The sequence below is a fragment of the Intestinibacillus sp. Marseille-P6563 genome (assembly GCF_900604335.1).
In the GTDB taxonomy this organism is placed as follows: Bacteria; Bacillota; Clostridia; order Oscillospirales; family Butyricicoccaceae; genus Butyricicoccus_B.
Genome location: NZ_UWOD01000003.1, coordinates 1 through 57,671, shown reverse-complemented (window position 1 = coordinate 57,671; position 57,671 = coordinate 1). Strand labels below are relative to the sequence as shown.

The window sequence follows — 57,671 nt, the reverse complement described above, 5'->3', positions numbered from 1 at the left end:
ATCAATTCTTGGTAGGTTTCCTGGTACTTTGTATACGCAACATTCTGTACCCATTCGGGCATCAGCGAAAATTCCAGACTCATAGTGGACATGGTACATACAAACTGCTCATACTCATTCATTGCGGAAAAAATCTGTCTAAAGTCTGACATATTGTTTCACCTCATCAAAAAATGGAGCCTTACTTTGAGTAAGGCTCCATCGAGCGTTATTGCTACCCAGCGGCAGCAACCGTTTTTTTCACTTTTCTGCTCACCTCATAGATGACGATATCATCTTTTCGCGGGCGAATTTCTATTGTATTCCTACGGCCAAGAATCGTATTGATGACCGGTAAATCTCTACTTGTTATTTCTATTCCGGCGGCAGCAACCATCTTCTTCTCGTTTCTGCTCACCTCATAGATAACGATATCATCTTTTCGCGGGCGAATTTCTGCTGTATTCCCTCGACCAAGAATCGTATTGATGACCGGTAAATCTTTACTTGCTATAACGATTGTATTGATGACAAGAACAAGTAAATCTTTACTTGTTCTTTCCGTTTTGTGGCCTTTTCCTTGTTTGCATTCCTTATCCCACGCTTCCCATGCGGCTCTCACCGTGGGCTGCCAACTTCCCCCTATAAAATGAGTACATTTTTCATTGGTGCAGCAAACGCGGTATTTGGGATGTGTGCCCTGTATCCGACCGTGATTTTCAACAATCTCCAACTCAGCGCCGCACGCATGGCAAACTTGGTTGTTCTTCATTCTTCTACCCTCCTTGATCCGGCTGTTGATCTTAGAGATCGAAATCAATGTTCCATCCCGCGTGTACGCTGGCGATGCAAATCTGGGCTTTTTTCAGAATTAGTGATTTGAATGATTCTGGCATGTGCAATTTGCTTATCCATTCTTGGTTTGGTGGAATCTAAAAAGTGTTCACATTCCTCCTTTGTCCCTCGATAAATCTCTCTATCCTTGTCGCTTATGATAACGCTATGACTATCGCCATTATCGCGTAAATGGATCTTCCCATCCTGAAATGCCTGATAAATTTTATCCTGCTCCTGCTCCATATCATCATTACTGATTTTCTGGATTTCGGCATCCAGGGCAGCGATTGCCTGTTCCAGCTTATCGACGGCCTGCTGGGTTTTCTGCGCCGCCTGCTGCATGATATCGGGTGTCAGCGTGTCAATCGGTTGATTGAGCATATCCACTACATCACTTAATGCCTTTTCGATGCCTTGTCCAATAGCGTGAGTAGAGGAATCATCCAATATCATAGAACGTTTCATGAACGATTGCAGCTTATCAAACGCCGAACGTAGGCTATTTTCTACCTCGACATAGGCTGCACTATTTGTTTTTTCCGATCTCTCAGGATTACTCATCAATAAATACAGCGGAGATTTGTATTGATCTTGTGTGCCTTGTAGTAAAACCGGACTATTCGGCTCAATCGCCGGATTACTTCTGTCTGCGGGAGCGTGATCCTGATCCTGACTCTCCTGTACTTGATATTTCTGGGCCTCCATTGCTGATTTGACTACCTGCTCCAACGCATAATTGATAAGCCGATGGTCTTTCGCCCTGAAAAAGAGCACAGCAGAACCTTCAGTCTGTTCGATGTGAAAGTCCACATGATAGCGCTTTAACGCAGCACGGATGGCCCAAACATCCTTATCGTTAATTTTGGCCCATTCATTTGACAAATGGCTCTCATTGAAGTGCTTCATAGTCTGTTCTCCAGTGTGAACCGCTTTGTAATGATGCTTTTGGTACGCAATCAATGCTCGTATGATTAGGTCCAGTGTCACTCTGGTCCCCCATGCACCTCGACCTAATACAACTTCTAAGGTGCTAGTAGATAAATCATTTTGGTACATGCGCTCTCCCCCTTTTCATTCATGGTTTAACAAAAAGCATACTATGCCTTTCATATTTTTGTAATATAATACAATTTTTTCAACACGAATATTTATCTTTTTGTTCATATCTGAAAAACGATGGGTTTTCGGACATGTACATTGAATTTTTTTCTTTTTTATTATATTATTAGAATATCATCTATTTTTCGACACTAGGAGTGGTTTTTTGGTTGTTGGATATGCACGTGTTAGTACCCGTGAACAAAGCCTGGATCTCCAAATTGAGGCGCTCAACTATCATGGAGTTGAACGTATTGTAACTGAAATTGGCTCGGGCATAAAGCCTCGAGCTAACTTAACATCTCTTTTAAGCGAGCTTCAGGCCGGAGATTCACTAGTCATATGGCGACTGGATCGCCTAGGCCGAACTGCGTCCGAGCTGTTGGAGCTCTCTCATGATCTCCTGGATCGAAGAATTGTGCTGATCTCATTGAAAGATGGTATCGATAGCAGCACAGCAACAGGGCGGTTTTTGCTTGGCGTATTAGCCCTAGTAGCTGAGATGGAACGCGATGTCCTTTTGGAACGTACCAAGGCTGGCATCCAAGCCGCACGCCATGCAGGACGATATGGTGGACGCCCGCCAATTAACATTTCACGCATACAAAATGCTACCGATCTCTATCTTCATTCAGATCTACCAGTCAGGGAAATTTGCAATCGTCTATGTATTTCACGATCCTCGTTTTATAAGTATTTGGCAATTTACGGTATACCTCCCAAACGACATTTAAACTGCTAAAAAAGACACCAACTCTAAAGTGGTGTCTTTTTTTTATCGTATTGTTTCCGATCGTTGATGTGGAGTTCGTAGAATATCTTTGATAAGGCTCTGTACTTTTTGCAACTGCTGTGCCTGCTGCTCGATGTTGCCAATGCCACTTTTTAAGCGTTCAATTTCCCGATCACGATTATGTATCAGCTCGATGACCTTATCCAAATCTATGCTACTATTCAATCCCATCTTATCGAGCTGCTGAACTGCAAAACTGTACGCTCGGAGTTCGGCATCATGTAATTCTTCGTACCGGCGTAGTTTTCGTCCGTGAAGCATTTCTCGCTCAAATTGTATCGGCTCATATTTTTTTATGGTCGCCAAGAAAGAGGCGACTTTTTTATATGCTACATTTTTGTCATCGATCTCTTTTATCTTTTCACGTTGTTGCACGATTTTCTCATTGATCCCATCCAAGCGATTTTGAATGTCATCTGTGGACGATAATTTTTCAGTATGGATTGTATCTAAGACCATCAGCAGCTCCGCTGTACGCTCCACATTTTGAGCCTTTGATTGACGCTCAACATAATAAGCAAATTGTTGTGATTCATCGAACCTATGGCTTCGTTCCCATATAGATCGTTCAATTCGCTGTATAATTCGTTCGCGTGTATAGTCAGCGCCTAATGTTTTTGTCCGGCCGCGACAAACTCTTTTCACCCCTTCGACATGAAAGCGAATATACTTTCCCTCATGCTCATCAACATTTGAAACCTGTATACCGTGTATCTTTAAAATGTCGCAAAAATCTTTTATTGAGTCGCTCTGTGTGATAGCCGCATCAATACTTTCTTTCAAGTGATCTTTCCAAGATTGTCCCGCTTTTTTCATGGTCCACTCATAATAAGAAGCCTTTCCGTTATCACGACTTTTAATAACGGAAAGATTATTTTCCATGCAGATTCTATCACTGATACTTCTCATTCGTTTTTGAGTCTTATAATTATCAAATTTTTTGAAATCATAAAATGATGTCGCATTAAATATTATATGGTTATGTATGATACCCGTATTGACATGAGTAGCAATTACATATTCATATTTTCCGCCCAAGAATTCATCTGCCCATCGTTGGCCAATCTCATGGGCTTGTGCAGGCGTTATATTATCATCTGGTGCAAATGATTGTATCATGTGATAAGCCAAGTTTGTTTTTCCTGTGCCGCATTTAGAGTAGTTTCCTTTTTCAAACTCAGCTAAAGCAGCGGTCATTCGAAATTCAATATCCGCAACATCTGGTTCGCAGTTATAGCCTGAAACATATCCTTCGCATTTATCAGGATTGATAATATAAGCAATCGCCTTTTCCACGGTTGATTTAATATTGTGAATACTTGTATATGCCATATCAGTCAACTTTGCTACTCAGATAATCTAAAAGTTTTCGTTTTACACTGGCATAGTCCCTTTGTAAATCCTCTATATCTGATTGATAGATATTGTGGGTTTGATTTACACGTAATGCAATTTGATTGATATTTCTCGATAAGTAACCCAGCACTTGAGTAAGCTTCTTGATTTCTGAAAAGTCTTGTCGTATTACATAGCCATCCAGTACCATCTTTCTAGCATACTGAGAGAAATTTCTCATTCCTATATTTTTCATCCTTTCTTTAATCATATTCTTCTCATCATCTGTGACATAAAAAATCATCAGATTTTTTCTTTTTCTCCGTACCTGTTTTTTCTCAAGATTCATTTTTTTCACCTCATCAAAAAATGGAGCCTTACTTTGAGTAAGGCTCCATCGAGCGTTATTATCACCCATCGGTAATAATCTTTATTTCGTTTTTTCGTTTGAGTCAAGTCAGGGGATTGGGGTTTTCCCCAAATTTTTTTGCAAAACCATTTTTTGCAAAATGGCGAAGTGTATATACACTTCCTATGCTTGCTATCCCAGACATCCCCCCTTTTTTTCCTCTACTGTTTTTCATGTTTTGTGCTTAGCAGCTCTGGCTGATTATCGAGGGAGTAAAAAATCAGAGGAAGCCAAAGGGGGTAGAATCTGAAAAAAATTATACTAGCTTTCACTCGCAAACACAAGTGTTATTAAACGAAAGAGTTATTATACAAATGTTATTGGAGAGAGTTTTATTATTATGCCCGGTTATCCAATAATCAGAGAATCCATAAATGCCAATTTGCATAATACGCATTAAAGGATACCCTGTGAAAATAGGGTTATGGTATAGTATAAAGAAGTCCCAGGCAGTTATCCTGGGACTTCTTTCGAATTACACAACGACTGGTAGCCGTACCGAAAAATAATTTCGGTACGGCTGTTTACAGCACATTAAATTTTTTGACTGGCTTTTCGCCTGGACTGCATGTCCTGCAACCAATCGATTTCCCAAGGCTCCAGCTCCGATGAAGGATCAGAAACAGATTCCGCTTTGGCCGAAGTAGCTTGCCGCTGAGAAAAATAGTGGTATACAATCGACCTGAGATACAGTACCCGATTCGTAGCATGTGTCAGATCGATCTTGGTGCTGGCGAAGAATGCAACAACATCATCATATCGGATATTGGATAGTAGGGACTGCCGCTCATCCAGAGAAATGCGTTGCTGCTGGATGAACAGTGTAGGAGTATGTAGCAGATCTGCCAACGCAGCTACGGTGACATCCACTAAATCATGATCGTATTTGGATTGTAATTTCTCGTAATCAATCGCTTGTTTAATCTGATTGAAAGTTTCCGTAGACGTCGTAGATGTAGAAGGCGTTGATTTATGCCGCAAAATCAGATTGTTCTTTTGACGATGTTTCTTTTTTTGATTTTTATGTGAGCGATTTTTTTTGGAAGGTACACTATTATCAATCGTTGTGACTGATGATACCGATCCATCCATATGATGATTAACGAGATAGGGCGTTTCGGTGTCCGGCTGATCGAGCAGATCATAGGAGTACGTAAATGTAGGCTCATCATTACCAGGATAACGATGCTGTTTGAGCAGTCCGGCGATTTTCAGACGCCGCCACAAGGTTGCAAATTTTTTGACCTTTTCTTTGCAGAAATATCTGATACCATTTGGCCTTAATGTAAAATCCGGAATTTGCATCAGATATGTGATTAACGAAAACAGACCTTTCAATGGCAGCGCAATATTTTTATTGCGGAGTAGCGCAGTTGAGATTCTCGTAAAATTTCCACGCTGCGGAGCTTCGATGAATTGACAATCTCCATTGGGGCGGTCCGACGAATCAATGTATTGATATGCAGCCGGTGCTGCTGGCATTTGGCAGAGATTGAATATATGGCAAAAGGTATTATCATCAGCATTATAAAAATAGTGCTGTAAATAGCCTGCCGCTTTCAGTTCCTTCCAGGCGTTGTTAATTGCATAGGTGCTGTCCGAGCAATGCAGAGCAATAAACTTTTTTGTTAGCGTAAAAGAGGGAAGGCCGATGAAGGATTTGATCATGCTGTACAAGCCTTTGGCAGTGAGGGACAAATGATTGTCGCACAGGACATTATTGTAAATCTGTGTATATCCAGTTGCAATCATTTGTGTCACCTCACAAAATAAAAATAAAAAATCGGCTGATGTATCTGAAAACACCAGCCGATAAAAATTTTATCGAAAACCTACGCATGAACTTGACATAACTCGGGGTTCTGTATATAATGAATACATAAATACGAGTTATGCGCCATTGGCGCTGTTTGGATCTGGGTGGAGTCAGATCTTAACCGCTCACCGGTGTTGGAGCACCTGTGGCGGATAATTTGTATTAAGAGAGTTGGCTTGGAGGCCAACTCTTTTTTTTCTCAAATCACTGAATTAACAATAGCATAAATCACCTGCGTTGTCAATAATCACTTATCCACAAGAGATTGCCATTATAAAGAAATTGATATTTTTTCTATTTTTGTCTTGAAACATTTGGCTAGTAATGGTATGATATAGAAAATTGAGCGAAAATGTACATGTCCGAAAACCCATCGTTTTTTAGACATGTATTTTTTTATATCAAATTGTGGTAAATCGTCAGAAAAGACTATCCATGAAAAATAACAAAATGACTATTCAAGCTAATTGGTAAAATTGACACTCCCCATGGATGAATCCGGGGGAAGTGTCAACACTCGTGACGTAAGATTTGATATAGGACAGTTTGGCTGTACATATTGACCATAAATGCGAAATGACTGCCCCCGACCAAGGTTAAGCAGTCATTTCATAAGCGTTAACTGAGGTCAGCCGCACGTCGCAGCGCCCCTTTGTATTGATATTATATCATGTCAAATTTTAAAATACAAGCTTAGTACAAGAAGTACAAAAGGTATAAGAGGTACAAGGTGCATCTCAAATTTGAGAAGTAGAAAAAGAAGGAAGAATAACATTGGGAAAAAGCTATCGTGAAACTTTAAATGCACAGATGAGTGATCCTGCATTCAAAGAAGCCTGGGATGCAATGGAACCGGAGTTTCAGTTAATTCGCTTGCTTTTGGATGCCAGGGAAAAGAAGCATCTAACGCAGAAGCAGTTATCGGAACTGACCGGCATTGCCCAAGCAGATATCAGTCGCATGGAGAATGGTACGGCCAATCCCTCGATCAAAACCTTGCAGCGCCTTGCAGTCGCTCTTGGCATGCAGCTAAAACTGGAATTTGTGCCAAACGCTTAAAACAAAAAGAGCCGACACAATTTCGTGTCGGCTCCTGCCTTTCTAATCGATATAAAAACGCCGACATGAAATTCATGTCGGCGTTTGCTTTTACTTGTGCTTACCAGTTGGTGGGGCTGCTCAATAGCCAAACCGAACTATTAATACCACCATCAACTTCAATACTAAAATCATCGAAAGTGCCTAATGAGCTATATTTCGCAGCATTTGCAACATTTGCATACTTATTTCCTTGGGCATCTACCCAATAAGCTTCCACCCAGATTTGACCTTTATATCTTCCGATATGAAACGGATCAAGCGTCATGTCTAATGGGAGCATCAGCTCATACTCCCCGTTCTCATCACTCGTAGTGGTGCCGATAAGCTGAGTAGCTTCCTTATCTGCGTAGAACTCTAACTGTGCACCTGCAATCAGAGTCATACCCTTATAGACTTCTCCATAAACCTTCACATCCTGCACATTCTCGCCCTCTGGCCGTACGATCGGCTGGTCAATGGCCGGGCTAAGAATGTGGCCACTGGCGGTCGGTTCCAAAACCGGGGGTTCCTCTGTCGGCTGCTCCTGCTCCCCTTCGTCCTCGGCTGCGCCGGTGGTTGTCAGGGTGATCGTCTGCGTTGCCGCATCCCAGCCGACCTCGATATCCAGGGCTGCACATACGTCACGCAGCTTGAAATAGTTATAGTCGTTGATCTCGTAGGCGTCGAAGCCCTGTGCCGTGCCATCCAGGGAAACCGCGCTGTTGGTTTCCTTGGCCGCTGCATTCTCCATGCTTGCCGGCGGTTCCAGTTCGCCGCCTGCGGGCGTATAAGCTGTGCTGCTGGTCAGGCTGATCGCATTCGCTGCTGCATCCCAGCCGACTGCAAACTGCTTGGCAGAGCCGTTTACTGCCGCTGCGATATCGCGCAGCTTGAAATAGTTGTAGTCATTGATCTCGTAGGCCGTGAAGGAAATCTCCTTGCCGTCCACCAACACTTTGCTGGTAGTCGCTTTCGCGGTCTGATCGACGGCTCCGGCCGTCATTCCGGCTGCCAGGGCAAATGCCAGCGCTGTGCTTACAATCAGTTTTCCCTTTTTCATCTGATGTCCCTCCCTGCTACATCTTGTGTCTGTTGTACCTGTTGTACATCATGTGTGTCCTGTACTTCGTGTTTCTGTTTCTCGGCCGCGCGGAGCTGCTCGCTCATCCGCGGTCGATTGAAATATTGATAAATCGCTGTAAAGGTATCCTGCGCGGATAAACAGGTATCCATGAGATAACCTTTTTCTCTGGGATACTCTTGTAATCCTCGATAGTAGAATGCTTTGTGCTGCTCGTCAATGATAAACGGCATGATGTCATATTTCAAACATTCCTTAAACATAATCAGGCGTCCTACACGCCCGTTTCCGTCTTGAAACGGATGAATGGATTCAAACTTCGCGTGAAAATCAATGATATCTTCAACCTTGACTGCCGAAAGCGCATGGTAGGATTCAAGCAGTTTCCGAAGTTCCTGCTCTACATTTTCCGGAGCAACCGTTTCCCGACCGCCGACCTCGTTTGGCAGCGCTTTGAAGTCACCCACTTTGAACCAGCTTTTTCGCTCATCGGAAGTCCCTCGTTTCAAAAGCTCATGGAATTGCTTGATGAGATCAATCGAAAGATCTTCTTCCGCGTGCTCCAGCATGAAGTCAAAGGCCCGGAAATGATTTTGAGTTTCGATAATATCGTCGGTATTCAAAACCATGTTGCCGGATAGGATCGTATGCGTTTCAAAAATGGAACGTGTCTGCTCTTCCGTCAGTTTACTGCCTTCAATACGGTTTGTATTATAGGCAAGCATTACCTGTGCTTTGTGGTACAAGCCACCGGGCAGATTCATTTCATGCTGCTCTCGCAGCATCTGCAAGATTTCCTGATTCATGAATTCTTCGTCTCCTGAATTTGCTGACGCAACGCCTTTTTCATTTTATGGCCTCCGCTATTCAGCCCAATTTTCAATTTTTAAGTCCGGCACACGTTCAAATTCTCTGACATTATTAGTCACCAAAATCATATTTTCAGCTCTTGCGTGTCCAGCAATCAGCATATCCATTGTTCCAATCGGTGTCCCTCGCTTTTGCAGATAGGCACAGATTTCTCCATACTCTGCAGCCGCCAAATCATCGAAAGGTAAAATATCCAGGATAGCGAGAAATTGAAACAACGCTGCCCTGTTCCGCTCTGGTTGTGTGCTTTTCTCTACACCATGTTCCAACTCCGCAAGGGTAATAGCCGAAATGCAGAGCCCCTGTTCTAATTTGCATTTTAGCATCTTTAAGACCTGTTCAGGCTTATTCTTAATCGCATAAATACAAATATTGGTGTCCAGCATATAGGTCATAGGGTTTCCCTCTCTGTTGGAACACTCTGTTCTCGTCCATTCTCAAAGAAATCATCCGTGAACCCATTCAGGCCGTTCAAAAATGTTTGCCACGCCGCTTCTTTCGGAAACAATACAATAGCCTTCCCTATCCGCTGAACAAAAACTTCCTCACCAGTAAAGCGAAACTTCTTCGGCAACCGAACTGCCTGGCTTCTCCCATTTTCAAAAATTTTAGCAGTATCCATGATCGCCACCTCCTAAATAATATATATCACAATATATATTATTTGTCAATAGATTATACCATTAAATTCCGGGCAACGGATACTATTATTTTGCCGACAAATATGACGGTAGGCCACCGTGTTTTTCAAGGTACAATATATCGCCAAGGACGATTATTCTGTGATCGTTTTGATGCAGCTCTTACAAATCAGCTTTTTTGTTCCGGGGATGCCCTGCAAATCATGGGTTGTCCCACAAATAATGCACCCTACATGTCGTTTGCATAAAACAACAGCTGCTTCGCCGTTATAAGTTCCGACCGCAACATCCAACCGATCATCAGTCTTCCATCCAAGACCTCTCCTTATTTCCATGGGGATGACAATCCGGCCCAGGTTGTCGATCGGTCGACTCATCCCTGTTTGCATTAGATTTGAATACATTGATCTGTCCCTGCTCTTTCTTCAGATTGATTTTGATGTTCCTGTTTTACCTGATTCGCCTTTTTAAGTTGATCTGCCATGCGTGGAGGCGCTTCTGGTGCCTGGGTCTTATGAATAAGCTCGTCGATAAATTGCGAACAGGCTTTTCGCGTCGAGAAATAAGGCATTTCAATGCCCTGCTGCTCACACAGCGCACGGGCCATGGTGAGTTGCTTTCCAGTGGGTTTTTGGCTCTCCTTCTCCCCTTGATCCTGCGGCTTCATCTGGCCGATCTGCTCATCAGGATGCTCAACGAGTTTTTCAATGAAATGTGAGCAAGCTTGTCTTGTTGGGAAATAAGGCATTTCAATGCCCTGCTGCTCACATAGCGCACGAGCCATGGTGAGCTGTTTTCCGGTGGGTTTTTGATAGCTCTTTCGTTCCTCTTTATCTTGCTGCGCCTGCATTTGACCAAGCTGCTCATAGGTATGGATGTCCCCGGTTTCGAGATCAATCGGATTCTGATACACATCCATATATGTGACGTGGTCATTGCCATCAAATTTCACGAATACTACGGGAATTTCTCCTGCAATATCTATGGACCAAAAGATTGCATGTTCATCGTCTAACTGATCATCTTCTAACTGATGCAGAAAAAACTTTTCTCCATTCTGGAAAAAGTCCACCACGGCATCATAATCTTTTAGATTCTCTAAATTCTCTTGGATGCTCTTTCCTAATTCATTGGCACGCATAGCGGTGTCGATATAACCGTTTTTAACGCTGTCCGTCCACATTGTCCGAACAATATCCTGCGGAGTTATTTTGGGATCTCTTTCCCTCATATCCATCAATTCTTGGTAGGTTTCCTGGTACTTTGTATACGCAACATTCTGTACCCATTCGGGCATCAGCGAAAATTCCAGACTCATAGTGGACATGGTACATACAAACTGCTCATACTCATTCATTGCGGAAAAAATCTGTCTAAAGTCTGACATATTGTTTCACCTCATCAAAAAATGGAGCCTTACTTTGAGTAAGGCTCCATCGAGCGTTATTGCTACCCAGCGGCAGCAACCGTTTTTTTCACTTTTCTGCTCACCTCATAGATGACGATATCATCTTTTCGCGGGCGAATTTCTATTGTATTCCTACGGCCAAGAATCGTATTGATGACCGGTAAATCTCTACTTGTTATTTCTATTCCGGCGGCAGCAACCATCTTCTTCTCGTTTCTGCTCACCTCATAGATAACGATATCATCTTTTCGCGGGCGAATTTCTGCTGTATTCCCTCGACCAAGAATCGTATTGATGACCGGTAAATCTTTACTTGCTATAACGATTGTATTGATGACAAGAACAAGTAAATCTTTACTTGTTCTTTCCGTTTTGTGGCCTTTTCCTTGTTTGCATTCCTTATCCCACGCTTCCCATGCGGCTCTCACCGTGGGCTGCCAACTTCCCCCTATAAAATGAGTACATTTTTCATTGGTGCAGCAAACGCGGTATTTGGGATGTGTGCCCTGTATCCGACCGTGATTTTCAACAATCTCCAACTCAGCGCCGCACGCATGGCAAACTTGGTTGTTCTTCATTCTTCTACCCTCCTTGATCCGGCTGTTGATCTTAGAGATCGAAATCAATGTTCCATCCCGCGTGTACTTGGCAATGTCATTGATCTGTGCCGTCCATACAACAGCATTCCCGTTGAGGTAGGTCGGGAGATCGTTGAACGTGTATTCCCACGCATTATCATTGCCGCTGGCCACAGCGGTCTGCGTTAAATGGATACTGTCGTATTCAGTGCCGTTGGCCAGCAATGTGATATCCACGCCGGTCGTATTCGGGCGGTAGTTCCAGGCATTGTTGTTATCCAACCAGCTCAGCGTAATGGAGAAATCCTGCATGCTGGAGCCCACATCGTCCAAATAGTTTTTATGAGTCAGCGCAATATCAAGGCTGATACCATCGGAAACCGTATACCACGACGTAACACCGGTAGTATTGGCCGTTGCGGTGTAGAAAATCTCACTCGATACGCCGTCATAAACAGCATTCTGCGTCAAACCATCAATGGTGTACGTCCAGCAGGATGAGCCGTCCGAACCCCATTCGGAAACTGTTACGCTGCCAACTTCATTACTCTTTGCATCCGTCACTTTGCCGGTCTTGCTATTGATCGTGTAGGTGCCGACAACCGCTGTGCTGGCATCGCTACGGACAACAACAGTCAGGCTGTCCGGGCGGTTGCCACGCTGATTGTTCGCGTCAAACCAATAGATATGGCCCGTTTCCGTGTCGGTATTGCTGCTACGGGAAAGGGTAATAATAATCTGGTTGTTATTGCTATTCGTTTCCGAAAGCTCAACATCCCGCGACGTTTTTACCGTGTAATCTGTCGCACCATAATCAGCAGACAGCTCAACCTCTGCGTTATAGGCAATCTTTGTGCCATTGGTCGAGTAGACCGGAAGGTCGCTAAACGTCCACGTCATGCCATCCGTATCAAAATTAACCGTGCGCTTGTAGTCTGCCTCATCGATTGGCATGCCATCTGCGGTAAGATTGAGATACAGAGCATCCGGCCGCACACCGTCCGCATTGTTGCGATCGTCAAAGCGGAAGGATACTTCAATGTCGGCAACGGCTGCGTTATACGACAAATACAAATTCATGCCCGCGGTCAACGCCTCATAGGTCCGACCGGTATCGTCGTTAAGCCGAATGGTATAGTCGATCAGCTCGCCATCCTGATACTTGTCAAGGCCGGAGAAATTGACTGTCCAGATATCTCCTTCGCCGGTGACATCAGCAGTCTTTCCTACAACCTTTTCGCCATTCGCATAAAGCTGAACATTTACGCTATCCGGTCGCTTGCCATCCTGATTGCCACTATCATTCCAGTAAATCGCGCCTTCCAGGGCCTGCTGATCTACTCCATGAGCAAGGTCAATGTTGATGGTCTGCGGATCGACCGTCGTGGTGCTCTCTGGCGTATAGCTGACCGTGTAGCCGTCCGGCACATCAACAACAATCGTGTAGACGACCGGTGTGCCGGTGGTACCGTTGTTGTTGTAGTAGCTATCAACGTCCTTCCAGGTCTGCGTCCAGTCATTATCTGCGTTCAGCTCAAGCGTCTGCCCGGTGGATTTGCCGTTCGCATACAGAGTAGCAGTTACGCTGTCCGGCCGCAGGTTGTCATTGTTGCCATTATCGTTCCAGTTGATATGACCAGTAACATAGCCCACAGACGGCGTATAGTACAGATGGACCGTGTTACCTTCCATCGAACAGGTATAGCCACTCTTTTCAAGCTGCTGACGGAAATCCTCGTTGACATCAACAAGATAGGTAATTTTCTGGCCATCTTCGTTCAGCGGCAAGCCCTTTACCGTGTATGTCCACGAATTATCCCGCCCAGCTGTTACCGTGTAGGTCTGGATAAATGTCTTTTCGCTGCCGACCTGCTTGTACAGATCCACTTGAATGCTGCTCGGTCGCTTACCGTCGCGGTTCTGGTCATCATGCCAGCTGGCATACAGATTGACCGTACCTTGATCCGTTCCATGGGTTAATTTCACATAGGGATACGCCGATTCGGTGAGATCATCCGTAGTTTCTCCGGCTGCGCTCATGTAGCTGGCCGTGTAACGGACAATTTCTTCTTCTTCGCCGTTTGCAGTGGAGATATATGTCCCGTACAGAGAATCCTCAACCGCTTCTTCAGCAGCAATGGTATACACGATTTCCTGCCCTTCTTCACCGGCACGGTTTACAGGCAAATTCTCAAACGTGTACTCCCATGTATCGGCTGTCAGATTGCCACTTAAAAGGTGAGCATATGCGGCACCCTCCAAAGGCACGCCATCAGCGTATAGCTGCACAATAATTGTGGACGGACGAATATTATCCGTGTTCTGCGCATCATCCCATTCAATGGTAACGGGCACATTTTTTACATTGCAATCATGGGAAACTACAATGTCCAGCTCATTTGCCACTGCCGTGTAGCGATTCGCACCAACCGGGATATGAGCATTGAGATCCGATGTAATAGCCGCTTTATAGATAATCTCCTGGCCACCATTGAATTTTTTTACATCTTCAAAGGTATAGCTCCAAGTGTCCTCATCATCGGCTCCCGTTACATCGGCGGTATCAACCATGATTTCTTCCCAGCGGTATGTTTTGTTATTCCACTGGTAGGCCGATAGGGTAACGACTACATTTTCCGGGCGGATGCCATCACGGTTCGATTCATCATCCCATGTAATCGTTACAGTCTTATCCGTTAACTCGATTGCACGGGAAATAATCGCGCCATTTGCATCGCCTACTGCATCGTTTTTGCTGTTCAGATACGTCGTAGAGTAATCGTTCAGGTCGAATTTCGTGGTTTCGTCCGGATTGGTAACTGCGACGGTATAGTTGATTGCCTGTCCAGCATTATATTTCTGGAAGTCCTCAAATGTATACGTCCACACATTGCCATCGTCAGAAACCTTGCAATTCGAGGTCGATGCACTAACAACACCTGTGTCCGAATTGTGCAGCGGATTATCCTTTACCTTGATTTCATCCGCGTACAAAACCAGCGTGACAGCTCCCGGACGCTTACCGTCGTTATCGCTTTCATCTTCCCACTGGATGCTGAACTGAATATCATCGCCGGTGGTGATGAGATCGTGATCCAGGAAGATGGAGCCGGAATACTCGGCTGCCGTCGCACCGGTGGTATAGTTATTGATGGCATAGCGATATGTCGTAAATACAGCATCATCATAATTCGATGAGGTCGAACCGATGATCTCACCGGAAGATGCTGCGGTATCCTTGATCTCACGGTATGTGCCATCTGCGTCCGTATATCCCAACAGGAATACGCTGTATGTGATCTTTTCAACAGACGTATCTGCGGTCGTGATAGGCAGATCAGTGAACGTATACGTCTGTACATCTGTGCCATCATCCGGGACCGTGGCTTCGCCCACCAAACGATTATTGACCGAACTAATCAGCCCCAGCTTGACCGACTGCGGGCGGCATCCATCGTTATTTTGGAGGTCATTCCACTTGATCGTTGCAATATAGTCGGTGGTTTCTTCGGCCCATACTGCATAGAGATCCAGCACCCAATATCCATCTGCCGACGATACATCATCACCATTATTGCCCTTGTGGTAGGTCAAAACTGCATTGTTCAGTTCTCCAATGCCGGTTGCCTCCTGGCCATCCTCTGTTTCCCACCGTACAAAGGTCTGTCCGGACGTATTGGTGATCGGTCCTAACGGATTCAGTACATCGCCATAGTTGTATTCCTGTGTACCGACAACGGAGGTCCCTTCCCGGCTGTCATAGTAAGTAACGATAACCTTTTCGGACAACCAGGACGCATAGAATGTCTGGTCGCCGGTTACAGTCATATCGCCGGACATCGGCACGGTACATTTCTGGTCAATATACCAGCCGCCAAAGGTGTAACCTTCGCGTGTCGGCTCCTGGGCAGGCGGTACGATCAATTCGTCGTACTTCTGCGTTGTTGTCGTTCCGCCCTGGCCGCCATTGGCGTCCCAGGTCAGCGTATGAGTATGCGCCTCCCAGATCGCAAACAGGGTTTCGCCATTATCCGGGATAACATTGGTGTTGACCGGTGTAGTCGCATCCGGCGTATCACCCCAGCCCTTGAAGTCATACCCCTTGCGCGCCGGGTCTTCCGGCCATGCAAACGGCAGTGTGACCGTCTTTTCTTCCGAATTACCTTCATCGTCATAGATGGTAATCGTAAAGTCACCGGCAAGGATATAAGCGGATGTCAAACCACCGCTGCCAGTATTCTGGTCGAAATACACGATACGCAGCGAGCCTGTACCAATGCTGCCACCGCCGCTGCCACCACCGGCGCTTTCTACCTTCCAGTGCGCATAGTACACGACAACTCCGGCCTCTTGGCCCGTTACCGTTGTAACCTTCTGGCCGCCTTCCGCTTCCGTATACCAGCCCAGGAAGGTGAATTTGGTATTTCCGACCGTCTGATCTTGTACATCCGGCACCTTAATTACCGATCCGGCTGCAACTTTTTCAACGACCTCAGCCGGTTGACCGGGCAGATTGAGATCGAAAACAATCGCTGCTTCGCCGTAGGTCAGCATGATTGCGTCGTTGCCGGTCGTGGATTTCACGAGCTGATACACTTCACTGTCATAAACGAACAGGGCATACTGATCTTCCGTGAAATTGGTCTGGATACTGTACGGCTGATAGGTAGCCACACCCATGCGCTGCAAACAGCCATTCAGACCCTTGGCAGAGCCGTTCGGAGTTGTGTTCAGTGCTTCTGTCGTGGTAGACCAGACAAGATCTTCGCTCTTATACGGGTTCTGCGTGGAAACGCCGATCTCGCCCTTTGTATGCGCCGACGCCACATACAGCTTTGCGCCAACTGCCGCAACAAAGATATTGTTCTTCTCATTGTCTGCCCCGCCTGCACTGGGCACACGGTTATTTGTGACAGAAATCGGCTGGCCGTTCGATGCTTCATCCAGATAAACCTCGGCTTCGTCCGAAATGTACATACCGCCGCCCGCGCTGTTCGCGGTATTGCCCGTGATCGACGCGCCGTTCTTCATGATCACCTGACCATGGTTGCCCGTATGCGCCGCAACAAAGATCGCGCCGCCGAACTGGTCGGATGTATTGCCAGAGATCTGCGTGCCGTCCATCAACAGAGGGCCATTACAGATGATCGCGCCGCCGCGCTGCCCGGCATGGTTTTCGGTGAACACCGTTTGGCTGGTCATCGTGATGTACGAATAGGTCTGGCTGATCGCGCCGCCTGAGCACGCTGTATTTTTACTGAAGGTTGCATCATCGATGTTGACCAGGATATTACCACGTGTATACAACGCCGCGCCAAAACTGCTGCTATCATCAGGAGCGAGATAGTTATTGGTGAAAATTGTTCCATTATCAATAGTTACGCGGGTGGAGTTCACGCCCGTAAAACCATTGGTCACCGGCACACTGTCGCTGTACGAAGAAATGGAAATGCCACTGCCATTGCCTGCACCGCGATTAGTATTTTTGACTGTCATCGCGTCGAAGTGGTAATTCTGTTCCTGTGAGCAGTCATTATAGATATTGATGCCGCCCACTCGATCGTCACCATTTATAATGATGTGATAAAAATGAACATCAGTTTTTGTGATATTGATTAAAAACTGCTGTTCATACGGTGCCGTGGGAAAATCAGCAGCCGGTAGAATGCTATACAGATTCTCACTGCCATCAATGGTGATACTGATATCCCGATCCCATTGCAGCGGTTCGCTAAGTTGAATATCATTCGATAAACGAATGATATCGCCATTGCTGACAGTTTCGTATGCCTCACGAAGTTCTTCCTCATCCTTGACAACGACCTGAGCGGCAGATGCCATTGTGATGACCGAAGTCGGGATAAGGGTCACAATCATACAGGCGACCAGAAAGCGTGCGACATTTTGTTTTAGCGTTTCTTTCCATCGCCATGGTATTTTCATTAGGACCTCACTCCTTTTTACAAAATATCTATCTCAACAAAAGCGAATACCGCTTCTGATTATCTTCTGCTTGAATTTGTAATGAAGAATGTTGTTTTTTTCATTACAATATGCTATAATATATACAGAAAGGAGAGTGTTAATCATGGCACAAACTGTAAATGTAAATTTCCGTATGGACGCTGAACTGAAAAAATCTATGGAAGACGTTTGTTCGGCTATGGGACTTTCCATGACTACTGCTTTCACGATTTTTGCAACAAAAGTAACACGTGAAAAGAGAATTCCCTTTGAGGTGACAGCCGATCCATTTTATTCGGAAAGTAATCTCCGGCATTTGGAGAGCATCATGCGAGATGTGAAGGCTGGCAAGGCCCATTTTGCCGAGCATGACTTGACCGAGGTGGACTGATGAAGCTGTTATGGGAGGATCGGGCATGGAGTGACTATCTGTATTGGCAGACACAAGATAAAAAGACACTGAAACGGATCAACGCGCTGATAAAGGATATTCAGAGAAGCCCCTATCAGGGGATCGGCAAGCCGGAGCCGCTGCGGGGCAACCTGAGCGGCTGGTGGAGCCGCCGCATTGATGAAACCAATCGCATTGTTTACTATGAGCAGGGCGAGGTGATTTATATTATTTCCTGCCTGGGCCACTATGACGATTGAGAAAGGTCAGCCTACTCATCAAGGCATGAAAACAAAAAGAGCCGACACAGTTTCGTGTCGGCTCCTGCTTTTCTGATCGATATAAAAACGCCGACATGAAATTCATGTCGGCGTTTGCTTTTACTTGTGCTTACCAGTTGGTGGGGCTGCTCAACAACCAAACTGAACTTGCAATACCACCACGGGCTTCAATACTGGACTCGTAGAAAGTTCCTAATGAGCTATATTTCGCAGCATTTGCAACATTTGAATACTTATTTCCTTGGGCATCTACCCAATAGGCTTCCACCCAGATTTGACCTTTATATTTTCCGATATGAAACGGATCAAGCGTCATGTCTAATGGGAGCATCAGCTCATACTCCCCATTCTCATCGCTCGTAGCCGTGCCGATAAGCTGAGTAGCTTCCTTATCTGCGTAGAACTCTAACTGTGCACCTGCAATCAGAGTCATACCCTTATAGACTTTTCCGTAAACCTTCACATCCTGAACATTCTCGCCCTCTGGCCGCACGATCGGCTGGTCAATGGCGGGGCTAAGAATGTGGCCACTAGCGGTCGGTTCCAAAACCGGGGGTTCCTCTGTCGGCTGCTCCCCTTCGTCCTCGGCTGCGCCGGTGGTTGTCAGGGTGATCGTCTGCGTTGCCGCATCCCAGCCGACCTCGATATCCAGGGCTGCACATACGTCACGCAGCTTGAAATAGTTATAGTCGTTGATCTCGTAGGCGTCGAAGTCCTGTGCCGCGCCATCCAGGGAAACCGCGCTGTTGGTTTCCTTGGCCGCTGCATTCTCCATGCTTGCCGGCGGTTCCAGTTCGCCGCCTGCGGGCGTATAAGCTGTGCTGCTGGTCAGGCTGATCGCATTCGCTGCTGCATCCCAGCCGACTGCAAACTGCTTGGCAGAGCCGTTTACTGCCGCTGCGATATCGCGCAGCTTGAAATAGTTGTAGTCATTGATCTCGTAGGCCGTGAAGGAAATCTCCTTGCCGTCCACCAACACTTTGCTGGTGGTCGCTTTCGCGGTCTGATCGACGGCTCCGGCCGCCATCCCGGCCGCCAGGGCAAATGCCAGCGCTGTGCTTACAATCAGTTTTCCCTTTTTCATCTGATGTCCCTCCCTGCTACATCCTGTGTCTGTTGTACCTGTTGTACATCATGTGTGTCCTGTACTTCGTGTTTCTGTTTCTCGGCCGCGCGGAGCTGCTCACCCAAAACGGAATAGAGAACCCCCGGAGTTGCGACCTCCGGGGGTTTTGTATCCTATGGATACTCTCATCGTTTTGCCTACTGATAGAATAGCACAGATTATTGACTGTTTCAAGTATAGTTATGAGGATTACAACCTCCCTGTTGCATCTTGTACCTATTGTACATCATGTGGGTCTTGTGCTTCATGTTTCTGGTTCTCGGCTGCGCAGAGCTGCTCGCTCATCCGCGATTGCAATTCCAACAGTGAAGGCGCATAGTTGCACAGTAATAGCTTTCTTGTTATACTAAATGAGCTACCGCCCCCACACCAGGTAGAGGAAGGGGGTGTGCTCTATGGATATATTCTCATCATTTTTTCTCTCTGTTGCGGCAAGTATAATCGCCTATTACATTTGCAAATGGCTGGATGGAGAAGAATAGTTGGTAGCCAGCCTTGGGCCTAAGCCACCCACCCCAAACGGAATAGAAAACCCCCAGTGTTGCACCACTGGGGGTTTTTGTGCCCTATGGACACTCTCATCATTTTGCCTACTGATATAATAGCATAGATCAGTGGCTATTGCAAGTATAGCCTTATGGCGAAAGATTTATGCGGGATCTTTATGAGGATTACAATCTCCCTACCGCATCTTGTACATATTGTACTTGTTGTACATCGTGTGTGTCTTGTACTTCGTGTTTCTGTTTCTCGGCTGCGCGGAGCTACTTACCCAAAACGGAATAGAAAACCCCTGGTGCGGCTACACCAGGGGTTTTTGCGTGCCAACAAGGACACTACTATCGTTTTGCCTACTGATATAATAGCATGAATCAGCGGCTAGTACAAGTATAGTCACATGGCGAAAGATTCATGCGGGATCTTTATGAGGATTACAATCTCCCTGCTGCATCTTGTGTCTGTTATACCTGTTATACCTGTTGTACATCATGTGTGTCCTGTACTTCGTGTACATCAAGCTGAAACAGGTTTACAAACTTGTTCAGTTACGTGCCGATAATCGGTCATCCATTTTCTTGGAGTTACAGAAGTAGAAGGTTCTGGGGTTTCATAATAAAGGACATATTCAGAATCTGGAGAGCCGGAAGGTTTTCGATACATCGTTACAGTTTCTGTTGCTGGATTGAAAACAGATTTGAAAACCACTTCGACATTATCTACAATATGAAATATTCACTCCTGAGATATTGACTCCATATTTCAGCGTTATCCTTTTTCCTACGATCTTCCTCGATAAGAAGGTTGACATATGCCGTTGCCGAAAGGCCGCGACGACGACTTATATATGTAAGATACGCATGATTCTCATCTGAGAACGCCACGTTGATGCGGGGCAGCTTTTGCCCCTTCTTGCCCTGGGTGCTGCCCAGCTTCCGTCCGGGCAGCCTCTTTTTTACTTGGTGTACTTCTTGTGCCATATGCACAGGAGGTACAATATCTTTTCCCGCCACTTCATATGCTTCGTGTACCTCGTGTGTATGAGGCTGATCTTGTACTTGTTGTGTGGGCTGGGAACTAAAGTTGTCGAATAATCCCTCATCCGCTCCAAAGGAACTGGAACGTTTTCTAGCCATAAATTTTATTCTCCCTTCAAAAGCTCATCGACAAAATGCTCATAGTCTGCAGCAGTAGTGCAATTTTTCTGATATTGAATCAACATTAGGCGCTTGGCTTGCGCTTCACGCGCGCGGATACTCTCACGGATTTTAGTATGGAATAGGCGAGTGTCCAGATGATCTACTAGTCGTTCCAGAGATTCCTTGACTTCCTTGCTCAAATTGGTACGGCGGTCGTATTTAACCAGCAGCAGTCCGGCGATTTTCAGATTAGGATTTTGCCGACGCTTGATAGCCTGGATCATCTCATGGAGCTGGGAAAGACCTTGCAGGGCATAGCGGTCAGCTGTGATCGGGATGATGACCTCATCACAAGCGATCAGACAGCTTTTGAGCATGGCGTCAATGGACGGGTTGGTATCAATCACCACATAGTCGTAGCCCTTCAAGTTTTGGAGGGCGTCCTGCAAGCGGTACAGCCCTTCGACGTCATCGTATAAAATTTTATCGGCTTTGCGCAGCAGGGGGTCGGATGCCACAATATCGCCGCAGAGCGTGGCCTGGATAGCGTCGGCCAAAGGAATGCGATCATCGTCTAGCAATACATCATACAGGGTTGGAACGCCCTCAATGTCGGCGCGGTAGGTATCTGAGCTGTTACCTTGTTTGTCCGCATCAATGAATAAGGTGCGATAGCCTCTTTCTGCCAGGATGGATGCCAGGGCGGTAGCAGTTGTGGTTTTGCCAATGCCTCCCTTTTGATTTGCGATCACATATACTTTCATGATTTCTCCTTTTTGTACATATTGTACTTCATATACTTATTATACTTCTTGTGCATGTTGTGCGTCAAGAAAAGTTTGCACATATGATTCGACAAAGCCTTGTACTTCTTATGCTTCATGTGCAAACTTTGTGTACTTCATGTGTATCACACTCACGAGGATGCGTTACGGTGCATCTTCCAGCCAGCCGCAGCGACCGTTACAGGGAGAGGGGCAGGCAATACAACATTTATCAAATAGTGGCGTAAAACCCCTTCCTTCAGGTATGGGGATATAAGCGGTCTCCCCTTTCTATTGTATTAGATAACTGATTGTTGTATAATATATCTATGAAATACAAAAGTAATTGCAATGTGGTCTATTCGTGCAAATACCATGTGGTGTGGTGTCCAAAATACCGCCGTAAGGTCTTGGTCGATGGGGTCGATACTCGGATAAAATCACTGGTTCAGCTTGTTTGTGCTGAACACGGTTTTGAACTCATCGAGATGGAAGTCATGCCAGACCATGTGCATTTGCTGATTGAGGTAGACCCTCAGTTCGGCATTCACAGGGCCGTCAAGTTAATCAAAGGGTCAACATCCCGAATCCTGCGGGAAGAATTCCCATGGCTGCGGTCACGGATTCCGTCTTTGTGGACGAACTCGTACTTTGTCTCATCCGTTGGCGGCGCGTCGCTGTCCGCAATCAAGAAATACATCGAGAACCAGAAAACTGTGTAGGGAGGTGGGAAAATGGAGTATTCATATAAGTTCCGTTTGTATCCCACCCGCGCGCAGGAACATCAGATCCAGCGTACTTTCGGCTGCTGCCGTTTTGTCTGGAACCATTACCTTGCCCAGCGCAAAGCGGTCTATGAACTGGACGGACACACTATGAACTACTATGCGTGCGCCAGAGACATGACCTCTCTGAAAAAAGCACTTCCCTGGCTGAAAGAAATAGATGCCACCGCCCTGCAATCCTCCATCCGTGACCTTGATACTGGATTCCAGAACTTTTTTCGCCGAGTGAAAAAAGGCGAGAAACCCGGATACCCGAAGTTTAAGAGCAAGAAGAACCGCCGGAATTCTTATAAAAGCAAGTGTGTCGGTGCCAATATCAAAATAGTCGAGAAGTGTATCCAGCTCCCGAAACTCGGCCTTGTGAAATGCCGCATTTCCAAAGAGGTTAAGGGTCGTATCCTTTCCGCTACTGTATCTCAGAATCCCAGCGGGAAATACTTCGTTGCTATCTGCTGTACCGATGTAGAGATGGAGCCATTGCCCTCTACTGGTGCCGTTGTTGGTCTTGACATGGGCCTTAAATCATTCGCAATCACTTCCGATGGGGTGGAACATCCGAAACATCGCTATCTGCGTAAGAGCCAGAAGAAACTTGCCCGTCTCCAGCGGCAGCTCTCCCGAAAAACAAAGGGGAGCGATCGCTGGGAGAAAGCACGGGTTAAAGTAGCACGGCTCCACGAGAAGATATTCAATCAACGGAATGACACCATGCACAAACTGTCCACGAAACTGGTCAGGAATTATGACCTGATTGCCATTGAGGACTTGGCTCCAAAGAACATGCTGCGCAACCACAATCTGGCCCGATCTATCTCTGATGCAAGTTGGGGTGAGTTCCGGCGACAGTTGGAGTATAAAGCAAAGTGGTATGGAAAAGTGGTTGTCACGGTAGACCGATTCTATCCATCCTCGCAGATATGTTCCGCTTGCGGTGCTCAATGGTCTGGCACAAAAGATTTGTCTATTCGGGAATGGACTTGCCCAGTGTGTGGCACGGTGCATGACCGTGATCGCAACGCTGCTGTAAACATCTTAAAAGAAGGTCTGCGCCTGTTGGCGTGACCTACATACTAGGGTGGGACACGCCCGAAGTTACGCTCGGGGAGACTATGTAAGACCCATTTGGGCAACGGTCGCTGAACCGAGAATCCCCTGCCTTTAGGCATGGGGAGTGTCAAAAGGTGCATTACAATACTGAGCAGCTCCGCATAGGCCCGATTTGCTCAAACCAGTGACACATGCTTTGCCTTGGGTGGCCTGCTCCATCTTTTTAGCCAACGCCCGCAGCGACTCACCTTTCGGGTTTCCGAATAGCAACTCTTGTGGGTGAATACCAATGTAGTCCGCGATGCGGAACACGGTATCGATATCAATCGAATACTGCATCTCCGGGGCATCCTCCCAAATCCATGCTGAGTGCAAGGATCTGAGTGAATCGGGAAGATCATTTGATTGATGTACGCCATACATTGCCAGTGTGTCCCGTAAGTGACGGCGTAGCTCACCGAGCGGCGACGCCTCAAAAGAGGTAATGGTCTGTTGATTTTTGGTTTGCATATGTTTACCCTCCCAAACAGACAAATTTATACTTCTTATACTTCTTGTACTTATTGTACATCGTGTGCATCGTGTGTGTCAATAGAGGTGGGAGCATTTTACAAGAAAAATCTTGTACTTCTTATACTTCGTGTACATCGTGTGCAATAATAAAAGACCTTCTGTATAACGCAGAAGGTCTTTGTATTTTGTGGCTACAAATTTAAAGAGACGATTTTTGTAGTTGTGTCCATTCCTTTTTATATCGGTAATAGGTCGGTTTGGTAAGTCCAAGCTGCCGTATGCAGTCAGTCGGGCGTATCTGACCGGCCTTTACTTTTTCGTATGCCTCGCCAAAAGTGGCAAGGTCCAGCTTGCGCGGCCGGCCATACCGTGCCCAATCGCCGCGGGCCTTCATCGCTTCGATGCCTTCCCGCTGACGCTTTTCCCGTTTTTCCATTTCGGCCTGGGCAAACACGGCATACATTTCAATCAGCATCTGATTGACCGTCTGCAAGATGAGGTTGGCCATCTGGTCATCAAGCGCCGAATCGTCCAATAGGGTGGTCGGGATTTCCAAAATCATCACCCGCACCCCGCGCTCCTGAAAATACCGCAGCTCTTTTAAGGTATCTTCCTTGTTGCGGCCTAGGCGGTCGAGCTCGGATAAAATGAGCACATCTCCCGGCAGCAGGCGGCGGCGCATAAACCGGTATTCCGGCCGGTCGAAGTGGCGGCCGGTCTGCTGGTCGGTATATAGGTCGGCCAGCTCCCAACCCCGCGCGGCGCAAAACTCCCGAATCGCCCGGACGCCGCGATCCAGGTGCTGCTCGGTGGTGCTGGTGCGGTGATAACCATAAACTGCCATGTGAAATCCCCCTTTGCTGGATTTATTGTACGGCAAAGGTATCAAAATGTAAAGATAAGAAATAAGCTATCTTAAAAAGAATAATGTATAGATTTTGATATTTTTATAAGAGGAAAAGTCTTATATATTAAAATGTATACATTTTAATACCATACAGATCAATGTGTTTATGAAACGGGCCTCCCTGGTGTTGTAGTATCGGGGTACATATTATTTAAAGTTATATTATATACTCTATTGACGTATACTCTATTTAATGATATAATAAACATAGGAAAGAGGGTTACATGCAGCAAGGAGGAAAACAAAATGAAAATTATCTACAACGGCAACGGTTATTGTATCAGTCAAGAAGATGGAAAGTTTTTCTTTTCCGATGACAACGTCGTCTGTGAGCTTGCTCACGAGATCAAGCATCCGGAATATATCCATTTTGACGAAAACAAGGGCTGGTGCTACAAAAACGGAAAAGAACTTCCGTGGGCTGATGAGGATAGGCTTTAAGGGAGGGGGTGGAGGATGATCGAACGGATTAACCCTATACTGCTCCTGCTGAATGGTATTAGTATGGCTATCGGCGCATTGGTGCTGCTGATCTTGGTGATCTACGTATTTGGTGTCGCTGTGCAGGCAGCAATTCGGGTGTGGGTGCGTAACACAACGGCAGGCCACAATGTGATTTCATACTGTCGTCACCGGCGAGATTTTGACGAGTGGATGCGTCACCATAGCAAAAAGTAAAGAAAAACACCGTCGCGGCCCTGCCCCTGACTGATGAACTGGCGCAGAAATGGATGCGCGCCAAGGTCGATGAGGACTATGCCTATGAAAAGCTGCGGCTCAAAGCCGAGCAAGTGACCGGTATGCCGATCACATATCTGTACGAATACGAAGTCAAGACATACCTTTGATGGAAGAACACTACACTATGCTGAAAGATTAACTATTAAAAGTCAACCCCTAAAATGAATGGTGGTGGTCAAGTGGTGGTCAACCGGAGATGGTTCAAAAAGGGCATAGCAAAGCTGAGGTCTTGTCAGACCCCTACTGGGCGGCTATTCAAGTGGTGTCACTCAGGCTGCTGAGCGATAGGGTTGCTTGGATTTCTCCATGGCAAAGATAAGCCGCACCAGCTTCTTGGCAGCGTGGGAGATGGCAACATTGTAGTGCTTACCCTCGGCCCTCTTTTTAGCGAGATAGGCGGCAAAGGTTGGATTCCAAAGACAGACATACTTAGTAGTATTGTAAAGAGCGTAGCGTAAGTATCGGGAACCTCGTTTCTCCATGTGCGGGTAGCAATTTTTGAGCTGTCCGGATTGGTAAGTAGACGGTGACATTCCGGCATAAGCCAACAGCTTGTCTGAGGAGTCGAAGCGAGAGAGATCCCCAACCTCTGCCAGGATCATGGCACCCATGCGGCAGCCAATACCTGGAATGGTGGTGATGGGAGAATGGATTTCCTCCATCATGGCCTCAATTTCTGCTTCAATCTCGTCAATCTCGGTATCTAATTCCTGGATGAGACGGATGGTGTGCTGTAACGCCAAGGACTTGGCAGGCATTTTAGAACCAATGGAGTTTCGTGCCGCATCCCGAACTGCCACAGCCATATCCCGCTTATAGCGTCCTTTGGAGGCATTCTCCAGAAGGGATTTGAGCCTTGTCAGGTGTGCCTTGGCAATCTGTTTGGCACCTGGAAACTCTTCCAGCAGAGCATAGACAGTCGCCAAATGGAGAGAGGACACCAGCTTCTCCAGTTCAGGGAAGAGAATGCAAACCAGTCTGGAAATTGAGCTTTTCAGTTTTGCTCGTTCTTTTACCTTGTCAAAACGGTATCTGGTGAGTGACTTTAGTTCCTCATTGTGATATGCTGTATTCGTGTAGGGTTTGAGGCCCACATCGGATAACAGCATAGCAGCAATGGTTCGAGCATCTACATGGTCGGTCTTGGTCTTTCGCAGGCTGAGACTTTTCCGGTAGAGGTTCGTGCGTAAGGGATTCAAGACATAGGTGGCCAGACCGTTGTCAAGAAGAAATCCAAGCAGATTGTAGCTGTAATGTCCCGTAGCCTCAAGCCCTACCTTTATTTTGTCCTGGGATGCGGTGCAGGCCTGGATTTTCTCCAGCAGTGTGTGAAATCCATCCATATTGTTGGAAATGGTAAACACATCTGCAAGCACTTCACCCTCCGAACTCTGAATAAAGCAGTCGTGCTTGTCCTTTGCCACATCAATACCAACAGAAACTACCATTTCTAAAACCTCCAACGGTAAATTTGTAATGCTGTTCCACAGAACACTTTGCTTTTGTAACCTTGTTCCACATAAACCGTCTGGCGGTATTTAACTGATTAACAAAACTGCAAAGGGCTGTGGTTGGAACCTTTCAGGAACCATCTTGTGGTAGGAGAATCGCACCAATCCACAGCATCCCTTACAGTGTAGCACAGCCCTTGGAGAGGGGCCTTAAAAACTACTACTCTATAATACAAGGAGAACAACAATGAGTCTTGAAATGCCTTGTATCTACTATCGCGGCAATGGCCTTTGCCGGTATGGAGGAGACGAAAGCGAAGCGAATGTTTGCGGATTTGGGCCATGCGAGCATGAAACACCGTCACGTGGGGATATAATCCGAAAAATGAACGACGATGAACTTGGAAGCTTCCTTTACAGTCTGTTTGAATGTGGGGATTGCACGAGAAATTCGGAATGCGAGTGTGGGATTTTGAGGAAAGGGTCTGACGGGTGGCGGAATTGGCTCCGAGAACCCGCATTGACTCTGAGACCCCGTAGAAGCGGCTTAACCATGCGAAAGATCACACCTGGCCTTTACCGGCATTTCAAAGGAAATATGTACAGAGTGGCGCATATCGCGACGCATACCGAAACCGGCGAAAAGATGGTCGTGTATCAAGCGTTGTACGGCGATTTTGGGTATTATGTCCGGCCCTATGACATGTTTGCCAGTGAGGTGGACCGGGAGAAATACCCGGACGTGACGCAGCAATACCGCTTTGAAAAAGTGGAAACGCCACCACCGGAATTGATGTTTGCGGATGTGAAATGCCCGCGCTGCGGCGCAATCTGCGACAATGAAGGGCATGGGGATGTTTTTCACTGTTCCTGCGGCTGGACTGGGAAAATAGACGAACACAAAAAGGAATGACTATGTATCTTGACATATACTCTGATAGGTAATACGATAAAAGCGTTAAATAGAGAAAAGAACGCTTCTTATTGTAAAAGGAGAAATATCATGACATATGCGACTTATTCTGAGTTTGTTCGGTCTGCTGATGAATTGCCGTTTGATATTTTCCGTGCACGCTGGCTATTAAGGCCGGAGTGTAATAACATCAAGGGATTTGACCCTGGAGATCTTGATCATAGTACAGGGGTGTTGCAAGATTTGTACAACGAGATCAGGTGTCCGATTAGCTCGCTGCGTGCAATCTCTGGTCTTTCTCAAAAGAAATTTGCCGATCGCTTTGCTATCCCATGCCGAACCGTGCAAAACTGGGAAGCACGTGGAGGCTGCCCGATCTATCTTAGATTGTTAATACGACACTCCCTTGGACTTCCATCCTTGGAAGAATTGCTTGGTGTAGAACCATGAAACTATTAAAGGAATGATAGAAATGCTGCATAATATATATCAGGAATCTGAGTTAAAAACCAATGAAATCGGTAAAAGAATTAAGGCAGCGCGCAAGGCAGCACATTTAAGCCAATCAGAACTAGCCCAACGTCTAAACAAGACAATGCGTACGGTTCAAAAATACGAAAGCGGTGAAATCGAGCCGTCCATTGGGATGGTTACTTCCATCGCAAATATTTTAAATACATCTCCAGAAAAACTGATGGGCTATCAGGACGCTGACGCTGAAATGGGAAGTCTTTCGGATTTCATTTCAGTGCTTTATAGATTGAATAAGAAAGAAAATATCCGTTTTGAAATCGATGTACAGCGTACACCTCACAGTAAGGAATGGTCCTGTTCTATAAAATTTAAGGGAAATGACCCCATAGCCAATGCAAACAATCCTTTGTGTTTGTTTCTGGAAGACTTCCAAGATATGCGTCGGAAGCTAGAAGCATCGTATATTGATTATGAGGTGTTTAATCAATGGATTAAACGAGCCCAGGCTTATTCGGAAGATGTCAAATTATAAGACAAGGCCTGGTACAGAATCTATAATTCTGCTCCGGGCCTTGTGGTAGTATGATCTGGGTAAATCGTAAAAACTTATGACATGGCAAGGACGATATGATATAATAAAAAAATAACCGCCCCCAGTTAAGAGAGCGGCGTTTCATCGACCTAAAATCGAAACAGGAACGACCGCCTCTAGCCCAGGCCGCCGTTTATTGGTATTTATTATACTCAAAACCCCCGTATTTGTCAAGTGTGAACCGATTCAAAGAAAGCAGAGGATGAGGATGAAAAAATCAGCCAATACCATACGGGCCTGCCATTTTCGCAAACGCAATGGGCAGTATATTCTCAACCCCAAGGCGTGTTATTGCTGGCATATCCCCAAGGCGCTGCGCCGCTCCCGTATCAAACCCGGCGATCTGGTCATGGTACGTGTTCACGACCATAGGGAAGTGGTGCTGGTGATGGAAGTGTTCCGCGAGGAGATCGAAGAAACCAACCGTACCTATAAACCGGTGCTGTGTAAGCTAAAAAAGAACTTCTTAAAAAAGTTGTAAAAGTCGATAAAAGAGGCAAGAAGGGATTCAAATGGAATACTCGAAAATCTGTGACTGGTGGAAAAATCAGCGAATACAAAATGCAAATGAGCTGTCCGCTATATTAAGTTCATACGGTATCCATTTTGCCTATCACTCTGGAAAAATCGAAAACGATAGCATCACCTACTATGATACACGAGAGATTTTTACCAACGATACCGTAACGAGTTATACAGGGGATTTGCGAACATTATTTGAAATCCGCAATTCAAAAGAGGCATTTGAGGCAATTTTAACGGCTTTCGATCAAAGAATGCCTTTGACCGAAGATTTTGTAAAGCAGATACAAAAGCGACTGACCAAAAACACCTATGATACCAGAAGATATCAACTCGGGGAGCGTCCAGGTGAATATAAGCATAGAGATTATGTAACAGGCCGAGATGAAACCGGTGCTCCGGCTTCTGATGTGGCCGAAGAAATGGATGAACTGCTAGATGAATTGCAGGACGTAGACAATAAAAACGCCCTGATGGCAGCGGCCTATTTTCATGCAAAGTTTGAGAACATTCATCCGTTTGCCGATGGAAATGGCCGCACCGGTCGATTGCTGATGAATTACTTTTTGATCCTGCATGAACACCCGCCCATCGTCATACATGAGCAAGATCGAAAATCTTATTATGCAGCCTTGGAAGCGTTTGATCGGGAACAGGAGCTTTCTCCTTTAGTTTCTTATCTTCAGAGGCAGCTTGAGAAAACCTGGACCCCGTCTTTAGAGCGTTCAAAACCTGAGAAGAAGCGAATGGCTGATATCCTCAAAGAAGCTTCACTTTCTGCAAGTCAGACACACGACTACTCCCGATCCAAAGACAAAAATACGGAACGCTAACTTTACTTCATGTGCATACTTCTTGTACATCTTGTACATTATATGCTTCATGTGCAATAACGCCCGACACAGAACCTTATAATTCTGTGTCGGGCGTTGTCTATTTAAAAAATATTTTTAATGTGAACTCAGCCATTCCTGAAACTGTTCTAATGTAATACGTTCAGCAATACAATCATCTCGCTTTTTACGCGCCTCTGCGGACCACAAGGTGAATGCTTCCTTGGTCATACGGTTGGCTCTCATACGGGAATTGAGTGTCTTATATACCTTCATATAGGCTTTCCTTGCTGGATGCTGAGCACGAGTGCTGTTATATAACCGGGCTGCACCAATATTCATGCAGGTTCGCAATGTGCGGGAATTTTCAACAATGCGCGTGCAATATTCACGTTTAGATTTTCCCATGACTGCGAAATAGCGGCCACAGTTTTTGCAGATTTTAAATCTTACATCCTCCTGTAAAAACAGAGAAAGGAAATAATCTCCGATTTCTATTGGTGTTTGAGGATAAAATACCTGCGTAAGTGCATAATCGTGGTCTTTCCACATCGGATGCTGGAGAAAATCACACGGCATAGGCAGTGAACCAGAAAAATCACATAAATATTCTCTACGCCCCGGTTTTTCAGGCCATGTAGTACGGTTGTCCAGAACTTGGCGCTCTCATTTTCGCCGACCCACACTTTCCTCGGCCAAAGCTTTGACACTCTTGCTGAGGCCGCTAAGGCGCAATATGGGGAGGACTGCACCACTGCGATCTATTCGGAGTTTTCTCGTGCCTTCGTTTACTGCAAGCTGGAAGATGGAAAAGAAAACCGAACCGAGTTCTACTGTTCGCCGGTATGTTCTTAACCACCAAAATGATAAAAAAACCCCTGCCGTCAGGCAGGGATTTTTATCATTTACTTTTCATTTAAGCATGACTCTGGTTCAGACTAACGCTGTATTGTTCAAGTTCGTGAATTGCTGCTTTGATTTGTGTCCGATCTACGGTAACAGGCCATCCGTTCACGAAAGACGATTGATAAAATTCTTTCGTCACGGATCCTGTATTGATATCCAGATAGATTCTTGCCATAGCAATCTGATCCTGATAATACGCAATCATACATTGAATTGCTGTGTTTTCATTTTCTGAAAGAATTCCCGTTGTATCTCGAACCGATAGCTGATAAAATGTCACATCTCCAGTTTGTTCCGACGTCCAATTACCAGCAATTTCAACATAGGCATCTTTCAAGGGGTCGCTAAATCCAGGAATAGTGTATAGCGAATCTTTCGCAGCAATCCATGCGCCAGAAAAATTATCCAGCGTCATACAGTTAATTTTATCCTTCCAATCCGATTCAATCGGTTCCCAACCACTGGATTTCAGAAAAATTTCGGTAGTTTTCTGATAATCTGGTGTGGAAAATGGAAGAGAGTGCCCAAACCATACGCCAATCAAGAGAAAAGCAAACACAACAACGATGTATTTATACTTCTTCATGCCGGATTTACTAGACGCAAAGTGGTGCTTCCTGCGGCTTCAAAATATTTTGTCTTGTTGTTCATCTGTCCCGTTGAGTCTATATAAAGGTGATGATAACCAATATAAGCTCTTCCTGCTAATGTAAAATTTTTAGAGCTTCCGGGCGGGACCGAACTGGGCACACAATAGAACATATCTTGGAATCCGGCACCAGATGTTGACGATGTATTCAAAAGTTCATCAATTCCATTGACATCCCAAACTTGCCATTCTACCGTTTTATCATTATTACCCATAATCGTATCGATAGAACTTGTTGTCCAATTTACAGTATATGACTGTCCCGCGGGCAGAGGAATCGAAAACGATATATTCTGCGATTCACTCTTTGGCTTCATCTCACTGTTACTGAATCGAACCTCGGTGGAACCGCCAAATCGCATATTACAATTGGTAGCTGCCACTGCCCACGCACTCGGTTCTTCCTGCAAAATTACTCGTTTGGCGTTGTTGAGATTGCCTTTTACAGAAGCGCTTGCCACACGCGATCCGCTAACCAAAAGTTCTCGTGCGCCCCACATTTTCACGGTTACAGTAGCGTTGTTGTCGGTTTGCACGAAATATGTGTACAAACCATCATCAATCGCCGGCATAATTGGTTCATCTTCTGGAGATTGTTCAGAAATGCGTTCTTGCTTTTCACTCTCTTTTTCAAGGGTTTCCGCGAGGAAACTCATTGCGTTATTGAAAATAACTCCATTGTTTCCAAACTCCACAGTTGTCTCATCGGGGTCCCCAATGTTATAACTTGCAGTAGCGATACATTCACCAGAATTGATATTATACATAAAATCAATGCCGATAAAGTTTCTTTCAATTTCTGAAGACCCATTGTATCCGCAAGCAGAACCAATTAACGTGATATCGTTGTTGTTATTATATACCAATATAATTCCGTCTAAAGTTGTGTCCCAGTTTTCCGAATCCCATTTCACAGAAACCTTTGTGTCAATGGAAGATCCATGCTCATATTGTGTATTTTGTGGCTCGATGGTCAGTTCCAATTGTGATGTGCTGTTGGCCGCAAGTCCAGACAGACTTGCATGGACGGGGTCGATTTGTGCAACATATTTCGTCTCTTCTACTGCATTTGCAAAGATCAGAGAGGCCAAAATGATACAACATGCCATACTGCTTCCTAGCAATCTTTTTAAACTAGTCATCGTTAAGCTCCTTTCCATTTAAGAATAAAACTTGAAATAGAAGTAATTATTGTATTTCCATTATAATCAAAAAAAACAGAATACGTCAATATATGAAAATACATGATATTATTTCCATCTACTTGTGCAAATCATATAAAAATCGATATATACATATCTTACGATTTTCTTATAGAAATAAACTTGAACCTGACTTGAAAAGATACTTAGGATATGCTATTATGTCAATAGGAAAAATGATGAGAGTATCCATAGGATACAAAAACCCCCGGAGGTCGCAACTCCGGGGGTTTTCTATTCCATTTTGGGTGGGCGGCTTAGACCTAAGGTTGGTTACTAACTATTCTTCTCCATGGATGAGTGTGTAAACCACTATACATTGCCTTTACTCATCGAAATCCGGATACAATTCCAGTGCAGCAAACTCGTCATCGGTCATGGACCGGAGTTTGGAGAGGGCACTGTCCGTCAGCTCCCGCAGTTCGGTTTCCTCCTCCGGCAAAAGCTCATCGCGCATCTCAGTCAGAGCGTCGATCAGCCCGGTGCGACTGCCAGTATTGTAGATACAAAGCAGGTTTGTTTCCTCAAAAGTTAGGATATTATTCATCTTTTACACTCACTCCTTCATTGTGCTAGTGCTTGTCCCACAGCCTACGCAGTGGGTTTTCTCGGTCGCATTCTATCTCTCCATATCCGATCGATTATGCTGCATAGAGGCGGAAGGAGAAATTTGTTGGGCGTGTCTCGCAGCCGCAGCGATTTGTTCAGCCATTGATTTAGGCGGTATGAAATTGTGAATTTCAGAAAAACCAATGGAATTGCAATAATAGAATGAGACAATACCGTTTTGCTTAATAGCAACAATATCGCTGACACTCATAGATGGACTATGGTAATCTACCGGTTTTTGAAGATTGAACTGCTCATACAACTTCTCCACTTTTTCCATTATACTGCCAGAATCATTCAGAGGGGAAGTATAAATCAGGTCATAGTTACTACGATCCACAGAAAGATTGTGGGATTTCAGCCAATCGAGATTCATATATCGCACATTCAAGGGGTCATCGTGACCCACCTGATAGATAGCAAAACAATCGCCCTGATGGTCAAGAAATGCCTGCTCCCGTTCCTCCTGATGGTTCACACGATCCTTGACCAAAGCATGAAATTCTGAGCTTTGCTCCCATTCCTCACAGGATACAGCAAAAATGCTGTCATGGGCGTCCAGATCGGTGGTGTCAAAGGCCATCTCAGGGGTGCCATCCTGGATGATGTAAACGGTTAGGTCGCGCTCCATCAGCTCGTAGGCTCGCTCTTTGGAGAGGGGCAGAAGATCGCCGTCCAAGTAGCCACACTTCTCCAGATCATTCTGGGTCAGCGTCGGGTCTGGCATGGGATATGTGTCCAATGCCTGCTCCTGAACATCTGGCAACTGGGTGGCGGTAGCTTCTATGGTATGCTGGTAGGCGACCTCCTGTAAAGTTTCGATCATGGACAGCGGAGCATATTTGATGGACTTGTCACCCATCCCCAGGTCCTCGCAGATGTGGTTGACTGCTATACAGCGGCCCATGTTCAACCCATCCAACTGGCCGCCGTCCAGCTGCTTCATGGTCGCTACATCGTAGAGCGTGTAATCCCATCCGGTGTCACAGGGCTGAACATGAAGATAGGTGGTATCATCCAGCACCAGCAGGGCCTCCCGGTGCTCGGCGCTGGGCTGGGGACTTTCAGTATCGAAAGACAACGGAGATTCCTTATCGGAGTTCCAGTCAGTATCAACGCCCATCGCCATTGCTTCATCAACCATCTTCACAAGGTTGTGGTCAGGTTCCGGCTCGTCCAGCTGTGTCGGTTCAAGCACGGGCACAAGCTGATCCAGGCGTCCCATAAGCTCGGCAGCTTTTTGTGTGATTTCATCCGGTTCGTCCTCGTTCACGATATTCTGGAGCCATTCGCGTACACCGCTGGCATCTCCGCTTCGGAGTGTGGCAGTCAGTTCGTGCAGTGCGTCCTCACGGCTATCTGCATTGTTCCGATACTCATAAGGGTCATAATCGAAAGTGAACTGGTCGATGTCTGATGCCAGCTGCTCGATAGAGTCCTGCTGCGGTTCCGTGGCGGCAGTCAAGTCAATGCCGCGCTCCTTGCAGATTTCCTTGTAGTTGCGCTCGATGTCGTTAATCAGCTCGCAGGAAGTCTTGTTGATGGTCTCCAGACTGGCCCGCAGTTCCTTCAGCTCCTTGTCCTTCGACCAGGAAGCGATGTAGCCAAAACTGTTCTCGCCGGTCTGGATGCCGAAATACTGACAGACCGCATAGGAAATACTCTCGGCCTCTACTTCCTCGGTGTTGCGGTTCTTGGCGGCCTGTTTCACCGCCGTCAGATCTTCCTCCACTTCCAGCCGCCATTCAAAACGATTCTCGTCCACATAGTGCCAGCCTTCCTTGGCGGCGGCCTGTTCCGCCTCCGCTTCGGTAGCAAAGTCCAGGCGATAATCATGTTTGATGCCGCCCTCACTTACCATGACAATCTTCCAGGTCGGCTCCACCTCGTATTTCTTCGGGTCGTGGAGCTTGCTGTGTGCAACCTCATGGACAGCGGCGGAAACAGTCTGCACCTCGCTCATACCTTCACGAATGGCGATCCGCTGCTGTTCGGAGGAGAAATACCCGTCCATATTGGCGGCTATCGGCTCAAACTCGATAGGGACTGGGGCGGAACGCCGCAGGGCCTCCAGAAATGCCTCATAGTGCGGCACCGTACCGGACAGGCTGGATGCCAGCTCCGGCAGGGGCTTGCCGTCTGTCTGGCTCACATCGAAAACCTTGACCGGACGGAACATGGGGATTTCGATTTCCTTTTCCTCCATGACCGGCTTGCCATCTGCATCCAGGATGGGGGCTTGGGTGTCCGGATCGAGTTTCATTTCCTCGACCTTTTTTTTGTAGGGGGTGGGGGCGATAATGGTGATACCATGCTCGCCCTTTTTCACGTGACGTTCAAACTGGTTTTTCCATTTTTGAAAGCCAGCGACCAGTGTGGCATCTGGTCGCTGCATATAGATGAGCATAGTGTTATTAACGGAATAGCGATGGAACCGGGACATCACGGACAGATAGTGCATATATTTCTCACTTTCAAACAGTTCCTTGATGCCCTGTTCGATGCTCTCTGTAATTTGGCGTAGACGGTCTTGATTAGTTGATTGTGCCATTAGCGGATCTCCTCATCATGTTGTCTCGGATTTTTACTTGGTTTTCTGGGTGGCATAGGTTGTTTTAAAAATTCACGTAATGATAGCGGCTTTTCATCTTTCGTTTTTGTGTCAGCACCATCGCCAATGTTCAGCAAGGAAGTCAGCTCTACCAACCGAGCAGACTTTATTTGTAGATCATTCTCAAAGGGGAACGGCTTGTCCACTTCTTCTTTGGCGGTGGCCTGTTGCTGATACAGATTGTCCAATTGGGACTTGACCGCTTCTAAACGCTGAGACATTTGAGCGAGTGCATTGTCGATACGGGTTAGGTTGCCGCGTGGATTTGTACCTAGAGTCACCAAATGTTTCATGTGCCCTTTCAATAGGAGGGTATATTCCTGTTGCCAGGCTGAAAACTCCACGGACATGGTAAAGCCCCGGTAGGTGCCAATCTGTACTGGATCGGAGCCTTTGACCTCCTTGCAGGCGTCCAGCAGAGCGGCACCGGCGTTCTCTTTGTCGGTCAGGGTATCGCCTCGGATTTCCATACCGGCAAAGCCATCCTCTGGGTGAGGGTGAGCGGCCAGGGTCTCCAGGTCTGCTTCAAAGCCTTGGATAAAACTCTTATGCTTTTTGATCTCCTGCGGGAAGTATTGTAGTAGCTGATCCTCCAGATGATATTGCTTGCTCTGATGGTCAGCCTTCATCAATTTTAGACGAGATACTTCCACATCCAGGTCCATACGCTCCTTAATACGAGGGTCTCCGGCGCACAAGGCTTTAATCTCGGCAAAGGATAACGCTGTTTCATCTAAATCGTCGCAGCTCCGCACCGGTGACTTGGAAGTCATAATCTGGCTAATGAATTTCTGCTTGTTCTCGACGGTTTGCCACAGGTAGGCATCGAAAGTTCCCTCAGTCACATAGCGGTACACATGGACCAGGGGATTTTGGTTGCCCTGGCGCTCGATACGACCCTTGCGCTGGGCAAGGTCTCCCGGCCGCCACGGGCAGTCCAGGTCATGGAGCGCCACAAGCCGGTCTTGCACATTGGTGCCAGCACCCATCTTGGCGGTGCTGCCCAGCAAAACACGCACTTGGCCAGAGCGCACTTTGGAAAACAATTCCTTTTTTCGGGCTTCCGTGTTGGCCTCATGGATAAAGGCAATCTGGTTGGCGGGTATTCCCTGGGCGATGAGCTTTTGACGAATATCATCATAGACGGTAAATACCGGCTCCGGCTCGTCCAGTGGCACGGCCTGTTCCAGAGCGTGAAGAGTGGGATTGTCCAGTGCTTTGGCCGCTTTTTTGGAGGGGGTTATCTGGGGGGTGGAAATATCGCAAAATACCAGCTGGGTCAGCTTGTCGGCATCGCCATCCCGCCAAATCTGCATGATATTATCTACGCAGCGATTGACCTTGGTGCCGGGTTCGTCCGGCAGCAGCGGATTGATAATACGCTGATCCAGGCCAAGTTTACGCCCATCGCTGGTAATTTTGAGCATATTGTCCTGGGACGGGTCAACAGAGCCGCTGTGTACCTTGGACGCACGTTCCGAGAGAACTTGCACCATTTCTTTCTGGTGTTCCGTGGGATTGGCCACGATGTTGTGGTATTCCACCTTCGGGGTAGGCAGGTTCAGCTGATCGGCGGTCTTGATGTCCGCCACCTCTTTGAACAGGTTCATCAGCTCCGGCAAGTTGAAAAACTTGGAGAAGCGAGTGCGCGCCCGGTAGCCGGTGCCCTCCGGTGCCAGTTCCAGGGCCGTCACAGTTTCTCCGAAACGGCTGGCCCAGCAGTCAAAATGGGTCATACCAAGTTCCTTAAGTCGATCGTATTGGAGATATCGCTGCATAGTGTAAAGTTCGGTCATGCTGTTCGATACAGGGGTGCCGGTGGCGAAAATGACACCACGGCTTCCAGTAACTTCGTCCATGTAGCGGCACTTGGCAAACATATCAGAGGATTTTTGGGCGTCGCTGGTGGAGAGACCTGCCACATTCCGCATTTTGGTGTATAAAAACAAGTTTTTATAGTTATGCGCTTCATCGACGAATAGGCGGTCTACGCCTAGCTGCTCGAAAGTCACCACATCATCCTTGCGGTCATCGGCTTGGAGTTTTTCCAATCGAGATTCCAAAGATTTCTTGGTGCGTTCCAGTTGTTTAACCGTAAAGCGCTCACCACCATTGGCTTCTACTTCAGCAATTCCCTGGGTGATTTCGTCGATTTGTTCATGCAAAAGCCGTGCTTGGCGCTCTGGACTGATGGGAATTTTCTCGAACTGGCTGTGCCCCATGATGATGGCATCATAGTCGCCGGTAGCAATTCGCGCACAGAATTTTTTTCGGTTATGTGGCTCAAAATCTCGTTTTGTAGTGACCAAGATGTTGGCGGATGGATAGAGCCGCAGGAATTCCGACGCCCATTGCTCGGTCAAATGATTCGGTACCGCAAACAGGGATTTTTGACACAATCCCAGCCGCTTGCTCTCCATTGCAGCGGCCACCATTTCAAATGTCTTGCCGGCACCTACCTCATGGGCCAGTAGCGTATTGCCGCCGTACAGGATGTGGGCGATAGCCCCTAGCTGGTGCTCCCGGAGGGTGATAGACGGGTTCATGCCGCCGAAGGTGATGTGGGACCCGTCGTATTCACGGGGCCGAGTGGAGTTCATTTCCTCATTGTACTGGCGCACCAGAGTTTGACGGCGCTCTGGATCTTTCCAAATCCAGTCCTTGAACGCATCCCGAATGGCCTGCTGTTTTTGAGCTGCCAAGGTGGTCTCCTTAGCGTTCAACACCCGGCGTTCCTTGCCATCTGCATCTTCTATGGTGTCATAAATCCGTACATCCCGTAGGTTTAGGCTGTCCTCCAAAATCTTATAGGCGTTGGCGCGGCTGGTGCCATAGGTGGTATAGGCAGCCACATCGTTTCCGGATACTGATGTCTTCCCTGAGATTTGCCATTCGGCGGTGTAAGGGGAATAATGGACCTCAATACCATAGTTATTCTGAAGGTATAATGGCGTGTTGAAGGTTTCGTACATGAATTGCTGGATGTACGTCTTGTCAATCCAGGTCGCGCCCAAGCGCACTTCGATTTCCGACGCATCCAAGTCTTTGGGCTGAGCAGCGGTAAGGGCCTTCACATTGATGGTAAAGGCTGAGTCCTGTTCTGCTGCCCTTTGTGCCTGTCGCAGCTTGCGTCGCACATTACCGGAAAGATATTCGTCGGCGGTCACATAGATAGGCTGTTCTCCCTCTGGCACCGGTCCAGGTACACGGAAAATTACACCTTGCAGCTCGGTGGTCAGTTCATCACTGGTTTTTCCGGTTAGCTGCTCCATGTACGCTATATCCACACATGCCTTTTCTGCGATGGAGACTGCCAGGGCTTCGCTGGCGGTGTCCACAGAAGTTACCGCCTCATGGGGCTTGATGGTGCGCTTGGTAAACATATCCGCTTTGCGTTCCAAACGTCCGTCCTCGTCAATAACTTCCAACGCACAAAGCAAATAATAACTGGAATCATCGTCAAAGGCCAGCCGGTTCGCTCGGTCATTGATGAGGCCGTACTTGGCGGAAAAATCGTCATAGAGCCGGTTTAGTTCCGCCTGCTTCTCATGAATTTCGCTGTCCTGCGTGGCGGCGTCCATTTGCAGATCGATCAGTTCCTGGACGCAATCCCGCAGGCCCACCATCCCTTTGACACGGGCTTCGGCGGTGGCATTGAGATCGGAGCGCACCATGCGGCTGTTCTCCCGGAAATACACAGCTCCGTCCACTACGGTATAGGAGTAGTTCTTCACATTGGGGTCAGCGGGGATGGAGGTGTCGATGGCTTCACCTTCGCCCAGCTCCGGCAGCTCGGCCTCCTGGTAGATGCCGCGAATGTACTTCACAGCATCGTGCAGCTGATCGGCCAGCTCCAGCCCCTCGATGGGGTTCACGGTGTAGTCCATGCCGTGAGCGGTGCTTTCCGGCTCCTGTCGGCCCAGTACCATTTCCGGGTGGTCCAGGAAATAGCGGTTGATGGCAAAGCCGTCCTCGGTCTGTCCGGTCTGCGTCCACTCCGGCACGATGTCCAGCGGGCGATCTCGCTTTTGGAGGAAGATGATGTCCGATACAACCTCGGTCCCGGCATTGGCCTTGAACGCATTGTTGGGCAGACGGATAGCCCCTAGCAGCTCGGCGCGCTGGGCAAGATACCGGCGCACGGTGGAATCTTTGGCGTCCATCGTATAGCGGCTGGTGACAAAGGCAACCACGCCGCCGGGACGCACCTGGTCCAACGCCTTGGCAAAAAAGTAGTTGTGAATGCTGAAATTCAGCTTGTCGTAGGCTTTGTCCCGAACCTGATACTGGCCGAAAGGTACATTGCCGATGGCAAGGTCATAGAAGTCCCGCCTGTCGGTGGTTTCAAACCCGGCCACAGTGATGTCGGCCTTGGGATAGAGCTGCTGGGCAATCCGCCCGCTGATGGAATCCAGCTCCACGCCGTACAGACGGCTGTTTCTCATTTCCTCCGGCAGCATACCGAAGAAATTGCCCACACCACAGGACGGCTCCAGGATGTTACCGGTCTCAAATCCCATGCGGCCCACGGCATCGTAAATCGCTTTGATGACCGTAGGGCTGGTGTAGTGCGCGTTGAGGGTAGAACCTCTGGCAGCGGCATATTCCTCTGGGGTCAGCAGCTCCTTCAGCTGGGCATATTCCTTGCTCCAGCTTTCCTTGTCGGGGTCAAAGGCATCGGCAAGGCCGCCCCAGCCCACATACCGGGAAAGGATTTTCTGCTGTTCCGGCGTTGCCTGCCCGGTGGTTTCCTCCAGGTGTTTCAGCAGCTTGATTGCCTCGACATTGGCCTGGAACTTGGCCTTGGGGCCGCCTTCGCCCAGGTGATCGTCGGTGATACGGAAATTCTCGGCGGTGCGGCGCAGATTGGCCTTGTATTCCTCATAAGAGGCTTCCTCGGCAGCTTTGACATTGGGGAAGGTTTGCCACTCGCCGTTTACCTGAATGGAAACGGGGTGTTCGTCCGGCACTTCATCCAGAGTATTTTCCGGCTTGACAGCAGGCGTGGGCGGCTCCGGCTCATTGGTTCGTAGGGTCTGAACAACCACATCGTAGGGCAGATTGTTCTTGTCGCCCGGATAGACAGCCACGGTCTCGGATTGGAAGGCCGGGGTTTCGGCAACCGGTTCGGGGCGTTCCTGCCCAAAACCGTCCATCTGACGGGCATACATCCCGCGCAGCAAAGGCGCAACCTCATCCCAGCGGAAGGATAGCATGGCCAGACGCTTTTCCTCTGCATCCAGCACTTCCAGTTCAATGCCTTCAGGAGTAGTACGGTAGTCGGTAGTATCGCCGGTTTCTAACTCCATCGTTTCCACGATGTCGGGATAGGTCTGGCTCAACCACAGGGCAACCTCCCGGTTGCTCTTGCCGCTGTGCAGCAGCTCAGAAAGCTCCACCTTGTCCGTCTCACCGATCAGGCCGTGGGCCAGAACATCCCGAAGGTCCTGGTTCACCGTATCAGGATTTAGCGGCAGGAAATCCGTTACCGCCTCGTTACGGGTGATGGGCTGATCGGATAAATCAGGTGGGGCTATCTGAGCCTGGGCTTTTTCATCCGGGTAATCCCCATAGATACGCAGATATTGTCTGGCTTCCAGGTCGTAGACCGCTGCGCCATCATAGGCAAAGCCGTCCGGCTCCATTGTGCCGTCCACATAGCTCTGTGCTGCTTTTTCTGCTTCTTCCAGTGTCGGGTATTCTTTCTTTTCATCAAAGCCGTTTTCAAGATGGTGATAGACTACCACTTGATAAGGACGGCTTTCTTGATGTTGCAGTCCAGACAGCTGATCTTGTTCGACTTGGGTGTAGAAGCGGTCCTCTTTAATAAGCTGGGCAATCCGGCGCTGCACCTTGGGCCAGGGCAGCTTCGTTCCTTCCGGGCTTTCCGGGCGGACCGCAAACGGGGTTTTGCCATCGCTGCCGTCAAACTCGCGTGCCAGCCATGCAGCGGTGTCTTTCTCCCGTGCATGGTCTTTCATGTATCGGACAACGGCGTGTTTGCTTTCGATTTTGCCATTCCAGTCCTGGATAGCCTTGTCGATGTCATTATCCGAGAGAGGGCGCAGCAGCTCATGGAGCTTGGAATAGGTTTCGTCGATGATCTCCCGGTGCAGGCGCTGGCGGAACTCCGGCGTGTCAGAATAGAGGCGAAGCAGCTCCATGTTGCCAGACCCCAGGACAGCACGACGAATCGCGGCGTTACCCTCGATCACGGCATTCTCATGGTCACTGTGACCGCAGGCATTACGATATGGAACATCCTCCATAACAGCGGCCAGTACAAGTGGCTTGTATTGCTCATGCAGCTCCCGAATCGTAGGGGCTGCGGCTGCTTCGGTATCCCGGAATACTCTGGTCCCGTCTGCGCCGAACTCCGCTTCCTGGGCATTGATGTGCTGTTCCGCCTTATGGTCGATGGAGGGCATGGAATATTCTTGCCGCTCCTTGCCGCCCTCCGGGACAGCGGAAATGGTCACATCATGCTTATCACGCAACTGTTCCACAATCTGTTCCAGCCGGTTTGCCGGAAAGCCGCACCTTTCCACACGGCCACCGCCGGGGATGGCGCGGGTAGTGAGGTTGAGGTCCAGTTCCGCAGCAGCAGTTTTAGCGTCCTCACCGTACAGCTCAAAGAAATCGCCCATCTGATACAGGACCATATCATCCGGGTGGCGCTCCTTGACGCCGTTGTATTCCCACACAGCCGGGTCCGGCTGCTGGTCTTGCAGGGCATCTTCTTCAGCCAGGGCCTTTTCTGCCTGGATTTTATCGTACTCTGCCTGTTCCTGTTCGGTGAGATAGCGGTCCTTCTGAATCAGTCCGGTAATCCGCTTGGAAACTTTATCCCAAGTAAAATGCACATCCGGGCAGCCATCTTTTTTATAGTGCAGTCCTTTTCCATCATAATCTTCCTGACTACCTATTGCGCCAGACAGGGCATGGGAGCGCCCTCCGATGCCATACTCATGCCGGAGAAAATCCACCTTTTCCTTATCCGTATGGGGTTCTTGGAAAAAGGTGAAAATACGGCCCTTACCGCCCTCAAAGCCGCTGCCGCTGGTCATGGCAGCATCAATCTCGTCCTCGGTAATGAACTGCTTGACCGCAGGTACTTCTGTCAACTGAGAGGAAAAGGCGGTACGGGGCAGGGACAGGTCTTTCAGGTTTTCCCAAATCTCTCCGGGCTTGTGATAGTGGAACCGCAGCAAATCCCGGTCCTGCTGATAGGCCGTCCAGAATGCTGCATATTCTTCTGCAAATCTCTGGCGGAACTCCGGGCTTTTCAGCTGCTCGGTGAGCCATACGGATTCTTCCGGGGAACTGCGCCCCGGATTTTCGGCAAGGCTGGACAGATATCCGGCTTCTCTGGCTTTTTCGCTGAAATCGTGGTACAGATGCCAGAACTTTTCCGCGAGACAGGCGCGTTCATATCCTTCGGCCTCGGCTAGCTCCACATTGGTGGCAAACTGGCCGTCCTGCAAAAGCTGGCCGATACGCTCAGCGGCACTCTCCCAGGAAATGACCTGGGCGGACTTATCGTAACGGGCAGTTTTGCCGTGGGAAAGATGGATTCCATCCTCGGCATACCATGCGGTGACGCTGCCGATCCCGTTGCCGCCATGGTACAGATTTTTCAGGATGTCCGCGATCTCGGCTGTGCTTTTTTGCTTTTCAAAGGCTGCAACCACACGCTCCCTCTGGCGGTCCGAATTGCCGCCCAACCGCAGCACATGGTCGATGTCAGTTTGGGAAAAAGAAAAAGCAGCAGTAGGCTTTTGCTCTGCTGCTGCTTTTATAAATTCTATTTGTTCATCAACGGAAAGGAGATCAGAAAATGCGAGCTGCTCATCTTCTAAGCGTAGATCAGTTCGTTCAGAATGATTTCCTCCGCCTGAGCCTTGCAGGTGTTCATCAGCCCCACCCATTTCATTGGGTCGCTGGCTTTCAGCTGCTCGGTCGCTCCCGCCTCTTTCGCCAGCTGGGGCATCATTTGCTCCAGACGATTCTGCGCGGCTTTGTCGATTTCCACTAGATGGTCGGCTAATTGACCGGTCATCAGCAGTGTTTCGTGCTGTCCTGGATGAAATTCCTCCAGATAACGATTCCTCATCCGACCGTACTTTCCGATCGGCGGCATCTTCGGATAGTATAGGTTCGGGATGAGATAATCGCCCACTTGACGATAGGTGATCTCCATGATGATTTCCTCCTTTTCCGGCAATTTCATGTTGTAAATCATTAAAGTTATCCTTGCTTCGATTATATACCGTCGTATCGGAAATTGCAAGGGATTTTTCCTTGGATTGGTAGAAATTTTCGATTACAGATAGGATATGATGAGAAAGATAACGGATGTGGCGACCGACAGAAGCGCGTTCATTATCTGGAATATTGCGTATATCCTGCAATTCTTCTGGGATGTTTTGCAGAAGCCCGCAGCGTTGTTGAACAGAAAAAGCAACACTAGATAGGATAAATGATTTGTATCGATCCATAATAGGATCTGCAATCATTAGATCTGCGCAATAGCTGGTGTAGGAGGACAATACCTGATCCAACGATTTTCCGGATATTGAGGTGGAGATATCTCGAAAGACATCCATCAACGCACTATGGTCAGTGGAGTCCATTTGCCAAATTTGAGGTGCAAGCGAGAGTTCATTTTCTAGGGTATCGCTGACATCAAAGACATAGGCCAATCTAATGTTAGCATCTTTTTGGCGTAATAGTGTGATGCCTCTTGCGCCACGGCGTATCCAACGACGCATATGAGTATTCCATTGTCGCATAGTTGCACAGGCTGAGGCATCCGGTCGCTGGGCGTAAATCATTATCTGATCTGCAAACCCATATTTATAAAACCGGCCAGAAAATTTTAAAAATTCTGACCAAGATTCTGGAGAATCAAAAACGCGGCGAACGGTATCTAAATACAATTCTACCATATTTCTTTCTATCATCTTACTTCCTCATTCATTTGGCGGGTGGATAATTGATGTTTTGGACTTTGAGATTGTTGGAGCTGTGCTCTTTCCAGTTGCTCTGTTATGGAAGGGCGCTTTTCTCCATTCATACATATATCGGTGGCTCGATTCTCAATGCTGTTTCGGATCACATCCATATAGCCGGTTTCCAGCTTTTCAAAGTGGCGGTACACATCAGCCAGTGGAGTGGGGGAATCCAGCAGAGCTTGCGCTTGAGCGTCGGTCAGCTCCAGTTCCTTCATCGCCATTACGATGTCCTCTCGGACGGTGTACTCATAGGCATGGTGCAAAATCTCCTCTGGAGGCTGGTTTACCAACCACTGACGAAAGGAATCTTGCTCGGTGGCCATTCTTTTATATAAAATATCACTGTAATTTTCGTGATTCATGTTAAATTACACCTGCTCTCAATATATTTTCGGTAAAAAAACAGCATGTCTTTAATTTTCAAGGTGCATACCAAAGGTTAAAATGCTAATTTGATGGAGCCGTCATCTTGCAAAACAAGGTGTGCATCAAAAGATTTCCCTGATTTAGAGCGGAACCCCTTGATAAGATTTGTGCGACCCTTTTTGAGTAATTGAGTAGCATGTGTAGATGATATGGATTTTCCGGCAATAGTCTTCCAGATAATAAATCCACATCCTCCCTTGCCACCAGAGCATGAAAAAGCCTTTGGAGTGTCAAGCACTTTTTTCCCGCACTTGGGGCATATGCCGATCTCAGGTCTATCAAAAGACCCGTTCTTCGGTGCTGGAGCGCTGTCCCTGACCGTGGAAATAATATTTATGATCTGGCAGACCACATCTCCGATGAAATAATCAGGATGAGCGTTTCCCTGCTGAATCAAGGATAATTGATATTCCCACTGGGATGTGGTTTCTGGATTTTTGATCGGCTCTGCAACTACGGAAATCATGGCATAGGCAAGATCGGTTGGAAGGAGTTTTCGCCCGGATACCTTGACATACCCGTTGCTTTTTATTTCCTCGATGATATCAGCCCGCGTCGCCGGTGTTCCCAATCCTTTGTCTTTCATAGCTTCACGGACAGCGGGATCGTCCGTATCTCGTCCGGCAGCAGCCATAGCCTTTAAAAGACTATCTTCGGTGTACGCTGCGGGCGGTTGCGTAAATTTTTCTGTGCAGGTGATAGCAGATACCGGATATTGCTCCATCTCGTTTAACGGCGGCAATAGTTGAGATTTTTCATAAACTACTTCCTGCTCCTGTGATATTTGCATATATGCCTTGGCTTGACGTTGTACGGCTGCAAAGCCAGGTTCAATTTCATCGATACCGGATGCTTCATAATCCGTGCCGGCAATATCGATATGTGCCAATGTGGAGCGATATTGGCGTGCTGGAGAGAGAGCAGAAATTAACCGGAAAAGAATCAGAAAGAAAATATTTTTTTCAGCGGTTGGCAGGGAATAAATATCATCCTGACAAAGATTTTGGATGTAATTGAAGTCCGGAATCAACGCATGATGATCGCTGACTTTGGCATCATCGGTGATAGAATCGATGTTGCTCGCCCATATATCTGGACCACCAGATATATGGGCATCTTGGAACATCTCATGCAGTTGCGGCAGCATTTGCACAACGCCAACAGCAGCATCGGCAGTCAGAAAAGAACTGTCTGTTCGGGGATATGTCGTGATTTTTTTTTCGTACAGGCTTTGTGCGCAATCTAGCGTTTGCTTAGCCGTATATCCCAGGAGCTTATTGGCATCCCGCTGTAATGTAGTGAGATCATAAAGGTGGGGCGGCTTTTCGGATCTTTCTTTTTGCGCGATGGATATAATTGTCCCCGCCCCCGCCGCATTTCCGGCCGCAGCAGCTGCTTCGGCGGCTGATTTATCCTGCATTTGCGCATACGCTTTAAATGTTCCAAAATCGGCTGTAAGGCTGTAATACGGCGTTTTAACAAAGTTTTTGATCTCCTGATCGCGTTGGACAATCAGAGCGACAGTAGGAGTTTTAACGCGGCCAATGCGCAGCTTAGTGTTGTATGCCTTGGTATAAAGACGAGTCAGATTCATCCCCAGGAGCCAGTCCGCCCGCTGCCGACATACAGCAGCATTATAGAGGTCATCGTAGGCATGGCCATCTTTAAGTGCATCCATTCCCTGGCGAATAGATGCGGGTGCAACGGAACTGATCCATAGACGTTTGAACGGCTTCGTACATTTGGCCTGATTATAAACGAGCCGAAAAATCAGCTCACCCTCGCGGCCGGCATCGGTGGCACAAATCAGATCGGTCACATCTGAACGATCTATGAGAGCTTTTAAGGCTTTGTATCGACCAGCGGTTTCCCGAGCCACTTTGGTCTGGAATTGCTGAGGGATAATAGGCAGTAAGTCGATGCTCCAGCTTTTGTATTTCGGGTCATATTCATCCGGATCACAGAGCCTGATGAGGTGGCCAACACACCAACTTACCAGATATCCATTGCCTTCAAGATAGTCATAGCCTTTTGTGTCAGAGGAAATTTTACATTTTTTCGTAGCGCCAATGGCTTTGCCAATTTCAACAGCGACAGAATTTTTTTCCGAGATTATAAGTGTCATATTGATTCCCCTTCTTTTTGGCCAGCTTTTGGCGGAGTTTCCGATAAGCTTTGCAAAAAGGAACAAATATCCTCAAACGGTAGATCAATGCTTTGCATGAGGTTTTTGATTTCCGCATTTTGCAGAGCATCCACTTCCTTCTGAAGAGCTGCTTTCTTTTTTTCGAGTACATCAATCCTGGCATCACATGCCTGAATTTTTGCCTTACGATCAGCAATTTTCTCTTTTGTAGTCATGTTTTCTCCTTAATAGCTGATATCAACTTTTTGTCGGTCTACATTCACCTGTTTTTCGATTGTTTGCGTAGACGATGTATCGTCATCATAGACAATCGTAATTGTGCAGGTATCACCCGAAACCATACGGACATATGTTTTGATCTTTTTCCCGGTTTCGGGATCAATGTCGCCTGGTTTCGGCTCAACGAATGATTCTGAAAACGGATCATCAGCCGCCACATCATAGGAATCGGAGTAAGTGGTCGGCGCCCCTGCACCACCAGAGCCAGCGATAATCACGTTTTCACCTTCCTGGTTGCTATCATCTGCCGCTGTCAATGTTTGCTCAGATGCAGCTTGTGTCCAGCACTGCACTGTATCCGTAGTATCCGAAAATAACGTGGATTCAAAACGAAATCCGTTTTCAGAATCGTTTGTGTAAAGATACAGCATATCTGTCGATTGTGCATCTGATTCGAGCGATGTAAGCTGCATTTTGATAGATATCGGTTTGTCTACATCTTGATCGGCAAAAATATCAAGATATGTCCATGCCCAGCTGCGGGAATGCGTTGTATTGCCAGTATTCCATGTCAAATGCACACGATCTGGTTCAAATTGGAGGGTTTCATTATTTTGCCCGCCGTCCAATGTCCAAACATCGGCTTGCAGAATTTTGGGTAATGCTATTTCGATATTATATTCTGCGTAACTTTCACTGCCAGTTTCCTTTGCTTCGGCTGCGGCTTGATCCGGATCGCGAATATATGACTGGTCGCCACTTGTTAACCGTACAGCCTTCTCAGTATCATCATCCAGGATGATTTGGAATGTAGTAGATGTTTTATCATCTTTAGTGATCTCAACATGCTCACTATCTAAAATGGTATAAGACCATTCCGTATCAGCCAGCGAACTGACGCAATCATAATCGTCATAGAACATAATGGTTTCGTCTGTACCATCAGTGCTGTACCATGCCCCCAGTATATTGGGGACATGGATAGATTCTTTTGGCGTGCGGCTCAATACGATAACGACAGAAATAGCGACAATGAGCAGTGCGGTAATTACCGCGAATAAGATTCTCCGTTTTTTCAATGTCATCACCCTTTCAAGTGTGCGATGGTATCTTCCAGCAGATCTATCACACGTTGAGATGGAGAACAAAAATGTCCTACCCGAAGATCAAAATAAGTGCCTTCATCCAGCGCATGTTTTATTTCATCACCGGAACAAGAGAGAATTTCATTATCGATTTTGCAGAGACAGATCGGTCCGGCCCCCTTGGGAGATTTGATTTCGATACCGTTAATACCGATTAAATCAACGAAAGACAAAATGTTTAAATAGATGCGATGATGAACATTATTCTTGCGTTCTTCAGCGCCACAACGTAGCAGAATTTTACGGATTTGTTCTGGGGTCATTCATCTGTTCCTCCTTTAAAATTAGTGAACAATGTAGACATCACGGTATACCACGCCTAATCTATTTGCCTCTGCATGGGTGGCTACCAGCACATCAATGCGATTTCCTTTGATTGCGCCACCGGTATCTTGCGCAGATAGGGTTCCGTATCCCTCAATGTAGACTTTGCTATTGAGCGGAATAACAGTGGGATCGACTGCAATCGTCACGCCAGGCGTCGGAACGGCACCAGTGGCAGTTACATTGGACCATTGCCCGTTGCAGCATGCGCCAGGACAGTAATGAGTGATCTTAAATGTGCCCAATTTTTGAGCACCAGCCGGTGGAGCTCCACCATTATTGCCGGTTGCAGGATATGCCGGTGTGCAATACCCCTGGATATACGAGCTTGACAACGCATAAGATTTTGTCCAAACGCCGCCACCATTGGGATTTAGGCCGCCACCCTTACTGGTGTTTCCTTCGACGGTATAGACTTTGGAATCGTCTGACGATACAACGATACCAATATGGGTCATGTCACTTGGTGTACCGTAGAGGATCAAGTCACCCGCCTTGGGGCGATAGCCTGAACTACGCCAATGGAATTGTCCTCTGGCCGCAAACCAATCCTTTACTTGGTCACATCCAGCTTGCTTCGGGATGATACCAGCATCAATATAGCCACACTGATCGGCACACCAGGATACAAATACTGCGCACCACGCATAGCTGCTGCCAGAAACATGGTGTCCATAGTACCAGTCATTGTACATAACCTGATTGACCGGCGTTTCAGTGGTTCCAACCTGGGAAAGCGCAACGGCGACAATATCACCATTACCAACGCTACTAAAACTCGACGAGCAGCCGCCAACTACAAAACGGGGGTTAATTTCCTTACCATTTCGAGTATATTCCATATACAGGGCGGTAGTGGATATCGGGCTATTGCTACCGACATCTCCCAGTCGTGTACCACTTTCAACATATCCAGACGACACCACAATCGAAGTCAAGTTCCCGTAGGTAACTTCTCGGTTGCCGGATTTGATTGTTACTGTATCGTCCGTCACCGTAGCTTGTCCTGCAAAACCCGCATATACGGCTGATCCAGTCGGATTCGGAGAATTTAGATATAGTCCATGGTTAAACTGGGGATGATATTCACCTGTCAAAAGATTTAAATAGTATCCGTATCGCCGCCCAACGGTCCAGGAAACTTCGTCATCGCTATCCGGAGCTACAAAAGGATTGGCTATTTCCTCCAATGCAGTAAATGTCCCGATTTCCGCTAACGCATCAAATGTATCCTGCTGAGAATCCGTCAGGTATCCAAATGGGGTGTCAAATACATTATCGTATGCGATATCTTCGCTACCTTCTGGCTTCGCATTGGTTGCAGCCAACTGCGATAGAGATTGCGTATCAACATAGATATCCAGGACATAGACTGTATAATGGCTCGTGCTGCCGTCAGAATGATGTGATGTGTGGCGTTCGGTGTGCGTACTGATGGATAGCGTATACAAATCATTCCATAGTTCTTTGCTGTAATCTTTCACACTTTGAAACGCCGAATTGGAGCTATAATCTTCAAACATCGCATCATAATATGCCAGCAGCATATCCAAATCTGTTTCGACTGCCCAAATGGATGAACCATTGCTGCGTGCACCATTTTCGTAAAAGTCAATGCGATCAAATCCAGTTCGATTTAACTGCTCACTCACGGCCTCCGAAAATTTTGCATCTAACTCGGTACAATAGGCGTATAGTTCTGTCAGTTTTGTCGTATCCGTTTTCAGCGAAATTGTTGGCACAATAGATGAGATCGCAGATACAATTATTAAGATGGCAATTGCAATAACGATAATCGGGAAAACTGCTGCGGCCTTTGCTGATATGCCTGCTACGCTGGAAAACATCTCTTTGAGATACCGCACAACCTTTTCCCCGCGCCGAACCATAGAATGGGCTGTCCGAGATGCAGCATAAGCAAATTTTTTCGTATACTTTGTTGCGGTATAGGCTTTCATTGCAGTCTGCTTCGCCGATATAACGCCCTGCATAGCGATGTTATCAGCATACGGATCATCGATATCTCGAATGTAGTCAGCAGCGAGATCCGCCATCATGTGATGATGGGTTTGGTGCTGAATGAGCTTATTTTCAGCAACGGCAACCGTAGCTGCCGTTGCTCCAGCTACGGTTGCCACTCTGCCAGCTTCTCCTGCATTCGCACTGGTAATTTTTTTTGAATAACCCGATCGCTTCTCATCAAAAGACGATGATTCGTGCAATTTTTTTTGCAATACTTTCTGCTGTTTCTTCTGGTATCGTTGAGCGCCATATGTCCGCCGGATGATAGATGATGATCGATCTATAATACATTGGGTAGGCCCTTGTCCCAGATCTGGCTCCGTAGATCTATTCTCTGGTTCTGGGCTGCTACCCTGAGCATGTATCACATCGATGGATGACTGAACACCAACCGCGGACCCCCAAATAGCCGAGGGTGTGGCAATTTTTGATCTGGAAAAATCATCATATGTATGGATTTGAGGACTCAGATGATCTTGAGCCGTATAAAGGAACTCCTGACCTATCGTTTCAGTGCTGCGCACCATATCCGTAGATATGGAAGACATCGTTTCTTCCGATTGCTTCGATCGGCTACCGACAAAGGTATTTGGCACAGTGTATCTCGATCGGGATCGTGGATTCAATCTGTATGCAGCCGGTAACTCAATTCTGGGTGTGGGTTCGGAAATATCGGAAACATGATATTGTGTAACGGGAGTGTATTTCTGATGGGATTTGGTAAACCTGCGAATTGGATATTGGGATGATGGCGCAGATGAAATGCTATTGGAGGATATAGCACCTGGATTTTCTCGCAGAGGCAGACCCACCGCATTATACCGAGATCCTGGTGCATTCGGTACAGGAGAAGAAGAGGTCGATGACATGCCCGAGGAAGGAAATACTGAATGATCTGAGTAGCCTTCATGCTGAATAGCGTACTCATCATATTGCTGGCAGTGAATATCGCTGATTGGATCGCTGATCGAAGATCGCACCATAGATTCGCTACCAGTGACTCGAATCATATCATCGCATTTCATCTCCTGTGCGCTTTCACGATACAATTCACTGGATGCTGCTACTTTTTCTGCCGCAATTTCATCGCTGCTTTTCACGCCTGTATCCTCAATGTGGCCTGTAACGCGAATTTCAGATGACATTTTGAACTCTCCTTAATTGGGGTCTTGCGCCACTACTTCTTCCAATTTGGTCGTGATCATTTTGTACAGCTCAGTGTCTTTCGGGAATTTATCCGTAAATGCAATGATGGATTTTCCGGCGAATAATAGGCCGCTGCCCGGCTCTGCATTAGTCACGTAATTGAGCTGCCGTGGCGAAATATTTAACAATTCAGCCAGCGGGACCCGATCATTTGCGGACTGGTTGAGCATCATGATGTAGTCGCAGTTCGATAGCATACGTCGTGCCTCATCGGACAGCAGCAATGTTTCGACATTTTGCGTAATTCCAGTCGGTACAGCACCCCATTTGCGGCTACGAGACCAAAGCTCGAAGAAGTAGTTCGAACTGTATGCGTTTGTAACGAGCAGCTGAATCTCATCAATGTAGATATAGGTGTGTTTACCGATAGCACGGTTCTGGGTTACACGATTCCAGATCTGATCCAGTACAATCAGCATACCTAATGTGCGTAATTGCTTGCCCAAATCACGGATATCATAAATGATGAATCGCTTATGAGTATCTACGTTTGTATGATGGGCAAATACGGACAAATTGCCTTTAATATAAAGCTCCAAGGACAATGCCAGGCTCTGAGCGAGTTCTTCAGGCTGCTCTTTCAAAATGTCATAGAAATCGTTCAGAGTTGGAACTGTACCGTTTTTCCGCGAGAAATGTTTTTCATAGCAGTGAAGAATCACTCGGTCAATGATCGAATTTTGCCCAGGCTGTAATCCACCAGATAACAAATCACACAGGGACAAAATAAATTCCGATTTCAACTGAATGGGATCACCATCATCCGCATAATTTTCGGAAATGTCCATTGGATTTAGGTGATTATTACTGTCAGCTGAAATATGGATAACCTCTCCATCAAATCCTTGTGCTAGGTTGGTGTATTCTCTTTCTGGATCGATAATCAGGACATCGGCATTGGGATCATTAAGGAGGACATTGATGATCTCGCGTTTTGCGGCAAAAGATTTGCCGCTGCCAGGCTTGCCCAAGATAAATCCATTCGGGGATGGCAAGGATAGGCGATTAAACATGATCAGGTTGTGACTGATCGAGTTAAGACCGCAATATGTGCCATTTCGCTGGTACAGCTCCTGGGTCGTAAATGGCACAAAAATCGCGGCAGCAACCGTGGTGAGATGGCGTGTGCGTTCTGCACCAAAATGATTTTTACCAATCGGCAGAATTGAATTGAATGCCTCTCGTTGCATAAAATCAATATTCTCGATTGTTACCGTCTTGGCCTGAGCCGTTTGTTTGATCGTAAAGACATTTTTCGCCAGTTCTTCTTCTGTATCGGCATAGGTAAATATCAGCGGCGTTGTTTCAAAAAAACGTTGTTGCCGTTCGCGTAAATCATGCGATAATTCACGTGCTTCCACCAATGCTCGTTTCGTTTCGGGGAGATACATCATTTCAGGCGGCAGCCCCTGCTGAATGCCCTTTTGCGCACGCTTTGTGTTCTCCATCTCCATCATGGCAATTTTGGTATCTACCATGCTCAGAGCTTTCACCTGCGAAATATTTCGTAGGTGGATGCTGATAACCATATTGATTGGGAGATCTGTAAGGGCAGTCAGCAATTCGTCGGACAAATCCGCAGGTAAATTACCAAAGTACAAGACCTGACCATATTTATTGCCGAACTCAAAGGTGTATTTATGCGAAAAATCCAAGGATGTAGGAGCTACAAACGACCGGCTATTCCAGCCCGTTCGTGCCAGCTCATCCAAGGAAACATAATCTCTTTGATCCGGCCGCGTTATGGAACGAAGCAAATTGATACGTTCCTCGCCAGTTAAGGATGTCATATCATCCACACCCAGCGATTTAAAGAGTCCGATAAATTGTGTTTCAAACCGCGCCAAAATGCTGGTTGCATCCTCAAGGTCCTCTGCCTCAGTCGCATACGTGAAATATTTTTCACGGACGATGGAGTTTTGGCCCTCTTTGATTTTTGATGCCAGCATTTCATTCATTTCTGTTCGATATTTGTCGAGCAGATCACCAGCCATAGGCATAAACATTTGAGCGCGGAATGCTTCCTCATCGACTTTGCGCGTCACCAATGTGAGCTGCAAGGGCATTGTAGGATCGACAAAATTAAGCGCTTCCACATACCGAGAAAACATATCTTTCTGATCCTGGACGCGGGCCGTCTGATAATTGATATCCGAAAAACGGACTGTTTTGGAATAATACCCCGGCGAAACCTGACAGATACCATCCTCAAAAAGTTTTTGATATCCAATATACTGAGTGGTGCTTTTAGGCGCAGCTTCTTTTTTAATTTTTTGCTTTTGCTGCGCGTTTAGCTGCTCTGTACTCTTTTTTAGCTTTTTTAATCTCTCTTTGTATTCTTTTTCTTGCAGCTTTAGGTCTTTTTTTCTTTTCTGTGCGGACTTCCGGTTCGTCTTTTTTCCGCTTCTTTCGCTTTTGAAGAACATGCTTTTCCTCGCTTTCAATCTCATCCGTTAATGGGAAATCGTATTCCACCGACCACGATAATTTTTGGTTTGTCATATAATGCCGCCATAGCAATTTGAAATACTGCTCACAGGGCATGTTATCCTTACGGTAAAATCCGATAGCCACGCCTGGTACGCAGATTACCGCTGCCAAATAGGGATATACGTCCATGGATACATGGAGCAGCATTACCAATATCACGTAGGAAAGTCCAAGTATTGTTCCGGTGGCAGCCAACGAAATAAGCTGCCGTCCCGAAAAATCTCCCACAATGCGTTCTTTGTAGTCAGTTATCTCTTTCGGCACATGTACCGATAGGGCCAATTTTATTCACCATCCTTTACATGACTCCGCAAATTTTATCCGCCATTGTTTTTGCGCCCTTTAAGCCCATAAGCAAAGCTCCCAGCATTACAAAGATGTTTGCAAAGGCAGTCAGAACACCACCTATTCCCGATCCATCCGGTATGATGGCAGTAACCAGCGTAGAGGCGATGGTTGGGAAAAAGTATAGAATGAGCACCAAAATACATCCTTGCAAGCATATGGATACAAAGCTTTTCAAAAAGCCTTTACCTATACTGCTCCACTCTCGATTTGGGAGTGTTGCTATCGGAGCCGGAGCCACAGCAACATAGATATAAATTTGAATAAATCGCCCAATGGTTAAAATTTGAATAAATGCCCAGGCGATTTTTGTACCCAGGACTGCAATAAACAGCACTAGCATACATACTACCTGTGTTCCCAGGGACATATCATCAACAGCGGTATTAAACGCTGATAAATCAGTGGCTACTGACAGCGAACTTGTCATCGTTATTTGTTTCGATATATCCAAAAAACCATCGTAAACTGCATGTAAAATGTTTGTGCTCTGATTGATGATCGTGATGGCCAGTGCCAATTTAGCTACCAAAATCCCAATCGGCTTCATAAGATCGGGTAGCTGATTCGAAGAAAATCGATCGCTGAGTTCCAAAAATTCGATAAGCATAAATATAGCTAAAACGGATAATGCGAGTGTGCGAAAAACACCGGCAGCCAATGCGGAAACCTGTGACCAGAGTTGCGAGTATACGTCATCTCGTGTAATGCTGGCCAACAGCCCGCTGTCCAACGAAAGATTTTTTATGTCCTCTAAAATTAGGGCCATTAAATCTTTCACGACATCTTTAAACATACGTCGCTCCTTTTTATATGGAGGGAGTCTAAAACTCCCTCCATACTTTTCTGTGTTATTTCCTGTTTGTCGGACTATTTTACAGTGTTACATTGCTGATAAAGGCTGCGGCCGCAATAATAATAGCGCCACCAACGATTTCTGCGATGCCGCTGCCAATGCCAGGGCCATTGGAGTCCTTGATCGAGCGGCCCAAGTTTACTGCGCCAAACACTGCGATAATTGCACCGACGGCAGTTACACCCTTCTGCAACAACCCCATAATCTGCGTAAACATACCATTCATAGTATCTACAACCTTCCTTTTCATGAATAATTTAAAAATAGGGCTTCACATTTTGGTGAAGCCCCATTAGGCGTTACTATTTCCCATTGGAAACAGCCATTTATAAATTCATCAGTTCGCTGACATCAACTTTCAGGTGTTTATCCTCGGATTTTCTACCGCTGCTTTCGCTGCCTCGTGTCCGAAATTCAGATATCTCCTTTTCGATGTCATACATGTATTCCGGGTTTGCAAGACCAGTAAGCTTATATCGTTTGTGCTTTGTCAAATCATATTTGGGGCACCGGAATGGCGGCAAGCCAGTGATTTGTACAATACACTCCGTCCGATCAATTTTTCCGATTTCTGCAGGGTCTAGCAGATCTCGTCCAGTGATTTGATTCTGCACCGATACACTACCCTGTTGCCC

The 57,671-nt window shown here is 46.9% G+C and carries 48 protein-coding genes and 3 pseudogenes (1 of these 51 running past the window's edge); 13 read left to right on the top strand and 38 right to left on the bottom strand.

Features of this window, described 5'->3' with window-relative positions; translation table 11 throughout:
• The 3 genes from EFB11_RS16090 to EFB11_RS16080 form a co-directional block, all read right to left on the bottom strand.
• On the bottom strand, positions 1-152 hold the start of the coding sequence (locus tag EFB11_RS16090; RefSeq protein ID WP_122791368.1) for a hypothetical protein. 847 nt of this gene lie to the left of the window's left edge; only the first 152 of its 999 coding nucleotides appear in the window; the start codon lies at positions 150-152; its stop codon lies beyond the left edge, outside the window.
• A gap of 62 nt (positions 153-214) precedes the next feature.
• Positions 215-751 (bottom strand): hypothetical protein, encoded by a 537-nt coding sequence (locus EFB11_RS16085; protein WP_122791378.1) that lies wholly within the window; start codon positions 749-751, stop codon positions 215-217.
• Between the two features lie 44 nt (positions 752-795).
• Entirely contained in the window at positions 796-1,872 is a 1,077-nt protein-coding gene (locus EFB11_RS16080; RefSeq protein ID WP_122791377.1) for a DUF3801 domain-containing protein, read from the bottom strand.
• A gap of 208 nt (positions 1,873-2,080) precedes the next feature.
• On the opposite strand from EFB11_RS16080, the gene EFB11_RS16075 reads away from it, so the two are divergent.
• Complete coding sequence (locus EFB11_RS16075; RefSeq protein WP_164706827.1) at positions 2,081-2,656, top strand: recombinase family protein; 576 nt, start codon at positions 2,081-2,083, stop codon at positions 2,654-2,656.
• Positions 2,657-2,689: 33 nt separating this feature from the next.
• Here the strand turns inward: EFB11_RS16075 and EFB11_RS16070 are convergent, their stop codons facing one another.
• The 3 genes from EFB11_RS16070 to EFB11_RS16060 all read right to left on the bottom strand — a co-directional run bounded on the left by EFB11_RS16070 (position 2,690) and on the right by EFB11_RS16060 (position 6,203).
• Positions 2,690-4,039 (bottom strand): relaxase/mobilization nuclease domain-containing protein, encoded by a 1,350-nt coding sequence (locus tag EFB11_RS16070; RefSeq protein WP_122791375.1) that lies wholly within the window; start codon positions 4,037-4,039, stop codon positions 2,690-2,692.
• Position 4,040: 1 nt separating this feature from the next.
• Entirely contained in the window at positions 4,041-4,460 is a 420-nt protein-coding gene (locus EFB11_RS16065; RefSeq protein WP_122791374.1) for a plasmid mobilization protein, read from the bottom strand.
• A 525-nt stretch (positions 4,461-4,985) separates the two neighbouring features.
• Complete coding sequence (locus tag EFB11_RS16060) at positions 4,986-6,203, bottom strand: hypothetical protein (protein WP_122791373.1); 1,218 nt, start codon at positions 6,201-6,203, stop codon at positions 4,986-4,988.
• A gap of 838 nt (positions 6,204-7,041) precedes the next feature.
• Between EFB11_RS16060 and EFB11_RS16055 the strand changes: the two genes are divergently transcribed.
• The gene (locus tag EFB11_RS16055; RefSeq protein WP_122791381.1) at positions 7,042-7,326 is read left to right on the top strand and encodes a helix-turn-helix domain-containing protein; all 285 of its coding nucleotides are present in this window, start codon (positions 7,042-7,044) and stop codon (positions 7,324-7,326) included.
• A gap of 100 nt (positions 7,327-7,426) precedes the next feature.
• Here the strand turns inward: EFB11_RS16055 and EFB11_RS16050 are convergent, their stop codons facing one another.
• The 7 genes from EFB11_RS16050 to EFB11_RS16025 form a co-directional block, all read right to left on the bottom strand.
• Positions 7,427-8,407 (bottom strand): hypothetical protein, encoded by a 981-nt coding sequence (locus EFB11_RS16050; RefSeq protein WP_122791372.1) that lies wholly within the window; start codon positions 8,405-8,407, stop codon positions 7,427-7,429.
• On the bottom strand, positions 8,404-9,234 hold the full coding sequence (locus EFB11_RS16045; RefSeq protein WP_122791371.1) for a Fic family protein: 831 nt from the start codon (positions 9,232-9,234) through the stop codon (positions 8,404-8,406). The genes EFB11_RS16050 and EFB11_RS16045 overlap by 4 nt, the downstream gene beginning before the upstream one ends.
• 57 nt (positions 9,235-9,291) lie before the next feature.
• The gene (gene vapC / locus EFB11_RS16040) at positions 9,292-9,693 is read right to left on the bottom strand and encodes a type II toxin-antitoxin system tRNA(fMet)-specific endonuclease VapC (RefSeq protein WP_122791370.1); all 402 of its coding nucleotides are present in this window, start codon (positions 9,691-9,693) and stop codon (positions 9,292-9,294) included.
• A complete protein-coding gene (vapB, locus tag EFB11_RS16035) occupies positions 9,690-9,920 on the bottom strand; it encodes a type II toxin-antitoxin system antitoxin VapB (protein WP_122791369.1) in 231 nt (76 codons plus the stop codon). The genes vapC and vapB overlap by 4 nt, the downstream gene beginning before the upstream one ends.
• Positions 9,921-10,073: 153 nt before the next feature.
• Positions 10,074-10,316, bottom strand: a complete 243-nt coding sequence (locus tag EFB11_RS17600) for an AbrB/MazE/SpoVT family DNA-binding domain-containing protein (RefSeq protein WP_442906889.1) — start codon at positions 10,314-10,316, stop codon at positions 10,074-10,076.
• An 11-nt stretch (positions 10,317-10,327) separates the two neighbouring features.
• A complete protein-coding gene (locus EFB11_RS16030) occupies positions 10,328-11,326 on the bottom strand; it encodes a hypothetical protein (RefSeq protein WP_122791368.1) in 999 nt (332 codons plus the stop codon).
• Between the two features lie 62 nt (positions 11,327-11,388).
• The gene (locus tag EFB11_RS16025; protein ID WP_122791367.1) at positions 11,389-17,868 is read right to left on the bottom strand and encodes a Cna B-type domain-containing protein; all 6,480 of its coding nucleotides are present in this window, start codon (positions 17,866-17,868) and stop codon (positions 11,389-11,391) included.
• Between the two features lie 145 nt (positions 17,869-18,013).
• Between EFB11_RS16025 and EFB11_RS16020 the strand changes: the two genes are divergently transcribed.
• Together EFB11_RS16020 and EFB11_RS16015 are read left to right on the top strand one after the other, a co-directional pair.
• Positions 18,014-18,280 carry a type II toxin-antitoxin system RelB/DinJ family antitoxin gene (locus EFB11_RS16020; RefSeq protein ID WP_122791366.1) on the top strand — a complete coding sequence of 89 codons (267 nt, stop codon included), beginning with the start codon at positions 18,014-18,016 and terminating at the stop codon, positions 18,278-18,280.
• Positions 18,280-18,540, top strand: coding sequence for a Txe/YoeB family addiction module toxin (locus tag EFB11_RS16015; RefSeq protein ID WP_071428849.1), 261 nt, complete (start codon positions 18,280-18,282; stop codon positions 18,538-18,540). Before EFB11_RS16020 ends, EFB11_RS16015 begins: the two co-directional genes overlap by 1 nt.
• 130 nt (positions 18,541-18,670) lie before the next feature.
• Here EFB11_RS16015 and EFB11_RS16010 read toward each other — a convergent pair whose 3' ends face one another.
• The 3 genes from EFB11_RS16010 to EFB11_RS15995 form a co-directional block, all read right to left on the bottom strand.
• Entirely contained in the window at positions 18,671-19,645 is a 975-nt protein-coding gene (locus tag EFB11_RS16010; protein WP_122791365.1) for a hypothetical protein, read from the bottom strand.
• A 1,259-nt stretch (positions 19,646-20,904) separates the two neighbouring features.
• On the bottom strand, positions 20,905-21,321 hold the full coding sequence (locus EFB11_RS16000) for a hypothetical protein (protein WP_122791364.1): 417 nt from the start codon (positions 21,319-21,321) through the stop codon (positions 20,905-20,907).
• Positions 21,322-21,326: 5 nt separating this feature from the next.
• Complete coding sequence (locus tag EFB11_RS15995; protein WP_122791363.1) at positions 21,327-22,088, bottom strand: ParA family protein; 762 nt, start codon at positions 22,086-22,088, stop codon at positions 21,327-21,329.
• 323 nt (positions 22,089-22,411) lie between these two features.
• Between EFB11_RS15995 and tnpA the strand changes: the two genes are divergently transcribed.
• Positions 22,412-22,810 (top strand): IS200/IS605 family transposase, encoded by a 399-nt coding sequence (gene tnpA / locus EFB11_RS15990; RefSeq protein ID WP_122791388.1) that lies wholly within the window; start codon positions 22,412-22,414, stop codon positions 22,808-22,810.
• A 12-nt stretch (positions 22,811-22,822) separates the two neighbouring features.
• A complete protein-coding gene (gene tnpB / locus EFB11_RS15985; protein WP_122791362.1) occupies positions 22,823-23,935 on the top strand; it encodes an IS200/IS605 family element RNA-guided endonuclease TnpB in 1,113 nt (370 codons plus the stop codon).
• Positions 23,936-24,031: 96 nt separating this feature from the next.
• Here the strand turns inward: tnpB and EFB11_RS15980 are convergent, their stop codons facing one another.
• Positions 24,032-24,430, bottom strand: a complete 399-nt coding sequence (locus tag EFB11_RS15980; RefSeq protein ID WP_122791361.1) for a hypothetical protein — start codon at positions 24,428-24,430, stop codon at positions 24,032-24,034.
• Between the two features lie 202 nt (positions 24,431-24,632).
• The gene (locus tag EFB11_RS15975) at positions 24,633-25,277 is read right to left on the bottom strand and encodes a recombinase family protein (protein ID WP_122791360.1); all 645 of its coding nucleotides are present in this window, start codon (positions 25,275-25,277) and stop codon (positions 24,633-24,635) included.
• Positions 25,278-25,586: 309 nt separating this feature from the next.
• On the opposite strand from EFB11_RS15975, the gene EFB11_RS15970 reads away from it, so the two are divergent.
• Positions 25,587-25,781 (top strand): hypothetical protein, encoded by a 195-nt coding sequence (locus EFB11_RS15970; protein WP_122791359.1) that lies wholly within the window; start codon positions 25,587-25,589, stop codon positions 25,779-25,781.
• Positions 25,782-25,796: 15 nt separating this feature from the next.
• A complete protein-coding gene (locus EFB11_RS15965) occupies positions 25,797-26,018 on the top strand; it encodes a hypothetical protein (RefSeq protein ID WP_122791358.1) in 222 nt (73 codons plus the stop codon).
• A 332-nt stretch (positions 26,019-26,350) separates the two neighbouring features.
• Here the strand turns inward: EFB11_RS15965 and EFB11_RS15960 are convergent, their stop codons facing one another.
• On the bottom strand, positions 26,351-27,529 hold the full coding sequence (locus tag EFB11_RS15960) for an IS110 family transposase (RefSeq protein WP_122791357.1): 1,179 nt from the start codon (positions 27,527-27,529) through the stop codon (positions 26,351-26,353).
• Positions 27,530-27,779: 250 nt separating this feature from the next.
• On the opposite strand from EFB11_RS15960, the gene EFB11_RS17595 reads away from it, so the two are divergent.
• The 5 genes from EFB11_RS17595 (at position 27,780) to EFB11_RS15940 (ending at position 30,866) form a co-directional block, all read left to right on the top strand.
• Entirely contained in the window at positions 27,780-28,445 is a 666-nt protein-coding gene (locus EFB11_RS17595; RefSeq protein ID WP_442906888.1) for a DUF1653 domain-containing protein, read from the top strand.
• Between the two features lie 90 nt (positions 28,446-28,535).
• Positions 28,536-28,895 (top strand): hypothetical protein, encoded by a 360-nt coding sequence (locus EFB11_RS16970; protein WP_164706826.1) that lies wholly within the window; start codon positions 28,536-28,538, stop codon positions 28,893-28,895.
• 22 nt (positions 28,896-28,917) lie between these two features.
• Positions 28,918-29,451 (top strand): helix-turn-helix domain-containing protein, encoded by a 534-nt coding sequence (locus EFB11_RS15950; RefSeq protein ID WP_164706825.1) that lies wholly within the window; start codon positions 28,918-28,920, stop codon positions 29,449-29,451.
• 268 nt (positions 29,452-29,719) lie between these two features.
• Positions 29,720-29,992, top strand: coding sequence for a DUF5839 family protein (locus EFB11_RS15945; protein ID WP_122791354.1), 273 nt, complete (start codon positions 29,720-29,722; stop codon positions 29,990-29,992).
• Between the two features lie 31 nt (positions 29,993-30,023).
• Positions 30,024-30,866, top strand: a complete 843-nt coding sequence (locus EFB11_RS15940) for a Fic family protein (protein ID WP_122791353.1) — start codon at positions 30,024-30,026, stop codon at positions 30,864-30,866.
• Positions 30,867-30,983: 117 nt separating this feature from the next.
• Here EFB11_RS15940 and EFB11_RS16965 read toward each other — a convergent pair whose 3' ends face one another.
• The 19 genes and pseudogenes from EFB11_RS16965 to EFB11_RS17065 form a co-directional block, all read right to left on the bottom strand.
• Positions 30,984-31,445: a DUF6076 domain-containing protein gene (locus tag EFB11_RS16965; RefSeq protein WP_164706821.1), complete on the bottom strand. Its 462-nt coding sequence runs from the start codon at positions 31,443-31,445 to the stop codon at positions 30,984-30,986.
• A 20-nt stretch (positions 31,446-31,465) separates the two neighbouring features.
• A pseudogene (locus EFB11_RS17590) lies at positions 31,466-31,552 on the bottom strand (transposase); the annotation flags it as partial.
• A 230-nt stretch (positions 31,553-31,782) separates the two neighbouring features.
• Positions 31,783-32,358 (bottom strand): hypothetical protein, encoded by a 576-nt coding sequence (locus tag EFB11_RS15930; protein ID WP_122791352.1) that lies wholly within the window; start codon positions 32,356-32,358, stop codon positions 31,783-31,785.
• A complete protein-coding gene (locus EFB11_RS15925) occupies positions 32,355-33,563 on the bottom strand; it encodes a hypothetical protein (protein ID WP_164706824.1) in 1,209 nt (402 codons plus the stop codon). Before EFB11_RS15925 ends, EFB11_RS15930 begins: the two co-directional genes overlap by 4 nt.
• Before the next feature lie 385 nt (positions 33,564-33,948).
• Entirely contained in the window at positions 33,949-34,170 is a 222-nt protein-coding gene (locus tag EFB11_RS15920) for a transposon-transfer assisting family protein (RefSeq protein WP_122791350.1), read from the bottom strand.
• A gap of 72 nt (positions 34,171-34,242) precedes the next feature.
• A complete protein-coding gene (locus tag EFB11_RS15915; RefSeq protein WP_442906887.1) occupies positions 34,243-36,783 on the bottom strand; it encodes a YodL domain-containing protein in 2,541 nt (846 codons plus the stop codon).
• Entirely contained in the window at positions 36,783-44,534 is a 7,752-nt protein-coding gene (locus EFB11_RS15905) for a DEAD/DEAH box helicase family protein (protein WP_243115264.1), read from the bottom strand. Before EFB11_RS15905 ends, EFB11_RS15915 begins: the two co-directional genes overlap by 1 nt.
• A 164-nt stretch (positions 44,535-44,698) precedes the next feature.
• The gene (locus EFB11_RS15900) at positions 44,699-45,043 is read right to left on the bottom strand and encodes a TnpV protein (protein WP_122791387.1); all 345 of its coding nucleotides are present in this window, start codon (positions 45,041-45,043) and stop codon (positions 44,699-44,701) included.
• An 861-nt stretch (positions 45,044-45,904) separates the two neighbouring features.
• Positions 45,905-46,219: pseudogene (locus EFB11_RS15895) on the bottom strand (DUF3848 domain-containing protein); the annotation flags it as partial.
• Positions 46,220-46,296: 77 nt separating this feature from the next.
• Positions 46,297-48,408 carry a type IA DNA topoisomerase gene (locus EFB11_RS15890; RefSeq protein ID WP_122791348.1) on the bottom strand — a complete coding sequence of 704 codons (2,112 nt, stop codon included), beginning with the start codon at positions 48,406-48,408 and terminating at the stop codon, positions 46,297-46,299.
• A complete protein-coding gene (locus tag EFB11_RS15885) occupies positions 48,405-48,644 on the bottom strand; it encodes a hypothetical protein (protein WP_122791347.1) in 240 nt (79 codons plus the stop codon). Before EFB11_RS15885 ends, EFB11_RS15890 begins: the two co-directional genes overlap by 4 nt.
• A 9-nt stretch (positions 48,645-48,653) precedes the next feature.
• A complete protein-coding gene (locus EFB11_RS15880; RefSeq protein ID WP_164706823.1) occupies positions 48,654-49,727 on the bottom strand; it encodes a hypothetical protein in 1,074 nt (357 codons plus the stop codon).
• A gap of 5 nt (positions 49,728-49,732) precedes the next feature.
• Positions 49,733-50,056: a hypothetical protein gene (locus EFB11_RS15875; protein ID WP_122791345.1), complete on the bottom strand. Its 324-nt coding sequence runs from the start codon at positions 50,054-50,056 to the stop codon at positions 49,733-49,735.
• 21 nt (positions 50,057-50,077) lie between these two features.
• Positions 50,078-53,284, bottom strand: a complete 3,207-nt coding sequence (locus EFB11_RS17435; protein WP_122791344.1) for a 3D domain-containing protein — start codon at positions 53,282-53,284, stop codon at positions 50,078-50,080.
• A gap of 12 nt (positions 53,285-53,296) precedes the next feature.
• Positions 53,297-55,771, bottom strand: coding sequence for a VirB4-like conjugal transfer ATPase, CD1110 family (locus tag EFB11_RS17585; protein WP_122791343.1), 2,475 nt, complete (start codon positions 55,769-55,771; stop codon positions 53,297-53,299).
• 73 nt (positions 55,772-55,844) lie between these two features.
• A pseudogene (locus EFB11_RS17580) lies at positions 55,845-56,099 on the bottom strand (PrgI family protein); the annotation flags it as partial.
• A gap of 34 nt (positions 56,100-56,133) precedes the next feature.
• Positions 56,134-56,976: a hypothetical protein gene (locus tag EFB11_RS15855; RefSeq protein WP_122791341.1), complete on the bottom strand. Its 843-nt coding sequence runs from the start codon at positions 56,974-56,976 to the stop codon at positions 56,134-56,136.
• A gap of 79 nt (positions 56,977-57,055) precedes the next feature.
• On the bottom strand, positions 57,056-57,262 hold the full coding sequence (locus EFB11_RS15850; RefSeq protein ID WP_243115262.1) for a hypothetical protein: 207 nt from the start codon (positions 57,260-57,262) through the stop codon (positions 57,056-57,058).
• Positions 57,263-57,362: 100 nt separating this feature from the next.
• Positions 57,363-57,671 (bottom strand): type IV secretory system conjugative DNA transfer family protein (locus EFB11_RS17065; protein ID WP_206424207.1); only part of this gene is annotated, 309 nt, incomplete at its 5' end.

Excerpts from the sequence above, each read along its gene's own strand:
- EFB11_RS16085 (WP_122791378.1), bottom strand. The coding sequence starts at position 751 with ATGAAGAACAACCAAGTTTGCCATGCGTGCGGCGCTGAGTTGGAGATT.
- EFB11_RS16080 (WP_122791377.1), bottom strand. The coding sequence starts at position 1,872 with ATGTACCAAAATGATTTATCTACTAGCACCTTAGAAGTTGTATTAGGT.
- EFB11_RS16070 (WP_122791375.1), bottom strand. The coding sequence starts at position 4,039 with ATGGCATATACAAGTATTCACAATATTAAATCAACCGTGGAAAAGGCG.
- EFB11_RS16065 (WP_122791374.1), bottom strand. The coding sequence starts at position 4,460 with ATGGGTGATAATAACGCTCGATGGAGCCTTACTCAAAGTAAGGCTCCA.
- EFB11_RS16060 (WP_122791373.1), bottom strand. The coding sequence starts at position 6,203 with ATGATTGCAACTGGATATACACAGATTTACAATAATGTCCTGTGCGAC.
- EFB11_RS16050 (WP_122791372.1), bottom strand. The coding sequence starts at position 8,407 with ATGAAAAAGGGAAAACTGATTGTAAGCACAGCGCTGGCATTTGCCCTG.
- EFB11_RS16045 (WP_122791371.1), bottom strand. The coding sequence starts at position 9,234 with ATGAATCAGGAAATCTTGCAGATGCTGCGAGAGCAGCATGAAATGAAT.
- vapC (WP_122791370.1), bottom strand. The coding sequence starts at position 9,693 with ATGACCTATATGCTGGACACCAATATTTGTATTTATGCGATTAAGAAT.
- vapB (WP_122791369.1), bottom strand. The coding sequence starts at position 9,920 with ATGGATACTGCTAAAATTTTTGAAAATGGGAGAAGCCAGGCAGTTCGG.
- EFB11_RS17600 (WP_442906889.1), bottom strand. The coding sequence starts at position 10,316 with ATGAGTCGACCGATCGACAACCTGGGCCGGATTGTCATCCCCATGGAA.
- EFB11_RS16030 (WP_122791368.1), bottom strand. The coding sequence starts at position 11,326 with ATGTCAGACTTTAGACAGATTTTTTCCGCAATGAATGAGTATGAGCAG.
- EFB11_RS16025 (WP_122791367.1), bottom strand. The coding sequence starts at position 17,868 with ATGAAAATACCATGGCGATGGAAAGAAACGCTAAAACAAAATGTCGCA.
- EFB11_RS16020 (WP_122791366.1), top strand. The coding sequence starts at position 18,014 with ATGGCACAAACTGTAAATGTAAATTTCCGTATGGACGCTGAACTGAAA.
- EFB11_RS16015 (WP_071428849.1), top strand. The coding sequence starts at position 18,280 with ATGAAGCTGTTATGGGAGGATCGGGCATGGAGTGACTATCTGTATTGG.
- EFB11_RS16010 (WP_122791365.1), bottom strand. The coding sequence starts at position 19,645 with ATGAAAAAGGGAAAACTGATTGTAAGCACAGCGCTGGCATTTGCCCTG.
- EFB11_RS16000 (WP_122791364.1), bottom strand. The coding sequence starts at position 21,321 with ATGGCTAGAAAACGTTCCAGTTCCTTTGGAGCGGATGAGGGATTATTC.
- EFB11_RS15995 (WP_122791363.1), bottom strand. The coding sequence starts at position 22,088 with ATGAAAGTATATGTGATCGCAAATCAAAAGGGAGGCATTGGCAAAACC.
- tnpB (WP_122791362.1), top strand. The coding sequence starts at position 22,823 with ATGGAGTATTCATATAAGTTCCGTTTGTATCCCACCCGCGCGCAGGAA.
- EFB11_RS15980 (WP_122791361.1), bottom strand. The coding sequence starts at position 24,430 with ATGCAAACCAAAAATCAACAGACCATTACCTCTTTTGAGGCGTCGCCG.
- EFB11_RS15975 (WP_122791360.1), bottom strand. The coding sequence starts at position 25,277 with ATGGCAGTTTATGGTTATCACCGCACCAGCACCACCGAGCAGCACCTG.
- EFB11_RS15970 (WP_122791359.1), top strand. The coding sequence starts at position 25,587 with ATGAAAATTATCTACAACGGCAACGGTTATTGTATCAGTCAAGAAGAT.
- EFB11_RS15965 (WP_122791358.1), top strand. The coding sequence starts at position 25,797 with ATGATCGAACGGATTAACCCTATACTGCTCCTGCTGAATGGTATTAGT.
- EFB11_RS15960 (WP_122791357.1), bottom strand. The coding sequence starts at position 27,529 with ATGGTAGTTTCTGTTGGTATTGATGTGGCAAAGGACAAGCACGACTGC.
- EFB11_RS17595 (WP_442906888.1), top strand. The coding sequence starts at position 27,780 with ATGAGTCTTGAAATGCCTTGTATCTACTATCGCGGCAATGGCCTTTGC.
- EFB11_RS16970 (WP_164706826.1), top strand. The coding sequence starts at position 28,536 with ATGACATATGCGACTTATTCTGAGTTTGTTCGGTCTGCTGATGAATTG.
- EFB11_RS15950 (WP_164706825.1), top strand. The coding sequence starts at position 28,918 with ATGCTGCATAATATATATCAGGAATCTGAGTTAAAAACCAATGAAATC.
- EFB11_RS15945 (WP_122791354.1), top strand. The coding sequence starts at position 29,720 with ATGAAAAAATCAGCCAATACCATACGGGCCTGCCATTTTCGCAAACGC.
- EFB11_RS15940 (WP_122791353.1), top strand. The coding sequence starts at position 30,024 with ATGGAATACTCGAAAATCTGTGACTGGTGGAAAAATCAGCGAATACAA.
- EFB11_RS16965 (WP_164706821.1), bottom strand. The coding sequence starts at position 31,445 with ATGCCGTGTGATTTTCTCCAGCATCCGATGTGGAAAGACCACGATTAT.
- EFB11_RS15930 (WP_122791352.1), bottom strand. The coding sequence starts at position 32,358 with ATGAAGAAGTATAAATACATCGTTGTTGTGTTTGCTTTTCTCTTGATT.
- EFB11_RS15925 (WP_164706824.1), bottom strand. The coding sequence starts at position 33,563 with ATGACTAGTTTAAAAAGATTGCTAGGAAGCAGTATGGCATGTTGTATC.
- EFB11_RS15920 (WP_122791350.1), bottom strand. The coding sequence starts at position 34,170 with ATGAATAATATCCTAACTTTTGAGGAAACAAACCTGCTTTGTATCTAC.
- EFB11_RS15915 (WP_442906887.1), bottom strand. The coding sequence starts at position 36,783 with ATGGCACAATCAACTAATCAAGACCGTCTACGCCAAATTACAGAGAGC.
- EFB11_RS15900 (WP_122791387.1), bottom strand. The coding sequence starts at position 45,043 with ATGGAGATCACCTATCGTCAAGTGGGCGATTATCTCATCCCGAACCTA.
- EFB11_RS15890 (WP_122791348.1), bottom strand. The coding sequence starts at position 48,408 with ATGACACTTATAATCTCGGAAAAAAATTCTGTCGCTGTTGAAATTGGC.
- EFB11_RS15885 (WP_122791347.1), bottom strand. The coding sequence starts at position 48,644 with ATGACTACAAAAGAGAAAATTGCTGATCGTAAGGCAAAAATTCAGGCA.
- EFB11_RS15875 (WP_122791345.1), bottom strand. The coding sequence starts at position 50,056 with ATGACCCCAGAACAAATCCGTAAAATTCTGCTACGTTGTGGCGCTGAA.
- EFB11_RS17435 (WP_122791344.1), bottom strand. The coding sequence starts at position 53,284 with ATGTCATCTGAAATTCGCGTTACAGGCCACATTGAGGATACAGGCGTG.
- EFB11_RS17585 (WP_122791343.1), bottom strand. The coding sequence starts at position 55,771 with ATGTTCTTCAAAAGCGAAAGAAGCGGAAAAAAGACGAACCGGAAGTCC.
- EFB11_RS15855 (WP_122791341.1), bottom strand. The coding sequence starts at position 56,976 with ATGTTTAAAGATGTCGTGAAAGATTTAATGGCCCTAATTTTAGAGGAC.
- EFB11_RS15850 (WP_243115262.1), bottom strand. The coding sequence starts at position 57,262 with ATGAATGGTATGTTTACGCAGATTATGGGGTTGTTGCAGAAGGGTGTA.